This is a genomic window from Hungatella sp. SL.1.14 (assembly GCF_024460495.1).
Taxonomy (GTDB): Bacteria; Bacillota; Clostridia; order Lachnospirales; family Lachnospiraceae; genus Hungatella; species Hungatella hathewayi.
The window spans coordinates 173,014-230,684 of record NZ_JANFYJ010000005.1 but is presented as its reverse complement, the minus strand read 5'-3'; the positions used below and the strand labels follow the sequence as shown (position 1 = coordinate 230,684).

At 48.1% G+C, this 57,671-nt stretch carries 41 protein-coding genes (2 of these 41 only partly in view); 26 read left to right on the top strand and 15 right to left on the bottom strand.

Annotated elements, in window-relative coordinates; translation table 11 throughout:
- The 8 genes from NE473_RS07755 to NE473_RS07720 all read left to right on the top strand — a co-directional run.
- On the top strand, positions 1 to 69 hold the 3' portion of the coding sequence (locus NE473_RS07755) for a leucine-rich repeat domain-containing protein (protein ID WP_055650739.1). 1,815 nt of this gene lie to the left of the window's left edge; 69 of the gene's 1,884 nt are visible here — the last part of the coding sequence; the start codon falls outside the window, past its left edge; its stop codon occupies positions 67 to 69.
- 600 nt (positions 70 to 669) lie between these two features.
- Positions 670 to 1,587 (top strand): hypothetical protein, encoded by a 918-nt coding sequence (locus NE473_RS07750; protein WP_055650741.1) that lies wholly within the window; start codon positions 670 to 672, stop codon positions 1,585 to 1,587.
- On the top strand, positions 1,584 to 3,740 hold the full coding sequence (locus tag NE473_RS07745; RefSeq protein WP_256265195.1) for a DUF6273 domain-containing protein: 2,157 nt from the start codon (positions 1,584 to 1,586) through the stop codon (positions 3,738 to 3,740). The genes NE473_RS07750 and NE473_RS07745 overlap by 4 nt, the downstream gene beginning before the upstream one ends.
- Positions 3,741 to 3,841: 101 nt before the next feature.
- Positions 3,842 to 7,930, top strand: coding sequence for an N-acetylmuramoyl-L-alanine amidase family protein (locus NE473_RS07740; protein WP_055650743.1), 4,089 nt, complete (start codon positions 3,842 to 3,844; stop codon positions 7,928 to 7,930).
- A gap of 73 nt (positions 7,931 to 8,003) precedes the next feature.
- On the top strand, positions 8,004 to 21,653 hold the full coding sequence (locus tag NE473_RS07735; RefSeq protein ID WP_055650744.1) for a SpaA isopeptide-forming pilin-related protein: 13,650 nt from the start codon (positions 8,004 to 8,006) through the stop codon (positions 21,651 to 21,653).
- Complete coding sequence (locus NE473_RS07730) at positions 21,653 to 22,414, top strand: class B sortase (protein WP_055650745.1); 762 nt, start codon at positions 21,653 to 21,655, stop codon at positions 22,412 to 22,414. Before NE473_RS07735 ends, NE473_RS07730 begins: the two co-directional genes overlap by 1 nt.
- Positions 22,415 to 22,456: 42 nt before the next feature.
- The gene (locus tag NE473_RS07725) at positions 22,457 to 23,434 is read left to right on the top strand and encodes a Gfo/Idh/MocA family protein (protein WP_022031558.1); all 978 of its coding nucleotides are present in this window, start codon (positions 22,457 to 22,459) and stop codon (positions 23,432 to 23,434) included.
- A gap of 77 nt (positions 23,435 to 23,511) precedes the next feature.
- Positions 23,512 to 24,834, top strand: a complete 1,323-nt coding sequence (locus NE473_RS07720) for an MATE family efflux transporter (RefSeq protein ID WP_006770982.1) — start codon at positions 23,512 to 23,514, stop codon at positions 24,832 to 24,834.
- A 153-nt stretch (positions 24,835 to 24,987) separates the two neighbouring features.
- Here the strand turns inward: NE473_RS07720 and NE473_RS07715 are convergent, their stop codons facing one another.
- Positions 24,988 to 25,521 (bottom strand): DUF4179 domain-containing protein, encoded by a 534-nt coding sequence (locus tag NE473_RS07715; protein ID WP_055650746.1) that lies wholly within the window; start codon positions 25,519 to 25,521, stop codon positions 24,988 to 24,990.
- A gap of 228 nt (positions 25,522 to 25,749) precedes the next feature.
- Here NE473_RS07715 and clpB point away from each other — a divergent pair, with 228 nt between their 5' ends.
- The gene (gene clpB, locus NE473_RS07710; protein ID WP_055650747.1) at positions 25,750 to 28,338 is read left to right on the top strand and encodes an ATP-dependent chaperone ClpB; all 2,589 of its coding nucleotides are present in this window, start codon (positions 25,750 to 25,752) and stop codon (positions 28,336 to 28,338) included.
- Positions 28,339 to 28,385: 47 nt separating this feature from the next.
- On the opposite strand, the gene NE473_RS07705 is transcribed toward clpB, so the two are convergent.
- Positions 28,386 to 29,390, bottom strand: a complete 1,005-nt coding sequence (locus NE473_RS07705; protein ID WP_006770978.1) for an asparaginase — start codon at positions 29,388 to 29,390, stop codon at positions 28,386 to 28,388.
- 130 nt (positions 29,391 to 29,520) lie between these two features.
- Between NE473_RS07705 and NE473_RS07700 the strand changes: the two genes are divergently transcribed.
- From NE473_RS07700 to cls, 12 genes are read left to right on the top strand one after another with little or no spacing between them, the layout of a single operon-like run.
- Entirely contained in the window at positions 29,521 to 29,700 is a 180-nt protein-coding gene (locus NE473_RS07700; protein WP_006770976.1) for a DUF4250 domain-containing protein, read from the top strand.
- Positions 29,701 to 29,725: 25 nt separating this feature from the next.
- Positions 29,726 to 30,148 (top strand): type II secretion system protein, encoded by a 423-nt coding sequence (locus NE473_RS07695; RefSeq protein WP_055650748.1) that lies wholly within the window; start codon positions 29,726 to 29,728, stop codon positions 30,146 to 30,148.
- A gap of 15 nt (positions 30,149 to 30,163) precedes the next feature.
- Positions 30,164 to 30,592, top strand: coding sequence for a prepilin-type N-terminal cleavage/methylation domain-containing protein (locus tag NE473_RS07690; protein WP_055650749.1), 429 nt, complete (start codon positions 30,164 to 30,166; stop codon positions 30,590 to 30,592).
- Positions 30,582 to 31,154, top strand: a complete 573-nt coding sequence (locus tag NE473_RS07685; protein ID WP_055650750.1) for a prepilin peptidase — start codon at positions 30,582 to 30,584, stop codon at positions 31,152 to 31,154. The genes NE473_RS07690 and NE473_RS07685 overlap by 11 nt, the downstream gene beginning before the upstream one ends.
- 16 nt (positions 31,155 to 31,170) lie before the next feature.
- Positions 31,171 to 32,358 (top strand): type II secretion system F family protein, encoded by a 1,188-nt coding sequence (locus NE473_RS07680; protein ID WP_242866170.1) that lies wholly within the window; start codon positions 31,171 to 31,173, stop codon positions 32,356 to 32,358.
- A gap of 22 nt (positions 32,359 to 32,380) precedes the next feature.
- The gene (pilM, locus tag NE473_RS07675; RefSeq protein WP_055650752.1) at positions 32,381 to 33,859 is read left to right on the top strand and encodes a type IV pilus biogenesis protein PilM; all 1,479 of its coding nucleotides are present in this window, start codon (positions 32,381 to 32,383) and stop codon (positions 33,857 to 33,859) included.
- Positions 33,860 to 33,869: 10 nt separating this feature from the next.
- Positions 33,870 to 34,508, top strand: coding sequence for a hypothetical protein (locus NE473_RS07670; RefSeq protein WP_006770970.1), 639 nt, complete (start codon positions 33,870 to 33,872; stop codon positions 34,506 to 34,508).
- Positions 34,509 to 34,522: 14 nt separating this feature from the next.
- The gene (locus NE473_RS07665) at positions 34,523 to 35,101 is read left to right on the top strand and encodes a hypothetical protein (RefSeq protein ID WP_006770969.1); all 579 of its coding nucleotides are present in this window, start codon (positions 34,523 to 34,525) and stop codon (positions 35,099 to 35,101) included.
- Positions 35,098 to 35,499, top strand: a complete 402-nt coding sequence (locus NE473_RS07660; RefSeq protein ID WP_006770968.1) for a prepilin-type N-terminal cleavage/methylation domain-containing protein — start codon at positions 35,098 to 35,100, stop codon at positions 35,497 to 35,499. The genes NE473_RS07665 and NE473_RS07660 overlap by 4 nt, the downstream gene beginning before the upstream one ends.
- Positions 35,496 to 36,104, top strand: coding sequence for a PilW family protein (locus tag NE473_RS07655; protein ID WP_055650753.1), 609 nt, complete (start codon positions 35,496 to 35,498; stop codon positions 36,102 to 36,104). The genes NE473_RS07660 and NE473_RS07655 overlap by 4 nt, the downstream gene beginning before the upstream one ends.
- A 23-nt stretch (positions 36,105 to 36,127) precedes the next feature.
- Positions 36,128 to 37,846: a GspE/PulE family protein gene (locus NE473_RS07650; RefSeq protein ID WP_022030311.1), complete on the top strand. Its 1,719-nt coding sequence runs from the start codon at positions 36,128 to 36,130 to the stop codon at positions 37,844 to 37,846.
- Between the two features lie 58 nt (positions 37,847 to 37,904).
- Positions 37,905 to 39,401 (top strand): cardiolipin synthase, encoded by a 1,497-nt coding sequence (cls, locus tag NE473_RS07645; protein ID WP_006770965.1) that lies wholly within the window; start codon positions 37,905 to 37,907, stop codon positions 39,399 to 39,401.
- Between the two features lie 83 nt (positions 39,402 to 39,484).
- Here cls and NE473_RS07640 read toward each other — a convergent pair whose 3' ends face one another.
- Genes NE473_RS07640 through NE473_RS07625 form a run of 4 tightly spaced genes read right to left on the bottom strand, consistent with a single transcriptional unit; the run spans position 39,485 to position 43,840 of the window.
- Positions 39,485 to 40,294 (bottom strand): acyltransferase domain-containing protein, encoded by an 810-nt coding sequence (locus tag NE473_RS07640; RefSeq protein WP_055650754.1) that lies wholly within the window; start codon positions 40,292 to 40,294, stop codon positions 39,485 to 39,487.
- 5 nt (positions 40,295 to 40,299) lie between these two features.
- On the bottom strand, positions 40,300 to 41,568 hold the full coding sequence (locus NE473_RS07635; RefSeq protein WP_022030314.1) for a Gfo/Idh/MocA family protein: 1,269 nt from the start codon (positions 41,566 to 41,568) through the stop codon (positions 40,300 to 40,302).
- Between the two features lie 16 nt (positions 41,569 to 41,584).
- Complete coding sequence (locus NE473_RS07630; protein WP_055650755.1) at positions 41,585 to 42,937, bottom strand: carbohydrate ABC transporter permease; 1,353 nt, start codon at positions 42,935 to 42,937, stop codon at positions 41,585 to 41,587.
- 15 nt (positions 42,938 to 42,952) lie between these two features.
- A complete protein-coding gene (locus tag NE473_RS07625) occupies positions 42,953 to 43,840 on the bottom strand; it encodes a carbohydrate ABC transporter permease (protein ID WP_006770961.1) in 888 nt (295 codons plus the stop codon).
- Between the two features lie 279 nt (positions 43,841 to 44,119).
- Here NE473_RS07625 and NE473_RS07620 point away from each other — a divergent pair, with 279 nt between their 5' ends.
- Entirely contained in the window at positions 44,120 to 44,686 is a 567-nt protein-coding gene (locus tag NE473_RS07620) for an ABC transporter substrate-binding protein (protein ID WP_256265194.1), read from the top strand.
- Between the two features lie 53 nt (positions 44,687 to 44,739).
- On the opposite strand, the gene NE473_RS07615 is transcribed toward NE473_RS07620, so the two are convergent.
- From NE473_RS07615 to NE473_RS07575, 9 genes are all read right to left on the bottom strand, one after another.
- Positions 44,740 to 46,350: a recombinase family protein gene (locus NE473_RS07615; protein ID WP_006773196.1), complete on the bottom strand. Its 1,611-nt coding sequence runs from the start codon at positions 46,348 to 46,350 to the stop codon at positions 44,740 to 44,742.
- Between the two features lie 111 nt (positions 46,351 to 46,461).
- Entirely contained in the window at positions 46,462 to 46,650 is a 189-nt protein-coding gene (locus NE473_RS07610) for a transposon-encoded TnpW family protein (RefSeq protein ID WP_002569233.1), read from the bottom strand.
- Entirely contained in the window at positions 46,647 to 47,501 is an 855-nt protein-coding gene (locus NE473_RS07605) for an ATP-binding protein (RefSeq protein ID WP_006773197.1), read from the bottom strand. The genes NE473_RS07610 and NE473_RS07605 overlap by 4 nt, the downstream gene beginning before the upstream one ends.
- Positions 47,498 to 48,247 (bottom strand): phage replisome organizer N-terminal domain-containing protein, encoded by a 750-nt coding sequence (locus NE473_RS07600; protein WP_008394427.1) that lies wholly within the window; start codon positions 48,245 to 48,247, stop codon positions 47,498 to 47,500. Before NE473_RS07600 ends, NE473_RS07605 begins: the two co-directional genes overlap by 4 nt.
- Complete coding sequence (locus NE473_RS07595) at positions 48,237 to 48,449, bottom strand: hypothetical protein (protein ID WP_039891482.1); 213 nt, start codon at positions 48,447 to 48,449, stop codon at positions 48,237 to 48,239. The genes NE473_RS07600 and NE473_RS07595 overlap by 11 nt, the downstream gene beginning before the upstream one ends.
- A gap of 185 nt (positions 48,450 to 48,634) precedes the next feature.
- Complete coding sequence (locus tag NE473_RS07590) at positions 48,635 to 50,257, bottom strand: relaxase/mobilization nuclease domain-containing protein (RefSeq protein WP_006773200.1); 1,623 nt, start codon at positions 50,255 to 50,257, stop codon at positions 48,635 to 48,637.
- Positions 50,229 to 50,627 carry a plasmid mobilization protein gene (locus NE473_RS07585; RefSeq protein ID WP_002569238.1) on the bottom strand — a complete coding sequence of 133 codons (399 nt, stop codon included), beginning with the start codon at positions 50,625 to 50,627 and terminating at the stop codon, positions 50,229 to 50,231. The genes NE473_RS07590 and NE473_RS07585 overlap by 29 nt, the downstream gene beginning before the upstream one ends.
- Before the next feature lie 567 nt (positions 50,628 to 51,194).
- Complete coding sequence (locus NE473_RS07580; RefSeq protein ID WP_006857810.1) at positions 51,195 to 51,740, bottom strand: hypothetical protein; 546 nt, start codon at positions 51,738 to 51,740, stop codon at positions 51,195 to 51,197.
- Positions 51,737 to 52,384: a YfkD family protein gene (locus NE473_RS07575; RefSeq protein ID WP_006857809.1), complete on the bottom strand. Its 648-nt coding sequence runs from the start codon at positions 52,382 to 52,384 to the stop codon at positions 51,737 to 51,739. Before NE473_RS07575 ends, NE473_RS07580 begins: the two co-directional genes overlap by 4 nt.
- A gap of 178 nt (positions 52,385 to 52,562) precedes the next feature.
- Here NE473_RS07575 and NE473_RS07570 point away from each other — a divergent pair, with 178 nt between their 5' ends.
- The 4 genes from NE473_RS07570 to NE473_RS07555 all read left to right on the top strand — a co-directional run.
- Complete coding sequence (locus NE473_RS07570) at positions 52,563 to 53,477, top strand: extracellular solute-binding protein (protein WP_256265193.1); 915 nt, start codon at positions 52,563 to 52,565, stop codon at positions 53,475 to 53,477.
- Positions 53,478 to 53,561: 84 nt separating this feature from the next.
- Entirely contained in the window at positions 53,562 to 55,478 is a 1,917-nt protein-coding gene (locus NE473_RS07565; RefSeq protein WP_055650760.1) for a sensor histidine kinase, read from the top strand.
- 20 nt (positions 55,479 to 55,498) lie between these two features.
- Positions 55,499 to 57,082, top strand: coding sequence for a response regulator (locus NE473_RS07560; protein ID WP_055650761.1), 1,584 nt, complete (start codon positions 55,499 to 55,501; stop codon positions 57,080 to 57,082).
- Between the two features lie 101 nt (positions 57,083 to 57,183).
- Positions 57,184 to 57,671, top strand: partial view of a putative ABC transporter permease gene (locus NE473_RS07555; protein ID WP_006770955.1) — the 5' portion only. The gene runs 16 nt beyond the window's last position; only the first 488 of its 504 coding nucleotides appear in the window; it begins with the start codon at positions 57,184 to 57,186; its stop codon lies beyond the right edge, outside the window.

Here is a 57,671-nt window from a genome sequence, read left to right as displayed (position 1 = left end):
AAAGGAAGTTCGGTGAAGCGGCCGGTGGCAGACGTAGACTGGATTGATACAGCCGGGGATTTCCATTGATTATTCAGGCGCGAAGCTGCGGCGCCGCCCTGGGCGGATTGAGCAGAATGAAAATCGGAAGGCCGATCTGCTCGATTCGCACAGAGGCGGCAATTTTTATGGGGGAAAAGCGGGGATTGGCTTACCGGATTTTTTATCGGTGAAAATAATTACAGAGATTTTGAAAAAGTCCTTGATTCTTTTATAATTATCGGTTATACTTAATTTACAACTAAGCGAAGTAAAATATACGTAATATTTAGCGCGCTCCGTATCATTATTTTCTAATAATCCAAAGTACTTTATTGATCTGTTACTCTCTTTTTTATTCCCAAATTTTGTTTTATATACTGGTTTTATAAAGATAATTTTATTTAAGAAATACTCAGGTGATGGCGAGTGATCGGGAAATCGGTTGATACATCGGCCGACATGACGCGGCAGCAGGTTTTATGTCTTTTATCAGTTCATTATTTCTGTTTTTCTGTATCCGGAATTAAAATTCTGCCGGAATAATCCAGGAGTTTAGTAAAAAATTATTGATTCGGAAGGGGCTGAGGAATGCAGGGGGTTCCTTTTTTAACAACTTAACTACATACACGGTATAAGGAGTGAGAAGAGATGTGCAGAAAATGGCTGTTTTTTTCTCTGGCTGTATTGACCGCTTTGATGGTTATTCCGGCAGATCTGGTTTATGCCCGGCCGAAGCAGGAGATCACGGTGCTCTCAGAGATTATGTTTGGAACGTCAGAAGAATATGTGCCGGAAATCATTCATGAGGAGGGAGGGCAGTTATATCGATTGAAGAGCTGGGAACTGGAGCCGGTCATTGTGAACCCCAGAGAGAAGTATGTGGAACAGGAGATTTTCTATGAAAGCGTAGAAGGGATAGAGGGTGTTCCTGAACGGCGGAATATTACCTCAGAAGAGGATTTTTCGGGATTGAAGGTGAGCGCCGATTATCCGGTAATTAAAAGAAAGAAGGTGAAGGAAGAATGGCGTGATGATTTCACGTTTCCAGTTGTATTTCATTCCTATGGGGCGGAAGAATATTTCCTGGGCGTAGAAAATGTGCCGGTTGACGGAGACGCACTGCGTTTGGAACTGTATGAGGAAGCCCTTCTTTCGGAAATTGGAGTAACGACTGAAAATTACAGAATTACCAGTACTGTGTGGGATGGTGCTCCGTACATGGATGAAGACGATATTCTATGCAGAAATGCAACCGCTTTTGGCAAGCGGAAGGTGAGGGATTATCTGGTTACCTATGGAGGAACGGTCAGGTTTCCTGAACTGGAAGGGCTTCGGTGCAGGGCTGTATATACTCTGAAGGAGTTTGAACGAACACCGGCTGAAGAGAAGCGTATTGTCAGGAATGGTGCGGTGAACACAGCGGAAGAAGAACGGGATTCTGACTGGACCATCAGAAGGGAGGCCATGGTGATTACAGTGTCCTTAGTACTGGTTCTGTTCGTCGTGATGCTGGGGGCATGGCTGATAAAGCGGGTTGTGGAAAAGAGAGAGGAGAGAAGCGAATGATGTGGACAATAAGAAAGAAAAGCCGTTGGTTTGCATTCTGGCTGGGATTGCTGCTGACTGCTGCATTTGCGGTCCCTTCCCATGCGGAATGCGCAGAGAAGAATCGAGCAGATACCGGCCGCTGGGTTTATAGAACAGATTATGGCGCTGCGGAGGAAAACCAAAACAGTATGGAGCAGGGAGGAGCCTGGTACCGTTTGAATGCAGCGGATGAAGTGGATACTGGCTGGATCTTCACGGACGGCTTCTGGTATTTTCTGGATCCGGGAGACGGAATGCAGAAAGGCCGTATGATGACCGGGTGGCAGTGGATTGATGGAAGATGCTACTATTTTGCAGAAACTTCTTCCGATTTCTATCCACAGGGAGCCATGTATGCGGCTTGTAAAACACCGGATGGGTACCTGGTAGGTACAGGCGGAGCCTGGCTGGATGAACACGGAGACGAGTGGTATATCGCTGGCAGAGGTCTGTCGGCGCTGAAAACAGATGATGGAAATCATCTCCCGGAACTTGATGCAGGCAGAAAAAGAAAGTACGGAAGCGGCGGCGGAGGAGGAAGTACGGGGGGAGGCGGAAGCCGCCTGCCGGAAGGTGGAAATAAAGAAGGTAATACAGATAAGGATCAGCCCGAGGAGAAGAACGATTCGGAACGTGAAAGCTTTCCGGAGACAGACGACAGCACTACGGCCCCGGCAACACCGTCTGATGCGGCGCTGGTTTCATGGGAAGTGCGTTTTGTTGAGGAGAAAGATCCGAATAGAAAGATAATTCGCACGCAAAGTGGAAAAAGTGAGGAAGGAACAGAGGTGACTGTGGATTTTCCGGAGATCGTTCCGGGCAGTGACGGCTGGCAGTATCAGGCACTGGAAAAAAGCCCCAAACAAATCATGGTGTCCGGCACCGGTCTTCAGAAATATACGGTATTGTTTCGTAAAACCGATCGAATCCCAGATGAATCCGGGCAGGAGGAAGGGGAGCGGAGGCTGGAAAGCTGGATCAGGCTGGCTGAACATGCAGATCTTGAAATTACGGGAGGAAGAACGGAAGGCTGGAGCGTGATAACAGAGAATCAGGAGGAGAGCCGGGAACGGCTTCGTAATCTGGTTTCTATGGTACATGACAAAAAGCGGCATGAAATCTATCTGATTGCGCGGAATCATAATCCTTCTACCGTGGTAATCGGCCAGGAATTTCCGGATATATCGAATATTTCAGGACTGCTTATGGATGAATTTGTGAGTTCGGATAACCGCTACAGCGTTTTGCGAATCGGATTTCAGAGAATCTGGAGACCGGAATCCTGTGTTCATAAGATGGAGGCACTGGAGTCTGTAGTGCCGGACTGTATATCCGGTGGTCATGAACGGCGGCGGTGCGCATTGTGCGGTTACGAAGAGACCGTTCAGTTTCCGGCCTCCGGGCACTGTGATGAGGACTCAGACGGAATTTGCGATATCTGCTGTCAGGAAATCGATGATGCGGCTGTTCCTCAAACGGGGATTTACCGGGAAGGGGATATACAGATACGAAATATTGGCGGAAGGCAATACCGATTCCGATGCATTGATGAAGATTACAGTGATGACAGAGAGAATCTGGGATATGGAGCACTTTTTCTGTGTGAGACGGTGATACGCTCCGACATTGTAAGCGATCAGCAGTCTGTGAGAAAATGTAAGTTTGGCATGGATAACAACTATAAAACATCCGATATCCGAACCTGGCTTCAGAAAAATACGGACGCCTCGATGAGAGAGGCATCTTTTGTCTATACCGGCGTGAATACGGCATACCAGGGAAGGACCAGGGCGGGAGAATATGAGCAGTTTACATTTGATGATTTGGAAGGATATGAGAAACCATTCCAGATGATGGAAGATCAAATGTTTATATTTTCTCTGGAGGAAGCGGTAAAATACCGGGATGTTCTGTGGAAATTTGATGGAAGCAGCCAGAATAATCCGCAGTCTCAGTATTCTCCTTATTCCAAAGGATATTATTTGAGAACACCTCAATATGAAGGAGAAGATAACTTTCAATATGGGAAAGGAATATATGTGGTCGATCTGGCGAATGGCAGTCTGCATCCGGTCGAGGTCTCCGATACGAGTATAGGCATCCGGCCGGCTTATGTCATCGCCCGGCGTTAAAGCGTGTTTAAAAATGTATTCCTGTCAGCTGACTGAAAGTGATTTTAAACATACTCTGGGAGCAGCAAAGATAAATACTGAGAAAAGGGAGGAAGAAGACGATGAAAGAGAGGAAAGACATGATAGCACAGGGCAGGAGAAGATGGTGGAAAAAACTGCTGGCCTGTCACTTATGCGGTATTTTGGTATTCCCGGCCTTCTGTTCCTATCCGGTTTCGGCGCTGGATCTGGAAGGCGGCAGGAAGCAGGCTGCGAGTTCCAGTGCGTTGGAAGCGTTTGGGGAAGCGGAGGAGAATGGCGAATCACAGACTGCGACAGCCTCCGATGCATCGCGTCAGGAGACAAAGGCTTCGCTTTCCAATGCGGTGAGAGCGATAAACTCACTGGGGAATATCTGGGATTCATGGAGTGGAAAGACAAGTTTTGAATTTCTGAATGGAACTCAGGGGGATGGTTCTGAGAGCCGGCCATTTTTGATTAAGAACCGGGAACAGCTTATGGGGCTTTCGGAACTGACAGCGATGGGGATGACAGTTCCGGATGCGGAAGGTGCAGACTATGCGGGGGATTATACGGGATGTTTCTTTGCCCTTGGCGGAAATATTGACATGCAGGGGGTGGACTGGATTCCCATCGGTTTTTACCGGGACTCTTCAGAGATGCCGGGTGAGGTGGAGTATGCGTTTCAGGGGGATTTTGACGGGAATGGATATACGATCAGGAACCTGCGGCTAAATAAACTGGGGAATTACGATCACATTGGTTTGTTTGGTGCGATCGCTAATTCAAAGATTCACGATTTCTGTATGATCCCGGATACGGAGATAAAAGGAAATGACAGAATAGGAACGGTAGCCGGCTATGCAGTTGATTCAGAAATCCGGAATGTGACAGTCAAAAATGCAGCGCTGAACACTTCCGGAATTGTCGGAGGAATAGCAGGAGAGATAAGCGGAACCATAATTGAGAACGCCGTGTGCGATAACGTTCTTATTGATGCCCGTGCCGGTAAGGAGGTTATTTATATTGGAGGAATAGCGGGTATCGCATCCAATTCCCTCATCGCAGACTGTACTGTTGCAACCGGCACAGGTAATACGGCACGAATCCAGGGAACCGGATATACAGGGGGAATAGCCGGGCTGCAGAATTCTGCAGATATCTACAATGTCCACGTGAATGGAACGATCGGAGGTTATCATTCCACTGCAATTGGCGGAGTGACAGGAAAGTATGTATCAGGAAAGTTAAAAGTAGCACGGTTTGAAGGCACCATCGGGAATTCGCAGCTGGGAGCTATGGCAAGAGAAGGGGCGTTTATCGGAACAAGGCAGGGGGCAGCCACAAACTTTAACTATATTGACGATGTGGCGTATCTGTTCACCGATCGTGAGAGTAAGATCAGCGCCAATGTATGTGGATCAGAGATCGCGGATGATAATGACTATACCTATGCAGCCCATATCGGATACTGGCACAGCGGTGATTTGCATTACACGCTGGTTCAGGGAGGAACCAGCAAAAATATAACTGACCGGTATTTCTATGAGGAACTGGAAGACGGTATTTTGTCGGTAATGGCTGAGACAGATGATAACCGTTATACTATCGATCATTTTGCTCCTGATTCGACAGGACGTCCCGTACGGGGATACTTAATTAATGTAAATCAGATTGACACGACAGCAAATGGCCGGAATTTTTACGATGTGGCAGTGCTGGAAGCAAGGGGAGTATCCCAGTATTCCGGTGTTCTTAATAAGAATCACCGGGGAGCTGTCGCGGCCGGATCGGTTGTCTATGTGAATACATCACCAAACAATACAGAAACAGAGAAATTTCAAATGAACGGAACTCCATATTACATAGATGGAGACGGAATCAAAAAAAACATCGCGTATTCTGCTGACAGTCACTGTTATACCTTTCGTATGCCGGAAGAAGATATCGTGGTAGACGCAGTCTATAAAAAAGTAGCGGCAGCAGTCGATGTACAGCCGGATGTCTGTCATTTTACTGTGACACAGACCAGGACCGGTAATCGGAAGAATCCCGTAAAGACGACAGAAATCCGAAATAAAGCAGGAAAGCTGATTGCCCGGTACATCAACGGACTACTGGAACAGGGAACCGAAGTGCAGCCGGTCACGATACAGGCGGTTATTGATGCAAATAATGATGTGAGTGATGAACGGGTGAGATGGAGTATAGACGATGCGGATTTAATCAGACTGGCAAAAAACGATGATGAAGACTCAGATGGATATACTGCAAAATCGGCCAGTATTACGGTAAATTTAAATGCCGGATTTTTTAATGAAATCATCCGTGAGCAGGAGCGAAAGCAGCAGGAGGAGAATTACCGGTACAGAATACCTAATACGATTTATGGGGCTGGTCACCAGAATGGGGCTGTTGCAATTCTGACTGCAGAAACGAGGCCGTCGGCCTCGTTCGAAGGGAAGCCCTGTACTGCTAACTGCCGGATTAATGTAACATTCCAGATTCTCGACAATACACTCGTCGCTGCAGAGGGGGCAGTGCTGGATAAACAGACACTGGAATATACGGTTACGAGACGGTTGACAGGGAACCGGATAGAACCGGAAGAGAGTATTCTGGTAACGGCTCCGCAATCGTTAACTGCTGAATTCGAACCGGATTATTTTTCGAGGGACGAAGTATCGTGGAAGGCCAGTGATCCGGCCGTAATCAGGATAAATGAAGAAGAGGCATCTTATAAAGAAGTTTCGGTATCTGCCTATAAGGATGCAAAATGGATCAGGGATATCATAGCGGCAGATAATGGAAAAAAGGAGAATGACAACTATACGCTGCTTACTGGAAATGGGGAACGGAGTGTCCGCGTTTCAGTAGAAGGGACGGATAAGCTCGGGAACCGGGCAACGGCGGAATGCATGGTTACGGTCCGTTTTGTGACAGAAGACAAAACCAGGATTGTTCCTGATGCGGTTAAATTAAATCAAACGGCCATGGAATACCGTCTAACCTATGATAAGGCCGGAGATATTCATTCAGAAACTGTGGGAAAAGGCGGGTTTGAGCGGAGAACGCTGACTGCCGCAGTCAGCCCTGATATTGAAGACAGCGAAAGTCACAGACCATTTGACCGAAGCATAGTGTGGAGCTCATCTGATTCAGAGGCGTTGTCGGTAGACGCAGATGGAACACTTACGGTAAATGACGGAGCGCCGTGGATTTTGGAAGCATTGTCGAGGCAGCCGTATCAGGCTGTAAAAACGGTGGATATTACAGCTGCGGCAAATGACGGACTGCGGACAGACAGATGCAGGGTAACACTGAATTTCCAGGCGAACTGTATCGAGGCGGACCAGGAAAAGGAGGTATTTCCTATCACCCTTACACTGACAGGAAGACGTTCGGCTCCGGTATTGACCTTCAGCGGACAGGAAGCCAGGGAGCTGAGTGCGGTCATCTATTCCAGTCATCCTGATGTAAGCCAAATTGTGTGGTCCTCTGAGGATCCGGATCTGGTGACAGTTACACGGAACGGGACAGTAGCTCCGGTATTGCTGGACGAAAATAATGAACAGAAGGCTCTGTGGATTAGAGATCTGTTAAGATCCGGGGCATACAGCGGTACGAAAACGGTATTGGTTAATGCGTCAACGGCCGACGGAAAAATGAAGGATTCCGTATTGATTGAATTAAATCTCAAGGTGATTGATCGTACCTACCCGTCTGGGGGATCAGGAGGCGGCGGTACCGGGGGAATGGGCACCACTACCGGTGTGACGCCTTCCGGAAAAACAACCGGGCAAGCGGGCGCGAATGGTGCAGTCACCGGTACCTGGACTCAGACTGCAAATGGAAAATGGATCTTTGCATCTGACAGGACATATGCAAATGAATGGGCCTATATTAACAATCCATATGCAGCCGGGAACCAGCCGGAGGCAGCCTGGTTTCGATTTGATGAGGAAGGATTTATGGTTACGGGCTGGTTTACGGATCAGAATGGAAATCTTTATTATCTGAATCCGGCAATAGACGGGACACAGGGGCAGATGCTTACGGGGTGGCAGCAGATTGATGGGAGCTGGTATTATTTCAATTCATCTTCAAAGGAAGTAATGGGAAAGCTTTTAACCAATACGGTTATTGACGGAAGTTTCCTCGTGAATGAAAAAGGGCAGTGGATACCATAACGTACAAATCTTTTGCCGGTATGAGATCAAGCCCGGAATCAGGGGCCCGTTCATTTTACCCAAAGGAGGAACTATGAGAAAAGGAATGTGGAAGGAAACGGCAAAAAGGCTGGCTTCGATTTTTCTGGCCGGTATGATTCTGGCAGCGACCGTGGTTACACCGGTTTCTGCAGTTCATACTTACTACTGGCCGGATGCTGTTACTGCAGATGCAATGGCAATAAAGAACTGGACCTGGACGGCAGAAGGAGAAGAGGCGGCACGAAACCCTTCTGTGGGACTTGTTCCTACAGGATTATCACAGCAGGAAACGGCCTTGATGGGAGGCTATACAAGCAAGTTCTGGTTTCAGGCGGAAAAGGCTAAGACAATCACAATTCCCGGAACCTCGGCAGAACTTGATTTTTCTAAATTTCATCACCGTTACTTTGCCTGTGCGGACAGTCATAATACCGGATTTTTTGCGCCTGTGGGGGCGCAGATTGCCTTCCAGAAGATGTATTATCCCACCAACAGCCTGGGAGATTATCCGGATTTTTTAAAGAATGCCCCCATGGATATGAAGACAAAAAAGTTTGCCCTTCTTCTGATCGCTATGATTAGTGCTGCCTATGAAACTCCGGCCATGGAGGACTTAAGGGACTCTGATCGGATGTCCATGTATTATTACCTTCTCTGGGCGTCAATCTGGAGTAATGATAAATATGTGGATCAGGGCATGTTTAAAGGAGAGTCGCCGGAGGGAGACTGGGACTTTGTACAGTACTTTGTAAGAACAATGCTGAACTCGAAGCTGAATCCGGATCCGTATGGGAGCACAGCCATTTATGATGCATTCAAAGACGGAGGCCCGGCACAGAAGTATTTCTTTCATTGCTGGAAAGCTGCAAAGTTTCTGTCGACATTTGACTATACGGTCGATATGGGAAGCTCACTGCCTGTCTCGGCGCCTGTGCTGGGTGAGGATGGTATGTATCATATAACATTCACCTATGGAGATCTTTCGGATTATGAAAAAGAAGTATACCGGCGTATGACGGCGGAAAATCTTGCTTCAGGCTGGGAATATACCAATGATGGAAGTTCCATTGATTTTAAGTCGGCGGATGGCGGATCAGACGGCAATGCAATTGCCACGTTAAAGCTTCAGGAAAATTCGGAGGAAGATCGTTTTTATAATTGCGGTTTCGGCGTGGGCGGTCTGGCCGGCTTTCGCGGTTGTGCGAAAAGAGAAAGGAATGGAGAGTTTGGCTGGGGAAATACTCAGATATATTTTTCGGCAGTATCTGAACCGCTGGAGATTCTTGTAGGAGGCCGGATTCCTTTGAACCCGGGTGCAGAATGGAATATGGAGGTTCACCGCTATGAACATACGGAAACCTGGGACGCCCACTATAATATCCAGCTGCAGAAATATGATTCTGAGACAGGACAACCTCTTGCCGGTTCTAAGTGGGATATTCTGGAAGCCTTTGATGATACGCAGCTGAATGATACAGAACTGGAAGACTTCGATAACTGGGCAAACAGGAGTGGAAGCCAGTTCTTAAGATGGGAAGGCTGGGATTATGGGGAGGGTAATCCTGAAGGAGATGCAGCAAATGATCCCTGTACCTGGGATATTAATGTGACAAATGAAGATGGTGTCCTTATGCTGGGGGATAATGAGGAAAACGCATCAGAACGGAGAGCACATACCGATACTAAGACCTATACCTACACAAAAGGTTATTGCGGCGGCCATCCGGAACCGGAAATCGAAGAAAGCGGAGATCCGGAGATTGATACTGAGAATGAAACAGCTGCGAAGGAAGCGTGGCAGGAGGAGATGGACTACTGCGAGCGTCTTGCAGAACAGGGAGGCTTTTTTCATTCCATTGATGCAGGAGAAGCAAAAGAACAGCTGGAGGCAGACCGGGATAAGCTCTACGGTCAGTTTATATCACTGAAATACGATTACTCAGCAGTAGAACTGACTCCGCGCCCGGGTTATACAAATCATGGAAGTCATACAGACGATATTCCGATAGAGGTAAAAACTGTCACGTCTTCCGAGTACAAAGACCGTCCGGAATTCAAGGCAGGGAAAACAGAAAAATATTATCTAAATAAGCGGGCAGCCGGGAAAAACAGGGATTATATGGACGAAGACAGGGCTGGCAATACGGCTGTCCCTTCGGAGGCCACAGCTTCCAATACAATAGCTTCCAAAGCTACTATCTCCAATGCATCAGCCTCCAATGCACCTGTCTCTCATGCAACCGACTCCAACGCAAAGAAAAAGAACGGTCTCCTGGCCAGGCTGAAGGCATTGTTTGAGCTGCCCCGGAGTCTGGTCGAGCGAAATAAGAGTGATAAGTCTCTGCTTAATAATAAGAGTGAGTCCGTGGAAAGCGGATACTTTGAACCATCCGAGGCGGACCCGGTAGTACCGGGAAACCAAGCCATTACAGATCATACGTTTATTGTATACAATCATCGAACGGAAGGTGAAATACATATCAACAAACGTGACCTGTATTTACAGGCAGGCGAAAACAATACTTATCATGCATACGGAGATTCTATGGGGGATGGTACCATGGAGGGGGCAGTATATGGCTTATTTGCCCTTCAGGATATAAATCATCCGGACGGCTGCACCGGCACTGTTTACCAAAAGGATGATTTAGTTGCCGTAGCGTCTACAGACCGAAATGGCGATGCCTCATTTATGGCTTTTACGGAAGCACCTGGAATGACATGGAATTATAAGACCGGAAAGATTGAAAAAAGACCGGGAGGCTTTTCTGGACCTGAGAATCTTTATCGGAACAGAACGGATGCAGATACAGTCATGGACATTGAAAACTATATTGGCTTTGATTCTGAAGGAAATCCCGTTCATCTGAAGGATTCCCTGGCCGGCGGTGAGGCCGGATACTGGAAATACTCTTCCAACCAGTCGGGTATTGAAGGATTGAAAGGGAGCCATGCAGTATATCCGGTATCGGATAATGATAAAAACAATGGAAACGGTTGGATTGGGCGGCCCTTAATTGTAGAAGAACATGGAACGGACTATTATGTAAAAGAACTGGCCAGATCAGAAGGATATGAGCTCTCTGTCAATGGCAGAACCAATGTCATCACAAACGGCAGAGATAACTATGAAGGGGAGTATCACACGGCGGATGTCGCTATTGGTAAAATTACTCTCGATACGGTGGGAAACGGAAACTATTTTGATATAACCGCTCATCAGGCGGATCACGATCTGACACTGCAGGGTATTCAGTTTCCGGAAGGAGCGGTGTTTGAACTGTCAGCCAGCCAAAAGGTTCCGGAAAAGATTACGGTACCTGTTTATCGAACAGTGATAAAACCGGTTATGGCGGCAGCAGGTACTTTTGTCTATCGGGCAGGAGAGAAAGTGGCGGCAACACAGGGGGAGGCGGTATTCTTTCCCGGGGGACAGAGCTATAGTGTCAATGCCGTGTCAGATGAAAAAGAACAGACAATCGGCGTTAAGCCCATGAATTACCATACTATGGGTATACCGGCAGTAACAGAACTCCATTCAGAAGGGGAAGCGGAGGCATTTCAGAATCTCTATAACAGGGAACTGGGAGGCCTCGGATATATGGAACCGGGGAGTGATGCGCCGTGGGTGCGTGTGAAATTAAACGGAACTACGGATACGGAATGGATTCTTTCCATTGCAGCTGGTATGAAAGCGTATGATCTGCAGTATTTTAATAGTCTGCGTATTTCAGATATGGAGCAGTCAGGGAGAGATCTTTATGCGATTATACGGTATGAATGGAAGCTTTACGAGGACAGCCGGGATGATGCAGTTTATATACCGGATAAAAACCGTCTCTATTTGAAAAAAGACAGCGGGAACGGATATTTTGTCTACATCGCATACGAAGACCCGGAATCCAATCCGGCAGTGCTGTCCTGGCGTATGAAAAATGGTTTTCTGGAGAGAGCGACATTAAAACAACAGAAAATAGAAGGGCTGAAGGTATCATATCCGGCCCAACTCCCGGATTCCTTTTCAGCAGTGACGGTTCGGACACCATCATACTGGATCTATGCAGCTGGCGAGCAGCAGATTGATGATGCGGGAGATTTAAAATATGCGGAAGAAACAGTTATTGACTATGTGGAACAGGATGGGTTTAAGACGGTCGAAAAGAATATCAGGCTGACAACCGTGTATGATGCTGATCATAAGATGTATGAAGTTACACTTCCAGCAGAAGCATTTAAAGATACGGATACTGTCAGGCTTAAAGTATCTGATAACGGGAGTGGGAAATATTCAATTAAACAGGCGTATATCAATCAGAGTTACTTTGTCAGCCGGCCAGTTCAGCGGGAGGCAGATTCCTATATTCAGAATATAACACTTACACCGCCGTCGTATGATCAGCCGTGGCAGGATGGAAATATGAGAAGAGAACCTGCAAATGTGATGGAACGTCCTGTTATGCAGAAGATTAAGATTGTAAAAGACATCCTTGTCGAAGAGGATGGTAAGTATGGGGACAATACATTTGCTGATTCCGGTCATGAAGATTATTTTACGCAAAATGGGGGTGGAATAGAGGATACCGCGTCGTACCGGCCTAATTTCCGTTTCAAGATTTATTTAAGGTCCAATCTGGAACAATTATACCGAACGGAAGATGGAGAGGTTGAATGGCTTGACAGAAATGGAAATACCGTCGATATTGCAGCGTATCGGGCAGCATATCCGAATCTGGTGCAAAAGATCTATACGAAAGTTCTGCACAGGACCGATTTTCGTTCCAGAAGAACCAATAGAGATGTAATCGCCAATCAGGAGCTTTACAGTTTTACGGATGGACGGATCAATGAATATCCGGAGACCGGGTATACGGCAGTTCTGGAAACTATTCTGTCTCATGAAGTGGATGCAGATGGAGATGATAAGGAGATCAGCAGATATAATTATCAGAAGTTCTTTGACGCAGTTGGGGTTGCAAATCAGGATAAATGGGACAAAGCAAAACCGGAATATACTTCTTTTAAGCCTCTGGCATTTATCAGACAGCTGCTCTTTGGAACTGCCGGATCGGAGCGTATTTATCCTGCACAGCATAATAATACGGAAATTCAAAATGAAGCAAATACATCGGAGACAGCAAAAGAAAATAGAAACTGGTCAGACGCGGTAAGACAGTTTGCGATCTCCTGGTATCTGGACAGAGAAGTAGAAAAACTGGTGAAAGAGAACGGCACGGGTGAAACAGAAATTGCAGCAGGCAGTGAAAACTATCAGGACGAAGTGTATGATACCGCATTAAATGCCGCATTGATCAAGGCAGAAAACTATTTAAAACCATTTTTCCGCTATGACCTGGATGAGATTTATGCTATTGAGTGGGACAGTGAATCAGACGGCGGCAAGGATAAAGACAGGACGACTTTGAGTGCGGATAAGGAGGCAGCAGCAGGATACTGTTATGCTATCTCGGAATATCTTCCCTATGGTACGTATGTGGCAGTGGAACAGCAGCCAATGGACAAAGAACTGGAGGATTTTCCCAATAAACATTATGCAGTTGATGTGCCAAAGGAAATTGAATTACCGGCTGTATACGAAGACGGGAAGGCAGGGGCCAGCGAAACGCCGGAACGGTTGAGCCGATATTATCATTATAATGCGAATCTGCCGGCAGCAGACCTGGCAGCAAAATATTTTATTCGCTTTAACGAAGAATGGGCGGGAAAGGCAGATGAAAGCGTAAGAGAGCATGTTATTAAGGCACATGGATATTTGGGAGATTACGAGATTTATAAGTATGGTCTCGATCTCGCTAAACTGGCTGGAAACGCTTTGGGAGATCCCAGCGGCACCCCGCACTTTGAGATTACTCAGAGTGAATACGATCCGATGAAAGATTATTATAATACGATCGTCTGCCCGGAAGAGGAAGGAGGAAATCCGGAGAGTCACTATCTGGCTGATGATGTCAATCATGGGATTACTGCACCTGGTGGAAAGGAATACGAAAGTGACGCCATAGAGCGAATCTACCGCTACGGCTCTGTTTCAGAGCATAGACAGACGTTGTCTTCCATGGATGGAATGCAGACAGCCTATGATGGAAAATATGCTTCCATGCTTGTGCCGTGGTCAGTGACGGAACCGGTAAATGAAGAGCACGATACCATACAGAATCCGGATGGATCCTCTGACGGCATGGGATATGGATACCGAAAATTCAGGAATACCTTTTACAGGAGTCGTCTGCGTATAGAAAAGCTGGATTCGGAGACCGGTGAAAATATTCTTCACGACGGGGCTGTTTTTACGATATATGCCGCAGACCGTGAAGATGGCGAAAATACAGATGGCCTTGCCAGGTTCTATGAGACGGATACTCAAATAAAAGGATCCAGAGAATTTTTAGAGGCTATGGGAGCATCTGAGATTACAAGAGCTGCCAGGGGGCTTCCAGAACCGGGCGGTCTGTGGACAGGAATTGTGGCGGCTGGAACTCCCATATGCAGTGAGCGCGAGCAGATTGTCATGGTGGATGCCAAAGGCCGCAGAACAGGGGAATTTGAGGCGTATACGACAACACGGGACGGTGTTCAGGCGGAGGAGGAGAATCCGGCAGAGTTATCCTGGCAGGATCAGAATACCGGTTATCTTATGACTCCGCAGCCATTGGGAGCAGGTACCTATGTTTTATGTGAGATGAGGCCGCCTTCCGGATATGCCAGGACGAAACCAATCGCCATAGAAATCTATTCCGATAAGATTTCTTATTATCTGAATGGAAGCCGGGACAGCCGGGTAACCGCGGCCGTCTATGAGGACGGGATCGGACAGGGACCCGAGGGGGCAGCGGATACTGGGCGAATTTATGTGGGAAATACGCCGATACGTCTCGAAGTATCCAAGATAAAAGAGAAAGGCCGGACTGTTACTTACTGCACCCGAACACGGGTCGAGGGCAGCGAAACAGAGCTGACAGCAAAATATGGTAAGGACAATCTTGAGTTTGCGTATAAAGGAGGAACCTATTTAAACTATGCCTGGTATAAGGGAACTGCGGAATACTTAGAAAGCCGGAAGCAGGCGGGAGATGAGGTCGTTCTTGTCTGCGAGGATGGTGTGTTTGCAGGGTACGGCCGGATAACACGGCCGCTGGATACCGCAGGTGATAAGAACCATTATGTTTCAGGGGCAAAGATGATCCTGTATGACGGCATCGAGATCCAATCTAATGGCGACAGCGGTGATTACGGTTTTGACGGCGTAGAGGTGGACCGGGACCGCAATAATAATGTGAAGAGCATAAAGGTTTTGGAAGGATATGCAGGTAATACTGTAGAATTTGTAAATTCAGATGATATAGAAGGAAGTCTGAAAGGGGGAACGGGATCCGGTACCTGGACGTACCGGACCATAGAACGGAAGGACACGGATATTCTTTATTATTCTTTGGGAGGCTTGAAAGTCACGGAACGGGGAAGTGACGGGCGCATATACGGTTATGACCGCGATGGAAAACGCATTCAGGTACGAAACCAGGAATCCATATATGCATTAAAAAATGGCCGTCCCGTCTTTGAACTTACCGGCGGTGATCTGATGGATGCAGAATACTCAGCTCTGGACAAATGTTTTACGCTGCAGTCAGGAACCGAACTTTACCATGTAGATTCTGACGGGAACCGAGATGCAAAAGTCCATCCAACAACGGGAATGGCATACACTACAGAACTGGGAACGGACCGAAAGGGGAAGCAGTACGAGAGGATTCTGGTCTGGCCGGTCAATGTGTCAAAGTCGGCAAATGGCGCTGTGATAGCGCAGGAAAAAATAAAAACATACCGGATTGCATCAATAAATGCGGATACCGAAGGGGAATATACGATTGGAAGCTTCGATGGAACGGTGTTTAATAAGTCTTTGAATCCGATCGTGGGCAGTCATGGACTTCCCGAATATTATCAGAGATCTGACCAGGTATATAAAAAAGGAGAACCTGTTTATGATATTGATCATGATTACGTAAGATATCGCTACAATGATCTTCTGCCTGCGTTTAACCGGAATGCCTATAAAATTAATAACTGTGGGGAACTGCGAGATATCGGAGAAGAGGAAGATCCTGCGGACGATAAAAAATTGTACCATCGTCAGGGCGAGGCATGGATTATGGAAAATGCGTGGACGACAGGCGACCGGTATCCTAATGATCCCTTTCACTATGCCTCTGGGACAGGGCAGGCGGATATGCTGAAACGCGTTATTCCGGGGACCTACATTATGGAGGAGGCGGAAGCGCCGGCCGGATATGTTAAGGGATTCCCCTCCGGTCTTACGGTCAGAGAAACAAGACAGGTCCAGAATGCCGAACTGGAAGATGAAAAAATAAAGGTAGAAATTGTAAAGACAGATGCTGCAGATCAGTATCGAATAGATATCGTCAGTGATTATCAGGAGATATTAAAGACGACAGAGCCTAAGGGAGCCTACAGCTACGGTCAGATATCGGGAGCTCATCTGGTTCTTTATAAGGCCAGGAGGAACTATACGACTGATACAGAAGCTTATCCGGACGGCTATTACCTGGAGAAAACAGAAAATACCCCTGCATCGTGGACGGTGGAAAATCCGGAAGATAATACTCCGGTAGTTGTGACGGCCGAGTGGATTACGGATGGAAAACCAAAATACTTTGAAGGGATTCCGGCAGGTGATTATATCCTGGAAGAAATAGAAGCTGCAGGCGGCTATGTCCGTAACTCCATGAATATAGAGGTTAAGAAGACAGGCGAAGTACAGACGTTTCATATGAAAAACGATCATACTAAGCTGGAAGTTTTTAAATACTGTAAGGACGAGTATGGGAGTATGGTGCCGCTGCCGGGGGAGCATGCTGCAGGCCTGGCGCTCTACAATGCTGTGACTGATGAACAGGGAAACATACAGATGAACGGGGGAGAGCCGCAGTTTGCAAAAGACCGGCTGATCGATGAATGGAAAACAGATGATCTAAAAGCGTACACAGAGAATTACGAGTTAAGCCGAAAACTGACGGACCGTATCAAAGCCTTTTTGGGATTGGCTGTAAATCAATCCGGTTTTATTTTGGATTTCGAGAATACATATCGGAAGCAGGGCGATGAATTTGTATGGCTGACATGGCATACAAAAGCAGGAGAGAGATCGGCAGAGCGAATTTCTTCTGGAAAGACCGGTGTGACGGGCAGCACGGTACAATTGTGGAGAACAGATGACGATAAGATAATCAGAATTACCATTTACCGAAATGCGCGGAATGGTTCCCTGGAAGAAGATGGACAGCTTCCGCTGAACTTTGAGTATCAGTTTAATTACCGGGAGCTGGCGGATGGGATAAAAAGCTATGATACCCTGGAAGGGATGCACAGAATTGATTATCTGCCGTTTACAGGGATAAAAGATGGAAGAAGAGTAGGAAATTATGTCCTGGTTGAGAACGAGGTTCCGGAAGGCTATGAACCTGCAAAGCCCAAAGTCCTTGTGATTGAGGAGAACGGGAGTGTACAGAGATTCAGTCTGGAAAATACAGAAAAGTCTGTCTCCATACTGAAATTAATTTCTGACGGGGATAAGGAATACGCGGCTGAAGGCGTTAAGATGGCTCTCTATCGGCCGGATACGGATGGAAACTTTAACGGTGATGAGAATAATCTTATTGAACGCTGGATTTCAGGCGCTGACGGCAGATTTACAGAAGAAGACCGGTACCAGGACAGGATCCCGGAAGGTTTTGGCGTGGGCGATTTAAAACCCCACCGGATCAGCAGAATACCAGACGGCCCGTATTATATTGTGGAAGAGGAGGTTCCCGCATATATGGTAAAACGGGAACCAATGAAGGTAGAGATTGGAAGAGATACAGCCGCGATAATCCGTATGGTGAATCTGCCGTTGAAAGGACGTCTGGAACTGGTTAAAAAAGCGGATGATACGGGGGAAATGCTGGAGAATGCCAGATTTCTAATTACAAACAGAGATACGAAGGAGGAATGGTACATAACAACCGGCCGTGATGGCCGTGCGAAACTTCAGAATCTGGCGGTAGGAAAAGTTCGGGCTGATGGAACGATTGATCCCTATACGTACACTATCGAGGAAGTATCTCCGCCTGATTATTACCAGCTTTCCGGTGGCAAAAAGTTTTTTACTTTCGATGGGAAAGCAGAGAGCCAGGTTGTTACATATACATGTGTAGTTGAGAATAAACCGACTCAAATACGATTTAAAAAAACAGATTTCGAAACCGGTATGGCATTGGAGGGGGCTAAGATCGCTGTCTATCATGCCGTGGCTATAGACGGGAAATATGTAAAAAGCGGCGAAGCCATAGAAGTTAACATATCCGGACCTCAGGGCTTTACGATTAAAAAGAAACTGTCAGCGGGGCATGTCTATATTATGGAGGAACTGGAAGCGCCGGCAGGCGCCCATCTGTCACCTCCGGTTATCTTTACAGTAAATCGGGCTGGAACCGGGATCAGTAAGATAAAAAACAATTTCAGTGTACTGGAGTGCGCTTCTTCTGGCGGAGCTATTGATTCACTTCTGGTTTTCGGACGTGCGGCAGATAAGACCTATACGGTTTTAAAAGATCTGGATACCGGAAAGGTACTGCCCGATATCATCAGCAGTACAGACGTCACCCTGACGGCTGAGGATGGAATCGAGGAAGGGCATTTGTATGAAATAACTGAGTATACCCGTTATTCAGATGGCAATACTGAGATGAGCAAAAAAGAGACAAGGAGAATCTGGTTTGATGAAAATGGATCTTTCCTTTTACCTTCGAGGACATATTTAAAAACGAGACTCCGATTGGAAAAACAGGATAGGACAGAACTTGATTCCTGGACAGTGGAGATGGGCAGTGTCGAGCATAAAATAAATAATCCTGTTAAGAAGGAGAGTTCGGTTGCAGAAATTGCCGGAACAGCAGGAAACGGTTATATGCCGGTAAAAAACGGTGATGTGGTAAAGTATGTGATAACATATAAAAATTCCAATGCGGAAAGCACGGATCTCACTGTAACTGCTGAATTGGAGAAAGGACTGGAATTTATGAGAGCGTCCCTGGAACCGGAAAAAAAGGAAGGAACACTGACCTGGCAGATCCGTGATGCAGCCCCTTATTCTGTTGGTCAGATAGAACTTGTTACCCTGGTAAGCGGCCAGACGGGAGAATTTATAAGATCAGTGTTTACCGCCGGAACCCAGACGAATCTTATGGAATCGATCCTGGAAAATCCAATTGCTCCCAAAGGCAGTCTGACAATCAGAAATCATATATCAGGACTGGGAAAGAACCCGGATGATGTGTTTGCGTACCGGATTCGCTTTCTGGATTCATCAGGGAGGCTGCTGTCCGGTTATCAGAATTATACGGGTTCTAAAGAAGGCCGGATAAAAGGGGAGGGGCAGATTTCTCTAAAGGGGGAGGAGTACATGATTTTCTCCGGTCTGCCCTATGGTACAAAGTATGAAATAATACAGGAGGTAAACAGAGACTATGAGCCGGTCAGCAGGGAAAGCTCCGGGCTGATATCAAAAGAGGCACAGGGCGCCGTATATGTAAATAACAGAAACGATGAGTCCGTCAGGGAAGTACTGACAGCAGGCGGCAGTTACTGTCTGGCTGAGACAACAGACTACACGGATGGAGCGGAGCAGATCACAGGAATTTACCGGTTTACGTTAAATGAATCTGGAAGAATCGATAATGTAGATATGGAAGATAAGCCGGTCAGGCTGTATTTTTCCAAGATCGATATTACGACCGGTGAAGAAATTTCGGGAGGTTCCTATGTGCTGATAGACGCAGTGACAAAGGCGGAAATCTATCGATTTACGAAAGAGGAGTCCTTGCCGGTCCTGATTCCGTCGGACGTACTCATACCTGGAAACGAATATATTCTTCATGAAGATATGCCTCCTGACGGTTATGCGAAAGAGGAAGATATACGGTTTGCCGTCAATAAGGAAGGCGTTGCAGAAACTATAGTCATGCAGGATAGAAAGACCAGAATTTATTTGGAAAAGGTGGATGCCGATACAGGGGAATCTGTGAACGGGGGATATTACTGTGTAAGAGATATGGAAAGCGGTGAAGCTGTTTTTTGCTATACGGCAACAGGAAAGCCGGTTCTGGCAGAGGGAGTCCTGGTGGCAGGAAGGAAGTATGAACTGGTGGAAGAACGGCCTCCGGCTGGTTATGGATCCTGCAGAAACATTGCTTTTTCAGTGCCGTTAAGACCGGAAGCAATTACCATAAGAATGAAGGACAAAAAAACAGAAGTGGTTGTGGAGAAGCTTACACTGTCTTCCTCCGAGAATGCCAGTCCGTCGGAAGCAGATAAACAAAAGCCGGGATTTATCCTGCAAATTCTGAACAAAGATAAAAGTCCTGCAAAAGCGGTAAGAGACTTTTCGGGATTTAAAGAAGGGGAAGAACTGATCTTTACCACGTCACAGGAGTTTAAGAGCATAACCGGTCAGCTGACAGCGGGCGGTGAATACTGGCTGCATGAAGTGAAACCGCGCGATGGCTATGCGCTGGCGGAAGATGTACCGTTTACTGTGGACAGGGACGGAAACCGGCAAATCGTGGTGATGGCTGACCGTCCGACTCATGTGGTGCTGTCAAAAAAAGCTCTTACCGGGAGCCAGGAACTTCCGGGAAACCATATGGCTGTCCGTGATGAAGGGGGGAAGGTCCTGGAACGCTGGATTTCAGGTGAGAAGCCCCATGAAATTACAGCAAAGCTTACTGCCGGAAAAACGTATTATCTGTGTGAAGAAACTCCTGAATCAGGGTACGCTTATGCGGAGGAGGTCCCTTTTACCGTGAGCGAAGACGGAAGCGTGGATCTGGTGGAAATGAGAAACGATGTGACCAGAGTGCGGATTCATAAACAGGATCAGTCTGGTAATGCCATAAAAGGAGCGATCCTGCAGATTCTGGAAGCAAAAAAGGAAATTGTTATATTGGAATTTGAAACCACTGGAGAACCAGTGGATGTAACCGGAATACTGACAGCCGGGGAGACGTATTATCTTCATGAAAAACAGGCCCCGCCCGGATATCTTCCGGCAGCCGATATTTCGTTTACGGTTCCGCGAAAGAACCGACTGATTGAAGTTACCATGACGGACTTAAAGCAGCACGATTCCGAGAGCAATACCATGTATCTGATGAAGACGGATGCAGCGACGGGAAAAGGGCTGGAAGGCTTTGAATTTACGGTTACAGGGCCAGGAAGAAATACATTTACCGTTGTTACCGGAAGGGACGGTAAAGCAGAATTTGCCATGCCGCCGGATGGAACCTATACATACCGTGAGACAAGCGGGCAGTCAGGGTATCTCATATCTGAAGAGACTTATCGCTTTACCATTTCTCATGGAAGAGTTACCGGGAACAGTATCATTCTGGTGGCAGACCAGCCGCTGCCTCCGGAAACTCCGTCTGATGATACCCACCGCATTGGAAGAATAACGGCCAGTTATAAACCCGGATTCCAAGGCAGAGTCAGCGCTGCAGAGGAAGCCAGCCGTCAGCCCGGTGCGCGGACAGGCGATGAATATCCGCTTATGGCTATTATGGCAGCTGCGCTCTTCTGTCTGGGAGGATTTCTATACCGGATGAGACGGGCGGGTGCACGGAAATAATGCGGAGAATAAGACGGAGGAACAAAGTAAAACGGTTCAATATAACCATTCTGCTCCTGGCCGGTTTTCTGCTGTCTGTGTTCTGTCTGGTAATCCGGTTTGCAGACTATGCGTCGGGACGGAAGGAATACAGACAGCTGCAGGAGCAGTTAGAAGCGTTCGCAGACAGCCTGAGCAATCAAACAGAGGAATGGAACTGGAACAGAGAAGAGGAAGAAGAGGAAGAAGAGGAAGATGAATGGACCCGCCTGATGATTTCCCGGAATCCGGACTATGTATTCTGGCTTTGGATTCCGGGAACAAATATCAGCTATCCGGTGGTGAAAAATACGATTCCTGGTTATTATTTAAACCATACATTCAGCGGAAAGGAGAATCCATGCGGAAGTATTTTTTGCGGGGAGGGAGCCGAAAATCTGATTATTTATGGACATAACATGAAAGATGGAAGCATGTTTGGAGATTTGAAGCGGTATATCAACGAGGATTACTTCCGGGAACACAGGTATATAATGATTTATTGTCAGGGAGACTGGCAGAGGTATATGATATTTTCCTGCTATATTATCCGGGAAGAGGAGGTGGGAGTATATCAGAGTTATTTTAACAGTGAGGAGGAAAAAAGGACATATTTAAATAATATAGAAAGAAAATTCCTCTATTTGACGGGGAAGCAGCCGGAGATAACAGATTCCATCATTACGCTGTCCACATGCATGGGAAAAGGGAAAAGAGTGATTGTGCAGGCAGTTTTGTTGTGATATACTGAATGACAAAATCATAATTGCGCAGGAGGAGAAGGGATGGAGGATCTTAAGATAGGAATATTGGGAACCGGTGCGATAGCGGCTACTCTGGCTGATACGATGAACCGGATGTCCGGCGTTAAGCTTTACGGTGCGGCGTCGAGAAGTCTGGAGAAGGCGAAAGCTTTTGCGGAACGGTTCGGTATTGACCATGCGTACGGTTCTTATGAGGAGCTTGCCGCGGATCCGGAGATAGAACTGGTGTATATCGCAACCCCTCATTCGGAGCATTATAAGAATGCGGTACTTTGCCTGGAACATGGAAAACATGTTTTGTGTGAAAAGGCGTTTGCAGTGAATGCGGCCCAGGCAAAAGAGATGATCGCTCTGGCGGAGGAGAAAAAGCTGCTTATTACTGAGGCGATGTGGGTCCGTTACATGCCGATGGCAAAGACATTAAGAGAGGTACTGGATTCCGGGATTATTGGGGAACCAATGACTCTGACCGCAAGCCTGTGCTATCTGATTGACGGGATTCAGAGACTGGTTGATCCGAATCTGGCGGGAGGTGCGCTGCTCGATGTAGGAATTTATACGATTGCGTTTGCGTCTCTGGTGTTTGGGGATGAGATCACTTCCATCACTTCGACTGTAATCAAGACAGAGACCGGTGTAGACTCACAGAACAGCATGACATTCTGCTATCCGGGCGGGAAGATGGCGGTATTAAACAGCTCCATTCACGTGCTGTCAGACAGAAGAGGAATTATCTACGGGACAAAAGGGTACATCGAAGTAGAGAATATCAACAATTTTGAATCCATCAGGGTGTTTGATGAAAACCGCAGGCTGAAGGAAGCCTATACGAGACCGGAGCAGATATCCGGGTATGAGTACCAGATAGAAGCCAGCCGGAAGGCTATCCGGGAGAATCGCCTGGAATGTCCAGAGATGCCCCATCATGTGACGATTCGTATGATGGAGACCATGGATGCTTTGAGAGAACAGTGGGGAATCCGGTATCCGTTTGAGTAACGGTAAGCGCGGAATTCGATGCAGGTGATTCCTGCGGATTAATTCAGAGCAGAAGGACAGTTGAAAGAGGCAGAAACATGTTTACAAGGAAGGATTTAACGAAATTACTGGCTCCGCTGATCGTGGAGCAGATACTGGCCGTACTGGTGGGCATGGTCGATGTCATGATGGTTGCGGCAGTCGGTGAGGCGGCCGTGTCAGGAGTTTCCCTGGTAGATTCCATCAGCGTGCTGATTATTCAGATTCTGGCGGCGCTTGCCACTGGGGGAGCAGTGGTGTCAGCTCAGTATCTGGGAAAAAAGCAATCGGAAAATGCCTGCCGGGCAGCGGGTCAGCTGGTTGGTGTTACAACCGTACTGTCTCTGGTCGTGACCACGGCGGCCTTAATCGGTAACCGCCATTTACTTGGGGCTGTGTTTGGAAAAGTGGAAACAGCAGTTATGAATGACGCGGTGATATACTTTGGGATTACAGCTCTTTCTTATCCGTTTATCGCCGTTTATAATTCCTGCGCGGCATTGTTTCGCTCCATGGGGAATTCCAGGATATCCATGGTGATCTCTATTGTGATGAATACAATCAATGTAGTAGGAAATGCAGTCTGTATCTTTGGACTTCACATGGGGGTTGCCGGTGTGGCATATCCCACGCTGGCAGGCAGGATGGTGGCGGCTGTGCTGATGGTCTGTCTGATTCAGAAGCCGGATAACATCATTAGAATTAACCGGCTGAGTGAACTGCGGCCAAACCTTCATATGATCAGGAATATTTTATCTATCGGTATTCCTAATGGTCTGGAGAGCGGAATGTTCCAGTTTGGAAAAATCGCTTTACAGAGTCTCGTTTCATCATTGGGTACCGCGGCCATTGCAAGCTATGCAGTTGCATCAAATCTGGTTACCCTGCTGTACCTGCCGGGAAATGCAATTGGGCTTGGGCTGATCACGATTGTAGGGCAGTGTATAGGCGCCGGCGAGAAGGGACAGGCCAAGCAGTATACGCGTCAGCTGACAGGCATCAACTATGCGATCCTCCTTGTTCTGTGCACGGTGATGATTGTGTTTGGAGGGCAGCTGGTGGGGATTTACCAGCTGTCGCCGGAGGCATCTGCGATATCAAAGCAGATGATTACAGCCCACAGTATTGCCATGGTCGTCTGGCCGCTTGCATTTACCATACCGTACACACTCAGGGCATCTCTCGATGCAAAGTTTACCATGGCAGTTTCGGTTTTCTCCATGTGGGTGTTCCGGATTGCATTTGCATATCTTTTTGTGCGGGTGTTTCAGCTGGGAGTAATGGGGGTATGGTACGGAATGTTTATTGACTGGATATTCCGGGCTGCAGTCTTTTCTCTGCGTTTCCACGGGCTCGAAAGACGTGCTGTCTCTGTTTCATAAGAGTGCAGTGGAAGCGTGTCTCTGTATGTATAACAGTTGGAAGCATAACAAAACGGGATTGGAATTATCACTCAGGACATCAGGGAAAATATGTCATGCAGTTTGATTCCAATCCCGTTTTATAATCTCGAATGCTCCTATACATGTTACAGTCTACGGTTCATTCATTTTTCCATCAGAATTTACGTAATAGCCGTCGATCACCTGATTGACGGCCATGAGTCCCATCGTTCCGTCGGAATCCGGGTTAAAGTAGTACCACTCTCCGCCGATTTTATTCCAGCCGGTGACCAGGATGCCGGAGGGGTTGGTATAAAACCAGCCGTTATAATCAGGATCGAAGATCCACCCTGTCATCATGGCTCCTTCATGGCTTCCTTTTTCCGGATTGAAGCGGTACCAGTGGTTATTAATATAATTCCAGCCGGTAACCAAATAGCCATCGGCACCAAAATAATAAGAATAGCCCTGATATTCTGCCCAGGTGGAGGTAAAATAGGCGGGATTTCCCTTATTGGCAAACCACCAGCCGTGATCGTCTTTTTCCCAGGTCCCATTTAAAAAGCGGGATTCGTCGGGGGTATGGGCAAAACTTGGGAATACTCCGATCCCCGCGCTGACAAACAGGCAGCAGGCGGCGAGAGCGGCAATGCTTTTTATTTTTCTTTTATGAGAACAGGATTTCATTCGTTCCGTCTCCTTTCCTGTGAGGCAACAGATATTTCATAAACTGCTAAGTAAATTATAAAGGATAGGGATTCAAAAGACAACATAACGGAAAAAAACGTAAGATTAATGTAAGAGCAGTAACAGGGAAAATATTTCTTGACATCACATAAAACATCTGTTATAGTACATATAGAACAATTAAAACGAATGCTTTGTATCTCCGGATAGGATGAGAAGGAGGATAATATGAACATTAATAAATTTACACAGAAGTCACTTGAGGCGGTGCAGAACTGCGAGAAGCTGGCCTATGAATATGGAAACCAGCAGATTGAGCAGGAACATTTGCTGTACAGCCTTTTAACCGTGGAAGACAGCCTGATTTTAAAACTCATAACAAAGATGAACGTTCAGAAGGAGCAGTTTATCAATGAGACTGCTCAGGCGATCGAGAAGCTGCCGAAGGTGAGCGGAGGCCAGCTCTATATCAGCAATGATTTGAATAAGGTTTTAATCAGCGCCGAGGATGAGGCGAAAGCCATGGGGGACGAATACGTTTCTGTAGAACATCTGTTTCTCGCCATGTTAAAACAGCCTTCCAGAATGGTAAAGGAGCTGTTTCGTTCTTATGCAGTTACGAGAGAGAACTTCCTTCAGGCACTGTCGACGGTCCGCGGTAATCAGCGGGTGGTGAGCGACAACCCGGAGGCTACGTACGACACACTGGAGAAGTATGGGTATGACATGGTGGAACGTGCGAGAGACCAGAAGCTGGACCCGGTGATCGGCCGTGACAGTGAGATTCGTAACGTGGTTAGAATACTTTCCAGAAAGACGAAGAATAATCCGGTTTTAATCGGTGAACCCGGTGTCGGTAAAACCGCAGTTGTGGAAGGCCTTGCGCAGCGTATCGTGCGCGGAGATGTGCCTGAGGGCTTAAAAGATAAGAAGCTGTTTGCCCTGGATATGGGGGCTCTCCTGGCGGGAGCCAAGTACCGCGGTGAATTTGAGGAAAGACTGAAGGCCGTTCTGGATGAGGTGAAGAAGAGCGACGGACAGATTATTCTGTTTATCGATGAGCTCCATACCATTGTAGGAGCAGGCAAGACGGAAGGATCCATGGATGCCGGCAATATGCTGAAGCCTATGCTGGCCAGGGGTGAGCTTCATTGCATCGGTGCTACGACGCTGGATGAATACCGTCAGTACATTGAGAAGGACCAGGCGCTGGAACGCAGGTTCCAACCGGTTATGGTAGCTGAACCAACGGTGGAGGACACCATCTCAATCCTTCGTGGTTTAAAGGAACGGTACGAGGTTTATCACGGTGTTAAGATCACGGACTCGGCTCTGGTATCGGCGGCAACCCTTTCGGACCGCTATATCAGCGACAGGTTCCTTCCGGATAAGGCGATCGATCTGGTCGATGAGGCCTGTGCCATGATTAAGACAGAGCTGGATTCCATGCCTGCCGAACTCGATGAGCTTTCCAGAAAGATTATGCAGATGGAGATTGAGGAAGCAGCTCTTAAAAAGGAGACGGATCATTTAAGCAAGGACCGTCTGGCTGAACTTCAGAGAGAACTGGCGGAGCTGCATGATGAATTTGCCGTTTCTAAGGCCCAGTGGGAAAATGAGAAATCCTCAGTGGAACATTTATCGGCGCTGAGGGAAGAGATTGAGAATTTAAACCGGGAGATTCAGGATGCCAAGCAGAAATACGATTTAAACCGTGCGGCTGAACTGCAGTACGGAAAACTGCCTCAGCTTCAGAAAGAACTGGAGGAAGAGGAAGCACGTGTCATGAGCCAGGATTTGAGTCTGGTACATGAGAATGTGACGGAGGATGAGATCGCAAAGATCGTTTCCAAATGGACAGGAATTCCGGTTGCAAAGCTGACGGAGAGCGAGAGAAATAAGACGCTTCATCTCGATGAAGAACTGCATAAGAGAGTCATTGGACAGAATGAGGCGGTTGAAAAAGTGACCGAGGCCATTATCCGGTCCAAGGCCGGGATCAAGGATCCCACGAAGCCGATCGGCTCCTTCCTGTTTTTGGGACCTACCGGTGTGGGTAAGACGGAGCTGGCGAAAGCCCTGGCCGAGAGGCTGTTTGATGATGAGAATAACATCGTCAGAATCGATATGAGCGAATACATGGAGAAGCACTCCGTATCCCGTCTGATCGGGGCGCCGCCAGGATATGTAGGCTACGATGAGGGCGGTCAGCTGACAGAGGCTGTCCGCAGAAAACCGTATTCGGTCGTTTTATTTGATGAGGTGGAAAAGGCCCATCCGGATGTGTTCAATGTCCTGCTTCAGGTATTGGATGATGGACGAATCACCGATTCAACCGGTAAAACCGTAGACTTTAAAAATACAATTATTATCATGACTTCAAACATTGGTTCCCAGTACCTTTTAGATGGGATCGATGAGACGGGAAGCATAACGCCGGAGGCCGAGGCCATGGTTATGAATGACTTAAGAGGCCATTTCCGTCCGGAATTTTTGAACAGGCTGGATGAGATTATCCTGTTTAAGCCTCTTACGAAAGAGAACATTGCAGGCATCATCGATCTCATGATCCAGGATTTGAACAAACGGATTGGGGATAAGGAACTGAAGATTGAACTGACGGATTCTGCGAAGCAGTTTGTGGTGGACCGGGGGTATGATCCGGTTTACGGAGCCCGTCCGCTGAAACGGTATCTCCAGAAGCATGTGGAGACACTGGCCGCTAAGATCATCCTGGGAGATGAAGTGAGAGCGGGGAATACAATTGTGATCGATGTGGCGGAAAACGGAAACCAGCTGATTGCATATCCCGAATAATTAAAAATTATAACAGAAAGTCACAGCAAAAGAATGGCGGGGTGATCTTAACCCCGCCATAAAATATCTTTATTTACTGTTGTATAGAACATATCATGGATAGCATGTGCGTCCTGCGTCTGTCCCAGTATCCACATCAGCTTTGTCACGGTGGCTTCCAGTGTCATGTCGTAAGCCTCCAGCAGGCCGAATTCCTTTTTGATGGTGCGACCGACCTCGTAAACGGACATATTGCTGCCCTCATTGGTCACCTGGGTAGTCATGACGACGGTCTTGCCGAGAGAGATCCATTTTTCGATGGCTTTGTAAAAATCCCCGCTGTCATAGGACGGAAGGCCGCCTACGCCGAAGGATTCAATGATGACGGCGTCGTAATGCTCCGCCATATAATCCAGAACATCGGCCCCCATGGAAGGAATCAGTTTCAGCAGGGCAACGTTGGGATTCAGCGTGTGGTAAAAATGCACGTGATCCGTTAAATGCTCCTTTTCATCCAGGTAAAAGATGACATGGCCATCCTGAATCATGGCAATATAAGGAAAATTGATACTGGAAAATGCATTGTAGCTCTTCGTCCGCTCCTTTTTCCCACGGGTTCCGGCAATCACCTTACCGTCAAAGACGATGGTGACGCCGCATGCGCGGTCGTCGCTGGCAAAACGAAGGCTGTCATACAAGTTGATCCTGGCATCCGTGTTTTCCATATCGATGGGCTTCTGGGCACCGGTTATGACAACGGGCTTTGCAGAAGACTGGATCAGATAGGAGAGGGCGGCCGCCGTATAAGCCATGGTATCCGTTCCGTGACAGATTACAAAGCCGTCGTATTCCTCATAATGTGTCTCGATGGCTTCCGCCATGGCAAGCCAGTGTTTTGGCTGCATATTGGTGCTGTCTATATTGAGAATCTGAAGGCTGTCCGCCTGACAGAACTGTGCTGCATCCGGAACGTATGAGAGAAGTTCGTCAGAGGATATGAGGGGCTTTAAGCCGTATTCTCCGCGTTTGCAGGCGATGGTTCCGCCGGTACCGAGCATTAGTATTTTTTTCATTGGATATCCTCCTGTTATGATGCTGAAAACGATTGTATCACGACTTTTTTCATTCGTACAGGCCTTTCTTGAAAATACTGATAATATATGCTAGAATGAATTGCATTGATACAGAACAGGAGAATCGGAAATGGCAAATATACCCAAAGATCCGGTCATGCTGCTGAGTTTTCTCAATACCCAGCTTCGCGACTATTACCCGTCCCTGGAGGACTGCTGCTTGTCACTTGGTATTAATATGGAAGAGATAACAGGCGGACTGGCCTTGATCGGCTATTACTATAATGAAGAAAAAAATCAGTTTATTTAATTGGAAGAATCGAACACGAAAACGTATGCAAAAAGATGATATGGGATTTACCTTAATAGAAACGCTTACGGTTCTGGCTATCGTTGCGATTCTTGCAGCGACCAATATTCCGGTGCTGAACGGGTTTATCGATGATGCTAAGAAAAAGTCGTATGTGGCAGAGGCATATATGGTTAAAGCTGCCATGCAGTCATATGTCATTGAACGGATTGCCGACGGAACCATCGATGATTTCGTGATGTATGAAGAGATCTTTTACCCGGAGGTAGGAAGTGAGGAGAATGCCCTGTACGAGATACTGAAAGGAAGCGTCACGAAAGGCGGGAAGATCCGGCTGATCAATTATGACAGGACGACAAGTAAAGTAAGCGGTATCATCTATGATGTGAAAAATTACGAAATTGAGATAAAAAATGATACCGAAGTTGAAGTCCGTGACAGAAAATGAAAAGGAATACCAGGGATGAGAAATTGGAGATACGTGAGAGAAAACAGAGAAGGATTTACACTGGTAGAAGTTCTTGCAGTTCTGGTAATTATTGCGATTTTGGCGGCGGTTGCCATTCCGACCATGAGCGGTTTTATCAGTGATGCCAGAAAGAAGTCGTATACTTCCCAGGCAAGGAATGTCTATGTGGCGGCACAGGCCGCAGCACTGGAGCTGGAGACGTCAAAGGATGGGACTGCGGCCGCCTCGGTCACCGTTTATACCAGAAAAGACGGATCGAAATACATGGACAGAGTGGAGGCATTTCTTGGAAATGATGTGGAAAACGGAAGCCACTTTACGATAACACTGGATGGAAACAAGGTTGAGGAAGTAGAGTATACTCCGGAAAATGGGAAGAAGATTACAATCACCGGAGGAGAGGGCGTTACGTATGAAGAATGAGGAGCATATGGGCAGAATTATTCCCGGGAGGGTCGTCGCAGCTGCGGTGGCCCTTTTTCTGGCGGGTCTATCCTGGCATCACTGCGGCGGACTCAGCCTCCGCGCGGTCATGATATGGCTGGTATGCCTGATTTTGACTGCAATTTCATATACGGATTTCAAGACCATGCATATTCCTGACCGTATGACGGCCGCACTTCTCATACCTGCGGTTCTGTCTCTCGACGCGGAGTCCGGAATTTCTCTTTTTAGCAGGGCGCTGGGAGGTGCGGCAGTCAGTTTTCCCATGTTTCTCATGACGCTTGCTGTTCCGGGAAGCTTTGGCGGCGGTGATATCAAGCTGATGGCAGTCTGTGGTCTGATACTCGGTTGGCCGCGGGTTGCCGCAGCAGGGTTTCTCTCTGTTGTAACCGGCGGCTGTTATGCAATCTGGCTGCTGGCAACACGCAGAGCCGGACGCAGCGACCATTTTGCTTTCGGTCCGTTTCTGGCGGTGGGTGTGGTGCTTTCCCTGCTGTATGGGGATCAGCTGCTGGCCTGGTATCTGGGATTTTTACGGTGAGAGAAAGGAGGACCCTGTGGCGGATTATGAGTATACTGCGAAAAGCATCAATGGCAGGCGCATGAAAGGGAAGATTCAGGCTCAGGACCGTGATCAGGCATGGATCAAGATCCGTGGTATGGGACTGTATCCGGTGAAACTGAAAGAAGAACGTGGAAGAGTCAGAAAGCGCCCGTTCAGCTGTGGCCTGCTTGCACGGTTTATGAGTGAAATGGCGGTCATGCTGAATTCAGGGATTCCGCTGGCACAGGCTCTGAATTTAATCAGTGTCAGGGAATCCAGAAAAGATTTAAAGGAGATTTATGGAAAACTCTATCATATGATCCTGCACGGCATGGATTTATCCCAGGCGATGGAGATGCAGGACGGAGTATTTCCGCCTGTCCTGATTGGCATGGTACGCGCCGGAGAGGCGGGAGGCAGCCTGGCAGACGCCTTCGGCAAGATGGCAGAGTACTTTGAAAAGGAAGATGAGACGAGAAAAAAGGTGGGAACTGCCATGATTTATCCGGCTTTTCTCTTCTTGACGGTTGCCGTGGTGGTGATCCTTTTATTCACAACGGTACTGCCCAGCTTTTTCGAACTGTTCGAATCGATGGAGAAAATACCGGTTTCCACACAGGTACTAATGGCGGTAAGTATTGGGCTTCAAAATCATTTTACGGAGATTGCTGCGGCTGTCGGCTGTGCCGCTGCGATTCTGGCCGGAATCTTTACACGCCATGGGGCAGCGGTGTGGAGGGACAAAATGATCCTTCATATTCCCTGTATCGGGACACTCCTTAAGATGGTTATGGCAGGCAGATTTGCAAGGACCTTCAGTTTCCTGTACGGCGGAGGCGTTCCGTTTATTAACGCCCTGGAACTCACAGCCGATGCGCTGGGCAGCCGTTATATGAAGAAGCGGCTCTGCCAGGTGATGGAGGATGTGAAAAACGGCATGCTTCTTTCGGATTCCCTGGCTCAGATTCGTGAACTATGCCCGGAATTCATACACAGCGTTTACATAGGGGAGGAGTCAGGTAATCTGGAGGCCATGCTGAAGCGCACTGCGGATTCCTTTGAAATAAGATCAGAGACAGCAATCAAGCGGCTGCTGTCGCTTTTGGAGCCGACGATGATTATTATCATGGCAGTTATCATAGGTTATCTGATGCTGTCTGTGATGGTTCCCATATACCAGTACTATCAGAGCATCGGATAATGCCTTAAACAGGAGGGCACATATGAGATTATCAGTCTATTTAGGGGAAAATGAGATACGAACTGTGCTTGGAAGGTCGGGGAAAACGATAGAGATTATGGATTGCCTGAGCGTCCGTTTAAAAGAAGGCGCTTTAATTAACGACGTTGTGACAGAAGAGGCTGCGGTAAAAGAGGTACTGAACGGAATCAGGAAGCGGTATGGGAAATACCGCAGACACGTGTATTTAACTATGGGAGGGAACCAGATTATCACCAAAGTGCTGAGCGCTCCGCGGCTGCCCCGCTGCCAGATGATGGAACTGGTCCGAAGGGAGCTTTCCGATTTGATTCTGCCGTCAGAGAAGGATGGCTACGTCTACGATTACAGCATAGTCAGAAAGAAAAACAGGGATCACAAAGGACGGACCATCCTCTGTGTGGCGATGAAACGAAGCGTGATTCACGAGTACCAGACTCTGTTTTCCGAGTGCGGGATGAAGCTGAAAGCGATCGACGTCGCAGTGGATGGGCTGAACAGCCTGGTTGATTTTCTGCCGTCGTTTCGGAATAAGACGTTTATTATGGCAGTAGCAGATGGAAGAAATATGATGACATCGCTCTACATCGACGGCGTCTATGCGTATACGAACCGGATGCGCCTGGTCGATGAGAGAGGGACTTCGGAGAGTCTGGAAGAGATGGTGAAGGTGATACGGTCGGTAATCCATTTCTGTAAGATGCAGAGAGACGAATTTGAACTGGATTTTGTCTGTCTCTGCGGACTGGGGAAAGAGGAAGTGGACAGCCTGATCCCGGAGATTGTGAACAATGAGGACATTGCGGTGACAGTACCCGGACCGGAATCTTGGATTACGGTGAAGGAAGGCCTAAACTACTCCATGGACCAGTATATGTATGTCACAGGCAGTCTGCTGGGAAGCCGAAAGTCTCTGGACCTGATTGGAGCGGCGAAACAGAAGGCAGGACGCGGGGAGGAAGAGAAGTCCCATTTTCTTGCAGCATGCCTTTTGCCTGCGGCAGTGATCACAGTCTTTCTGGGAAATGCAGTCAGAAATGAGATTGCCGTGAGGAATATGAGGGAAGAAATACAGATTCTGGAAGAACGCCTTTCGGTAAAGGAAAGAAAAGAGGCGCTGGCGGAGGAAAAACAGTTAAAGGAAAAACTGGCCTCATTGAGAATCCTGACGGCCGGACAGAGTGCGGTGAAGAAAGAGGCGGCAAAGATGCCGGAGATGAACAGCGCTGTGAGATCGTATATCTTCGGCACAGCAGCGGGGAAGCTGGAACTCTCCGAACCGGAATATACCCAGGGTGTGCTGCGGTTTGACGGGAAGTCGCGGAAGTATGAGGAAATAACTGATTATGTGCGGGAACTGGAAGAGAGCGGACTGTTTTCAACGGTGGAATATTCCGGATTTACCAATGTCAATCCGGTTACAAAGGAAAAGGATGACTGGTATTATGTTCAGCTCGCATGTATGCTGAAAACACCGGAATGAGGAGGAAACCATGAGAAAGCTGACGCAGAGAGAAAAGATTCTGGTTTATATAGCGGCAGTTCTTCTGTTGTTAACGGGAGGCTACTATCTGGTAGAGCAGCCGGCCGAAATGAGGCGGGTAAGGACAGAGACGGAACTTAAAATCCTGCAGCTTCAGGAACGTGAAAGCGAGGACAGCCTTACGGGAAAATCAACTCTGGAGGAAGAGATTGGCAGGGAACAGGACATGGCTGGTGAAAATACGGAGGACTATCTGCCATACCGCACGAATTCCGTGCTGATTTCAGAGCTGGCAGAGTATCTGACTTCCTTTGGGATAGTTCCCGAGACGATGAAGGTTGAATCTGTTTCGGTTCTGGAAGAACAGGAGACGACGGAAGCCGGATACCATATCCACAGGGCGGACATTCATGTGGAGGCATTGGGAACGATGGAGGAGTTATACCGCCTGCTGGACTGGGCATACGACAGGGACTGGATTTCCGTGACCACATATTCCGGGGAAGCCATGGAGGATAAGGACGCCGGGATGAACGGGGAGGCAGATGAAACGGGAGATAATGAGACACTGTCCATGACGTTTACCTGCTTTATGCTGGAACTGAAAAACGCCGATGAAACAAAGAACGCTGAGGAACCGAGACTCTGAAGTGAGGTAGATAAATGGCAGGGCAGAAAAATGGAAAAGAGGGATATGTGCTTGGCTGGGTCGTAATCATGGTTCTGGTTCTGATGATTCTGGTGACCGCCATACTGTTTGCCTCTACGGCATATTACAGGCAGAGTTTCAGAGAATATAATGACAGACAGGCATATTTAACAGCGCGATCCATCGTGCAGACGGCGGCAGCGGATTTTACAGGAAGCGGATCAGGGGAATTGCGGGATGTGCTATTGGATGAAATTTCGGTATATCTGAAAGACGAACCGGATTCAGAGTCCCAAGCTGCCCCGCCCGATGAAGCGGCCGATAAACCGACGGATAAACCGACAGATAAACCGGATACCGGGTATCCGATCCCCAAGATCAAGTTCCAGCTGGATTCCACGATGGGAAGCTGTACCATGACCGGCTATTATATGCCGGACGAGGATCTTCTGATATTGACTGCCGAGGCAAGGAAGGGCGGCAGTACCGAAATTATGACGGTTTATCTTCAACACAGTCCGGAGTCGGAGGAGGAGCCATGGGCTGTCCTGGGATATGAGCGGGGAGAAGCGCAGAAGGGAGGAAAATCATGAAACGTAATGTTTTCAAAAAGCATTGGAATCTGACAGGACGCATTAGGGGCATAGGGGCCGGAAACGCAGATAATGGTTTTACTCTGGTGGAGTCCCTGGCCGCGTGGACGATTCTGTTGATCGCCGTTACCATATTTTTAAAGTGTCTGGGAATGGCCCATGCCTCTATGGGTAAAGGAACTGTGATGAGAAACCAGTATATGACTGCCCTGGAACGTGTGGAGCTGGGAGGGGAACCGCTCAGAACGAAGGAAACAAAACTGAAATTTATCATAGATAAAACGACATTTTCCATGGATGCGGTAATGATGGAATATGGTCTGCCGCAGTCCGGCAAGGGAGAAACACAGCCGGTCACACTGAAAGTGATTGGTCCGGTTTCGGGAGCCGGGGAATGAGGGATAACGTGGGCGGTAAATGGAATGAGCGTATGAGAGATGAACGGGGAATGACGCTGACAGAGCTGATGGTATCCCTGACAATTGCATTTATTCTCATGAGTTTTTTGATCCGGATGTATACCTATACGGGAAACATGTTTGAAACGAGCGCCTCCACCGACGATTTGAGGAGAACGACACAGGTGGTCATCGACTATCTGGAGGACCGGATTGCCTGTGCAGACAGTCTGGTGATCAGCAGAGAGGAGCTGTCTGGAGAGGAATTCGGCCATGAAATCCTGTTTTCAGAGGAGGGCCGGATTTACTGTGACGGGGAGCCGGTATGCGAAGAAGAATTTTACCGGAAGAGAACGGTCTTCTGTCAGATTCTTTCCGCCTTCTCAGAAGATAACACACCGGCCTTAAAGTACAGGATTACGTGGAAGAATCAAAAGAATACGACTTTATATTCCGCAGACTCTGTGGTAAAATTAGTTAATTTAGAGCTGAACAGCAGGGAGATAATCCGCCGTGATCTGGAGACCGGGGCAGGAATGTCCGGGAAATCCCTTTATATTTACTACAAAGATCCGGATTATTCCCATGGCATAGTATTTGATTGAAAATACGGTTTGAGGTTGAGAGAATGAAAGGCATACACATTGGAGAAGTGCTGGTGGAACAGGGAGCCATCACGAAGGAACAGCTGAACGAAGGGCTGAAGCTTTTGAAAGCCGGGACGAACGACCGGCGTCTGGCGGAGGTCCTGACAGATCTTGGATATATCACGGAGCGGGAGCTTTTAGACGTGCTGGGACGCGGCATGGGACTCGAAGTCATTGATCTGGAGTTTTTTCATATCGATGAGCGTGCCGTGGAGAAAATTCCCAAGCAGCTGGCCTTAAAATATACGGTTATGGCCGTATCCATGGAGGGAAGCGGCTTAACCGTGGCGACGGCGGACCCGCTGGATTTATATGCGCTGGAAGATATCCGTCTGGTGACCAATATGAGAATTCAGCTGATTCTTGCGGAACGGACTCAGATTCGTCATGCAATCGAGTTGAATTATTCAGGAATTGACGCCAGAGCAGCGGCGAGACTGGCCAGCGAGCACGCCGTATTTTCCAGAACCTTTGCGGAAAATCTGATGGTGAATTCCGATGAGGACCAGGCGCCCATCGTCCGCCTGTTAAACAGCCTGCTTTTGAAGGGCTATAATACAAACGCCAGCGATATTCACATCGAGCCCTACGAAAATGAAACGGTTGTCCGTATGAGGCGCGACGGAATGCTGATTCCATACATGACGCTTTCTCCGGCAATTCATCAGGGTATCGTGGCACGCACCAAGATTCTGGCGAACATGGACATTGCCGAGAAACGGAAAGCCCAGGATGGTCATTTCAAAATCACACTGGACGGCAGGGAGATGAACGTCAGAGTATCCTTCGTTCCTACCGTCTATGGTGAAAAAGGCGTGCTTCGCTTTTTGACGACGAATACGCCGATTGACCGCAGCGCCGCATTTGGCATGTCCGGTGATAACTACCGGAGAATGAAACAGCTGCTGCGGGTCCCACACGGGATCATTTACTTTACCGGGCCGACCGGAAGCGGAAAGACAACCACATTATATTCTGTTCTTCAGTATTTAAGCGGACGCCTCGTGAATATTGTTACAATAGAAGACCCGGTGGAGCGTAATCTGCCGAAGGTCAACCAGATACAGGTAAATGAGAGGGCAGGATTAAACTTTCAGACAGGGCTTCGTTCCATTCTTCGGCAGGATCCCGATATTATCATGATCGGAGAGACGAGAGATCCGGAGACTGCCGAGATTTCAGCACGTGCCGCCATTACAGGCCATCTGGTATTTTCCACGCTCCATACAAACGATGCTGCGTCATCGGTTACGAGACTGATGGATATGGGGATTCCCGCATATCTGGCAGCGGCATCCATTGCCGGAATTATATCCCAGCGGCTTATGAGAAAGGTTTGTCCCTACTGCCAGGAAGAATATGAGGCGAGGCCCGAAGAGGTGAAGATTCTGTATGGAAGGCCTGCAGACCCTGGGGAACATGTGCGCCTGCGCCGTGGAAAGGGCTGTTATCTCTGCAATGAAACGGGATACAAGGGCCGCATTGCCATTCATGAGATTTTAAGTGTGGACACAGAGATGAAGCGCATGATCTCAGAGGGCAGAAATGAGGAGGAGCTGAAAGCGTATGCAGTCCACCGTCACGGGATGACGACTCTGAAGGAAGAGGCCGTTAAAATGGTTCTGGCGGGAATAACCACATTGGAAGAGATGGAACGACTGATCTATACGATTGATATGGATTATTTCGGGGAAGAATGAAGAAGAATAAGGAAGGGGAAAAGGCCGGCAGGGGAACAGTAAAAAAGGAGGACTTCATATGGAGACAGCATGGATGGCGGTCACAGCCGTCTGGTCGTGGATCATGGAGCATTTAATTTACATCAATCTGATTTTTTCAATCATAATTGTATTTTTTCAAAGGCGCGATCCGAAATCTGTCTGGACCTGGCTGATGGTTCTGTATTTCATTCCGGTATTTGGATTTCTGTTTTACCTTCTTCTGGGACAGGATTTGGGGAAGAGCAAGATGTTCCGGGTCAAGGAGGTGGAGGACCGGGTCTATTTTACCGTGCGCGGCCAGGAGGAGTTTTTAAAGACACACGATAGCAGCCTGGAAGCCCATCTGTCACGGGACTATGAGGATCTGGTGCTGTACAATTTAGAGACGTCGGGAGCAGTTTTGACCGTCGATAATACGGTTCGTATTTTTACGGACGGGGAGGCGAAGTATACGGATCTCCGGAGCGAGTTAAGAAAAGCCTCCCGTTTTATCCATATGCAGTATTATATCATCAAGGATGACGAGCTTTTTGATTCCATCAGTCCCATTCTGGCCGAGCGGGCCAGAGCCGGTGTGGAGGTCCGTATTCTCTGTGACGGTATGGGCGGCCGTTTTATGCCGAAAAAGAAATGGGAGGAGCTTAAACAGTGCGGTGTGAAGGTAGGAATCTTCTTTCCGCCTGTGCTGGGACGGCTTCAGCTGAGAATGAATTACCGCAACCACAGGAAAATCGTGGTTATTGACAATAAAGTCGGCTATGTGGGCGGATTTAACATTGGCCGCGAGTATATTTCCAGAGATCCCAGGTTCGGATATTGGAGAGACACTCACTTAAAGCTGACAGGCGGTTCCGTGCTGAGCCTTCAGATCCGTTTTGCATTGGACTGGAACTATGCAGCAGGAGAAAACCTGTTTAAAGATATGAAATATTTTGAGACCGGTACGGATTTATTCCGACTGGATCAGATCAGTCCGGAGATTCATCCGCTGGGAATTCAGATCATAGCCAGCGGCCCGGACGCCAGCTGCAGGCAGATCAGAGACAATTATATCCGGCTCTTTGCAAAGGCACGCGACCACATCTATATCCAGACGCCGTATTTTGTTCCGGACGATGCCGTTCTATCCGCACTTTCCATGGCTGCCAGGTCCGGTGTGGACGTTCGCCTGATGATTCCGTGTAAGCCGGACCATCCCTTCGTCTACTGGGCGACCTACTCCTATGTGGGCGATCTGCTGTCGGCGGGAGCCAGATGCTATACGTATGAGAACGGCTTTCTCCATGCCAAGGGCGTAATGACGGACAGCCGCGTATGCTCCTATGGAACCGCCAATATGGACATCAGAAGCTTCGAACTGAATTTTGAAGTCAACGCGGTCATTTACGACGAGGAGACGACGAAGGAACTGGAAAATATCTTTCTGGAGGACCTAAAGCTCTGCAAGGAGATAACCAGAGAGGGATATGCGTCGAGAGATTTGTGGATTCGGGTGAAGGAGCAGTGCAGCAGACTTTTGTCGCCGCTTCTGTAGAGTCAGGGAGGAGACTGCATTCTTATGCGCCGGTGTGAAACGGCGGACGGAATGCAGTCTCCTTCTCCTTTGCGGCAGGCCGATTATGAAAACAGACGCCTGACGCCATAGCCGGCTGGGAGCGGGTTTCCCGAGAGCAGCCAGGTTTTTGCACTTTTTTGCAGATAACTGTTCTCCGGATATTCCGAGGGACAGGATTTCAAACAACCAAATATTCGCTCTTCTGCCTGACGGGATTCTGCATCAACGCCTGTTATTGTGTATTCATTTTGAAACTGAAGAATGTTGGAACCGGATGGCAGAAGATTTTTAAGAGCCGGACAGAGAAGCCAGGAATGGCAGATAAAGACGGCCGGCTGCATGCTGAAAAAACGGGCGGCCTGCTGATAAGAAGCCTCGCATGCAGAAGGGGTCAGTCTGGAGCCGGAAGGGATATGGACGTTTAACACAGGATCTCCCTTTTGGATCCCGTATACTGCCGGTAAATCCCAGGGGCAGCAGACCGGCTGGAACTGCAGCCGGCCCAGGGCAAAAAGCTGCAGACGAAGATGAAGCGACAGCCACTCGTACTCTTCCAGACCGTGAGCTCCGGTATGTTCAAAACATACCTTTTCCCAACGCCCGATGTCAGAAAACGTATGATAAAACACGTCCTCCGGAATTTTCCGTTCCTGGTATTTCCGATAGGCGAAGCGGGTAAATTGAAGGTAATAGAAGAGATATAAAAGGCTGGAATCCGGTTCTGCATTCAAAGCGCGGAAAAAACGGGGCAGATCCGTATGAAAAAGCCTCCATGCCTCTAAAATGGACCAGGGAGCCAGATTAGCAGCGCAGGCTGCCGCTTCACGGGCCTGCGCAGTCAGTTCCGGAAAATCAAAGGGGATATCAGTCATAAGCATTACTCCTGTTCAAATGATAATTCAATGGTTTTGCCCGTTAACCTCGACTTTTCTGCCGCAAAACAGATCAGATGACTCTGAAGACTCTGCTGCGCGGACGATTTATTTTTGGTAAAATCACCTTCCCTCACCATGGCGACAAAGTTTTCAATAAGGCGGTAATCACCGCCTCCATGATGGTAGGCTGCGGATACGTCAGGAAGCTGCGGACAGCAGACCTCTTCATCAGCACTGCCAAACAGGTGAAAACGAATTTCGCTGCGGTTCATGTCACCGGTTAGCTGGCCTTTTGTACCCATCAGTGTCAGGGTACGGTTGCAGTCTTCAGTGAAGGCAGTCATGATAAAGCTGACCACGGCGGAATTGTCAAATTCCAGATTGACAGCCTGATGATCTACCACATGATTATCACAGTGATAGACACAGCGGCCGTAAGGTCCATGGCGCAGGGCTTCCATCAGTTTTTCCCTTCCCGGTTCCGTTGTCACCATTGACACGAAACCGTCTGAAACTGCCTTTGGATGCTCCAGATAGAAGCGGGGAGCGTAGTAGGGGCAGGAACCGGAGGACGGACAGCCGTCGAGGCAGCGGGAGGGCGCGCCAGCCGGTGCGTTTTCCGGTTTGAAATGTGTAAGGGATCCGAAAGAGGAGACCTTTGTACAGGTACCGCCTGTCAGCCAGGAAAGAATGTCCATGTCGTGACAGCTTTTCTGAAGAATCATGGGACTGGAGGTGGTATCGTCTGCCCAGTTGCCGCGGACAAAACTGTGAGCCTGGTGCCAGTAGCCCACGTGCTCTATTTGCTGCACTGCCAGAATCTTTCCGAGACGTCCGCTGTCTATGATTCGCTTGATCTCGCTGTAAAACGGAGTGTAGCGGAGTACGTGGCAGATGCTTAAAAGCCGTTTGTTTTTTTCAGCGGCCGCCCCGATCCGGCGGCAGTCCTCTTCGCGTACCGCCATGGGCTTTTCAAGCAGCACATGGTAACCGAGCTCCAGCGCTTTTACCGCGGGCCCGGTATGCATCTGATCCATTGTGCAGATAAGCGCTGCGTCAGCGAAACGCGGCCGTTCGAGAAGTGGTTCCCATGTTTCATATACGGAGTCTTCCGGTATTTTGTGAGTTTTTTTCATGGCTTCCCGTTTTGCAGTATCCGGCTCCGCAATGGCAACAATCTGAAATTCGTCCGGATGGTCCAGCGCATACCGGGCGTATACGCCGCCTCTGGCGCCTGCACCAAGCAGTACTGCTGTTATTTTCTTTTTCATATCGATACTCCTTTTCTTACCCCTTAATTCCTGAAGATATGATGCTTTTCTTGATCTGGCTTGAAAATATGATTGTGAGAAGCATGACAGGAAGAATGGAAAGCAGGGATAATCCCATAATAAAATTCATTTTAATAAACTGGTTTTTTGAAATGTTATAGAGCGCCACATTTAAGGTCCACAGGCTTTGCTTTTCAGTGACAAGCCAAGCCCAGAAAAAGTCATTCCAGTTTGCCAGAAAGGTCTGAAGCGCAATTAAGGAAATAATAGGCTTCGACAGCGGCATACAGATTTTTACAAAGCTGTACCAGTTGCCGGCGCCGTCGATTCTGGCCGCATCGAAGAGACTCTGGGGAAGCTGATCGAAAAAGCCCTTGTATAAATAGATATAGAAACCGTAGGGCAGCAAAAACGGCATCAGCAGCGCACGGTAGTTATTATAAAAGCCCAGTCTCTGAAACATGGTAAACTGGGGAATCATGATCGATATAAAAGGGATCATAGTACTTCCAAGGAAAAAAAACAACATAATTCCGGATAACTTTTTCGGAAGAAGGCGTGAGATGGGGAATGCGGTGATTCCGCACAGCACTACCTGAGTGACTATGGCCCATGTAATCACGAGAGCAGTATTCATGATAAAAATTAAAAAGCTGTAGCGGCTTACCAGTTCGTTTTTGCTGTACATCACAGAAGGAAGCTGGAAATAGTAGGAGAAACTTTCCAGGAGCAGAAGGTTATTTTTATGACTCGTTATCGCAGTGAGTGCCCCATGGAGTTCGTATTTTTCCTGAAATACAGCCTGTATCCTGGAGGCCAGTTCCTCCCCGGAATTTTTTATCCGGAATTGATCCCCTTTCGGAATCCCGGCCGGATCATACTGATATCCCAGAAAATCAGAAGCTTTTTCCCAACGCTTTGGATTTAGCAGAACTTTGGGTTCCATGGTGGCATGGGAGTAAATCCCTGCATCTCTTTGCAGCTCCAGGGCTCCGCGGTGTGCCCTGGACTGAAAGACCGGAATGCCATCCCTTGTGCCGACGAGTCTGACTTCAAACACAGAGTCCTCATCCATTTCATAGATCGTCAGGAATCCGGTCAGAATCTGATCCTGGCGCATAGCCTCCAGAAGCTGGTCCTCCGGTACCCGGCTGTAATCCAGTTCAAATGTAACGCTGTTAGCCGCATAGGGAAGCAGCCTGGGCGGCAGCTCATACAGTTTTTTGCTGTCTTTCATGGAAGTGGCCGCTATGTAAAGCAGAGGATAAAGAATGACGACTGCGAAGAAGATTGATACGGCATAAGCTGCGATTTTCAGGCTTATCGTACTGCCACCGGCTTTGATTCCTGTCTGTTTTTTTCTTTTCATGTTATTTTCCCCCCTTTATTCTGCTTCGGACTGGTCCATTCGCAGTTGAAGAAACGTCAGGACTGCAATGACGAGAAACAGGATACAGGATGCCGCCGTTGCTTTTCCGTAATCCAGGTCTGTATAAAAGGTAGAGTAGATATAGACCCCCATGGAGGTGGAGGCGCCGCTGGGCCCTCCGGCTGCAAATTGGTAAGGTGCATCCAGAATCTGCATGGAACTGATAACCGCCAATACTAACTGAATGATAATGATGAACCGGATATTCGGCAGAATGATATGGCGGATTCGCTGCCAGCCGGAACAGCCATCTAACTGGCTGGCCTCCAGGACATCTTCCGAAATACCGTTAATCGCGGATAAAAACAACAGAACTCCCACGCCTCCGCCCACAAATCCGGGAAAAATAATACAGAATTTAGTCAGTGCTGGATTACTGAGCCACATCTGCTGCGGCAGGCCAAATGCTTTTACAATCTGGTTGGCAAGACCGAAATCGGGATTCCAGATCCATTTCCACAGGATAACGCTTACGGAAATGGGAATCAGGGCAGTAATCAAATAGATGGTGCTGAATGTCTTCTGAAAACGCTTCAGCTCATTTAAAAAGATTGCCTGGACCAGCGGAACCCAGAATACGAGGAACAGCTGCAGGATCAGGAAAATAAACGTATTTTTCCACGCATCCCAATAGTAGGCTGCGGTAAACAGATTGATATAATTCTGAAATCCCGCAAAATGTCCCGGTGGATTGACTGCATCATAACTGAACAGCGACATGTAAAACGATTTTATGATCGGATAATACCGCAGCCATACCGTAAATATGATTCCAGGCAGCATGAACAGCCATGGAGACAGGGCTTTGCGGAAGGAAGCAGAGTGAAACCTGTTATTTTCCATAGTGACTCCTCCTTTTGAGCTTTAACTGTTCTTATTATATCGAACTTTAACTGCCTTTTCTGATAAACAAAATTAACCAAACAGGAGACATAATTAATATATTTTATTTAAAATGTCTGCAAATAGCTGAAAAATTAAGGGGAACATGTTAAAATTGTTACATATATACGCTGCGTTTGTCTCTATGTCATGGTAAAAATATCCTGTAGAATAAAAATATAACAGGTTCCGGCATGGAGAAGGCACCTGCCGGAATGACATAATAAAGGAGGATTTTATATGAGACGTAGACAGGTTATGAAAAAAGCGGCAGCTATCCTGTTAACCGCAGCTGTGGCGGCAGGGCTAACCGCCTGTGGATCTAAGCCGTCGGAAACGCAGAGTACGGCAGCCGAGGTGAAAAAAACAGAAGAGGAAAAAACAGCGGCTGAAAATGGGAAGGCAGCGGAGGACAAGGGAAACGGAGAGGCTGTTACACTGACCATGTGGGTGGAAAGTAAGAATGAGACCGATATAAAGCAGGAACTGGATGAAGAATTCATGGAAGAAAACCCTGACATTATCCTTAATAAGGTAATGAAAGAGGGAGACCCGGGAAACGATTTTTATCAGGGGGTTGCTGCCGGCAACGCGCCGGACTGTGTAACGGTTTCCTTCACTTTAATGGACAAATACGCCAATGCCGGTATACTGGCTCCGCTGAATCAATATTTCGATCAGTGGGATGAGAAAGACGGATTCTCCCAGTCCTATGTGGATATGTTTACAAAGAACGGGAATCTCTATGGAATTACTTCAATCGATGCGAATTTACTGATGTGTGATAAAGAAGTAATAGAAGTGTAAAAAATTTTGCCGTTCCTATCCGGCACATGAGGTATGTCGGATAGGTCGGGCGGTTATTCGGGCAAGTCCACCTTGCCAACAAAAGAATAATAAATCTCAATGTCCTGCCTACGGGTCTTGTTCTCGTCATAGCTGCACTCATGCACAACGATTTTCTCTACAAACTCCCGCAACAGAGTAGGGGTAAGTTCTTCAAAGCTGGTATGCCGCCGAACAACATTCATAAACTTTTCTGCGTTCACGGTGGCTTCCTGTGCTTTGGAAAGCTCCGCTTGGATAGCAGCGGCTCTTTCTTTCAGCTCCCGTTGTTCTGCTTCATAGTCTGCCGACAGCTCTGTGAAACGCTCGTCTGATATGCGCCCGGTCACGCTGTCCTCATACAGCCGCTTGAAAATAGCGGATAACTCGGCTATGCGTTTCTCGGTGGCTTCCAGCTCCTTTTTCTTGGCGGCGTTCCTGCGCTTGCCCCCGTCCTCGTTCTGCTCAATCAAGAGCTTCATAAACCGGGCTTCATGCTTTGCCGCATAGCTTGTCACTTTCCGCAGATTGGAGAGTACGCCAGCGGTCAAGAGGTCGGTGCGGATAAAGTGCGCCGTACAGTCATGGGTGCGTTTCTTGTAGTTGCCGCAGATATAACAGTCCTGCTTGCGCTTGTCCGTCTGGTATCGCTGCTGATACATGACACTACCGCAGTCCGCACAGAACAGTATGCCGGAGAACAAGCCCACTTCATCATAGCGGTTGGGGCGTTTGCGCTGCTTGCGAAGTTCCTGCACCCGTTCCCATGTCTGGGTGTCTATGATAGGCTCGTGGTGGTTCTCGAAAATCACTTGCTTTTCCAGGGGATTTTCTACACTGTGCTTGACTTTGTAAGAGAGCTTTTCTGTCTTGAAGTTTACCAGACAGCCTGTGTATTCCCGGTTTTCAAGGATATGCACAACGGTATTGGTCGCCCACTTGCACTCATAGCCGGGGTGGTAGCGGCGGGTGCTGCCCGTCCTACGGTATTCCAGCGTCCCCGGCGTGGGGATTTGCTGCTCTGTGAGCATACGGGCTATCTTAGTCGGACCGTTCCCGGCAAGGCAGAGGTTGTATATCTGCTTGACTACGGGTGCAGCTTCCTCGTCAATAATGAAATTTTCGTCCTCGTCCATGAGGTAGCCATACACAGGCTTGCTTGTGATGGGCTTGCCACTCATGCCTTTTGAGCGTTTTACTGCTTTGATTTTCTTGCTCGTATCTCTCACCAGCCATTCGTTAAAGATATTCCGCAGCGGGGCAAAGTCATTGTCGCCTTGTGCGCTGTCCACTCCGTCATTGATAGCGATAAAGCGGACACCTTTCTGTGGGAAAATCATTTCCGTGTACATTCCCACTTGCAGGTAGTTTCGCCCTAACCTCGACATATCCTTTACGATAACTGTCCCGACTTTTCCGGCTTCAATGTCCGCAAGCATGGCTTGAAAACCGGGTCTTTGAAAGTTCGCACCAGAATAACCGTCGTCCGTGTACCAGCGCAGATTGGAAAAGCCGTTCTGCTTTGCATAGGTTTCAAGAATACGCTTCTGGTTGGAAATGGAATTGCTCTCGCCTTGCAGCTCGTCCTCATGGGAAAGTCTTGGGTAAAGGGCGGTAATTGGTTGTTGGTTGGTCTGTCTTAACATAAAATCCTCCGTTTCCGACAGCCAGCCCCACTATTCCGTACCTTGATTGTACCACATGGGGCGGCGGTCTGTATAGCGGCAAAAGCGTCAAATCTGCTTCTTTATGGTCGGTCAAATCGCCGTTTTTTGTGTAGCAGCTTCCGCTTCCAGCACTTTCATCATCTTGTCGGCTGCGGTATCGGTTGCGCCCTGCTTGAAGAAGCCGGAAACGGTAAGGACGGAGTTGCCCATGCGGATTTCCGTCACACAGTCCGGGCGGCGGTCTGTTTTGGTGGTGCTTGTCTGTTTCGTTTCTGTCATAGGTTCTCCTTTCGCTGCTTCATCAGTTGCTTTAAGCGTTCCAGCTTTTCCTGTGCGGTTTCCTTTCGGAAGTTGCTGCCCGTGAAGCGGACGGGGGCGCACATGGAAGTCAGCCTGTCATAGATACGGGCGTGGGGCGTGTCCTGCGGGTGCTGCAATTCCTCCAGCGTGAGGTTGGTCGTGGCGATCAGCGGCTTGTCGCTTCGGTAACGGCTGTCAATCACGCTGTAAACCTGTTCCAGCCCGTATTCTGTTCCTCGCTCCATACCAAAATCATCAAGTATCAGCAGGGGGTAGCTGCAAAGGCGGGAAATATATTCGTTCCTGCCATCAAAGCTGGCAGCAAGGTCATTGAGTATGGTTGCAAAGTTTGTCATACAGACGGCAACCTCTTTCTCCATAAGGGCGTTGGCGATACAGGCGGCAAGGTAGCTTTTTCCTGTCCCCACGCCGCCCCAAAACAGGTAGCCGATATTTTCAGCCTGCATGGTTTCCCAGCTCTCCACATAAAAGCGGGCGGTTTCGGTCTGTGGGTTTCTGCCGTTGTCATGCTCAAATGTCCAGTTCCGCATAGCAGGGTCGGTAAAGCCCCGGCGTTTCAAGTCCTCCACTTTTTCAAGGTGCTTCTGTCGGCTTTCGGCGGCTTGCTGCTTTTCACGGGCTGCTCGCTGGCAGTCGCAGTCTGTTGGGTGGCGGTCACGCTCGAAACAGGTCTTTCCCTCTGCAAAGTAGGCTTCTTTGGGCGTATGGCACTTGCCGCAGTATAAAAGCCCGTCCTCGCCTGTGTAGTCCTCCGCTTCGGCGGTAGTGGCTGTAATGTCCGTAATCATAGCTTCAATCTCGTTTTTCATAAGCTCTCGCCCTCCTTGCATGAATAATCGGGTATGCCCTGTTTCGGGGCAGCCTTGCCTTTGGCAGCGTCTTCCTGCGCCCACTTGTAAATGGTGGCTGCATGGCTGTGGTACTGCTTCCCAGTGGAAGCGATATGGCAGGAAAGCCGGTCAATATAATACTCCCACTTGTCGGGCAGCTCTGTTTTCAGCCCGGAAAGCTCTGTATCGGTCAGTATTACATTGTTGTATCTGCCATAAGCGGCGGGGGCGGGGTGTCCCGTTTCTCCCTCTCTCTCTTTTTCTATCTCTATCTCTTTCTCTAACTCTATCTCTTTCTCTGGTGGACGAATGTCGGACAAATGTCCGCCTTTTGTCCGGGGCGGTAAAAGTGCCTTGTTTTCCAGCCTTGCAGCCCGTTTTCGCTCGGCTTCGGTAGAGGACTGTCCTATCATCAACTCAATGTCGGTCATATAGAAAGCCCCGCTGTCAAGCTGCTCCACAAGCCCCAACTGCCGGAAAATCTCCAAAGCCCTCTCAACCGTTCCTATCTGGTGGCGGGTCAGTGTCGCTATCATCTGCGCTGTGTAGGGGATATGCTCGTCAAGCTGCAATTTCCCGCCGTTTTTCAGCGATTTTAAGTACAGCTTCAAGAGGATATTGGAGTATAAAATCCCGTCTTTCATATCTTCCAGCAGCACAATGGAGTCGCTGTCAAAAAAGTTCTCTTTCAGCTTGAGGTAGTAATATTTGCGGTTATCTGCCATTGTCCCTGTCCTCCTTTTTCCGGCGTTTGGAGTAGTAGTGGGGGCAGAGTATGATAATCGCCCGGAAGCTCTGCTTGCAGCTATGGGTACAGCCCCGGCAGAGGTCATTGTATGTGATACGGTCGCAGGTGGAATTCCCGACTTTCACTTGCCGCAGGAAAAAAGACCATTCCAGCCGCCGTTTCTTGCTCATTCTTGGCATGGGTGCGCTCCTTTCTGCCGTTTCCGCTGGTGTGACGGTATCGGCGGTAATTCTGTATCATCTCGGTATCATTTTCGGGGTTTTTCTGCCCTATAAGCCCGTCAAAAAATCCTTTGGTATTTGCGGATAGGGTACGGGGCAGCCCCCTTGTTCTGTATAGGTTCGGGTACATTTTGGGGCGGTTTTTATCGTTCCTGTTCCTGCCTTTTCACAGGCTTGCGCTCCCGGTGTAAAATCTGGTCGATATTGCCCTTGACAGTCTGTAAGCGGCGGTATTCCTCCCGTTTTGCCCGGTAATCGTTGTAGCCGCTGTTTTTCTCTTGGATAAGGGTTTCAATCTCTGCTTGCATGGCTTTATAGCTCGGCAGCTTGGAAATGCCGTTCTCCCTGAAATAGCGGGCGGCTGCGTCTGCTATGATAAAGTCGCTTTCGTACTTCTGACGGTAGGCTGCTTTTGCTTTGGCGTTTTTCTGCTGTTTCAGCCCGTCCCGGACAGGGCGGGTCTTGGAATAGGCAAGCACCTGTCGTTGCAGCTCCTTTTTCCCGTTCAGCGTCTTTTCCACCTGCTTCAGCTCTGCAAGGCTTTCCTGCATGGCGGCATAGGCGGCAGAACAGGCTTCGTCCAGTTCCTCCGGGGAAGAAAAGCCGTACTGCTGATAGGCGGTAACGGTAGCCGCCATCTGCTTTAGGTTGTGCTTTGCCGCCCAACGGTCATAGCCCACGCCTTTGCCCTCGGCTCGTTTGGCTTCCCGGTCAACCATGCGCTGCAAGGTGTTGTCTGCCGGGGTGGTTTTTGCGGTTTTTTCCCCTTGTGACGGCTTTTTAGCTGCGGCAGGGTATTCGGGTATGGCTTTGGTCTGTTCGGCGGCTCTGTTGGCGTTCTGCGTAAGCAGGGCAAGGACAGCAGCCTTGTCAAAATCGTCCCCCAGCTTCCGGGCTGTGATAGGCTTCGTCCTGTCCGGCGTGAGGTAGGAAAGCCGCCCCCGGCTCTCCTTGACGGTCACACCCTCCCGCAGCAAAAGGGAAGAAAACTCGTCAAAGCTGGCAGCTTGGGAAAGTGCCTGCCGTATCGTCCGGCGCAGCTTCGCCTTGTCCGTTTCAAACTTGGTGGGCTTGGTCGGCTGTCCGGCGGCTTCTCTGGCGGCGTTCTCTTTATCAAGGGCAAGCTGCCCTTTCTTTGCCGCCCAGTATTCCCGTTCGGTTATCCGTTCCTTGCTGCCGTTCAAGAGGTCGATTTGGTAAAGCCCCTCCCGGTGGCACATCTCCATGACTTCACTCTTGAAATATTCCATAGCGGCATTGGTACAGCGGTGCTTGCAGCCCTCCCTTGTGTCGGCTGGTCTGTCCATGTAGGGCAGAAGCGGGACTTCGTAAATCCGCAGGGAGTTGATGACGATATGCACATGGATATTCCCGCTGTGGTTATGCCCGTCCGGGTGGGTGCAGATTAGGGCTTGGTGTCCGGGGAAATGTGCCTTGCAGAACTGTTCCCCCAGTTCCTGCGCCCGGTCTGTGGTCAAGCCGTTGTCTGTCCCGTCCCGTGGGTCAAAGCTGATGATATAGTGGTGGCTTTTCACATCTTCCCGTTTTTGGTTTTTCTCATAGCGGAGATTAGCCCGCATACAGGCAACAGCGAAATCCTCGCCCCCGCAGTTAAGGGAAGAAATGCGGTAATCCTCCCTCGGTATCAGCCGCCCGTTTTCATCAAGGGTGGGCTTCATGGTAAACTCGTCATGCTCAAATGTGAGGTAGGCTTCCGCTGCGCCATAGTCCGCATTTTTAGAGCTGATATGTTTGAATGTTGCCAACAGCGTCACCCACTTTCTGCAAGACTTCAAACTTTAGGGCAGCAAGGTCGGAAACCGCCGCCCGTACCTCCCCGGCAAGCTGCGGGTAGGGGCTGTGCCACTCGTTCAGCGTCCGGGCTATCTGGTTTAAGTTGCCGCCGATCCTGCCGTATTCGGCGGTCAGCTTCCCAACAGCGGCAAGCAGCTCATCATTGACGGGAGAAACGGTTATGATGGGGCGTATGGCTGCCCCGGTTATGGCTTGCCGGATAAACTCGGCTTGGCTCATGTTGTAGGCAGAAAGCCTTTCTGCAAACTCGGCGTATTCTTCCTCGGTCATGCGTGTTTTGACTACCCGGCTGCGGTGCGGTGTGTTGTATCGTTTTCGCATGGTAAAACCTCCTTTCGACTGCCGCATGGCTGCGGCGGGATAAGCGGCGTAAGCCGCATGGCAGGGTTTGGGGAAGGCACTCCCCAACAAGATTCCCGCAGGGGCAAAATGAGCGATAAGCGAATTTTGGTACTGCGGTAGAATCTTGCTCTAAGAAACTGCCGGACTGCCGCTCACTTCCTACTGCCACTTTTTCGGGAAATCGCAACCAGTTTTTTCATAAAAGGCTGCGGGCTGGCGTTCTCCCTCTCTTTCTGGCAAAGACTTTTCCGGCGGCTTGGTCTTTCCCAACAATAAGGCGTTTCAGAAGCTGTGTTTTGCCCGCTGCTTGATAGAAAACGGGAATTTCCCCCTGCTCACTTATCAGTACCGATACTTTCTCGATTTGCCAAAAATGGGCGCAAAAAAAGCAGCAAATCTTTTTCAGACTTACTGCTTCATGTGCCGCTATGGGGCAGCGGTTATTCAGTTGTAAAATAAAAGAGGGCGGTAGCACTTTGGGCTATCGTCCTCTTGGCTACACATTTGCAAAGACAGGCGGGGCTGTCAACGGTGGGCGAAGCCCATTTACTTGCCGTTGACTGGCTCGGCTGGATTTGCTACTTTCGATCTGATGTTTTCTTGTGAAGAATACACTGTATTGACTTTACCTTGATTTTCCTCCTGTGTTACTGTAATATTAAAGTCGTGAATTTCAGAATTTGTACTAGAGATTTCCAAATTCAAAGAAATAGAAATTACGTTTTTATCAAGTTGTAATCCATCTTCTTTGCAATATGTCGCTGAATAACCACTTGCAAGAACTACCTGACCTACCCCATTTTCATCAAGCACAAATAATGTAGCTGATGAACCAGTTTCTTTATTTCGGGCTATCGCAACCAGTTGTATTGGGGCATTTTCAGCGGAACCAAAAACATATTCTAATAATTCAAATGAAGGATAGTCCTGTGGAAAATTTTCAATAAATTTCTCGCCCCGGCTTTCAATAGAACCGGCACTTTCAAGCTCTGGCAGTACTTCTTTTGTGTTGTCATCAGGTGGAGAATTATTAGAACAAGCACTCAACAAAAGTACAAAAGCTAATAGTAATATAAACAATTTGTTTTTCATTGTGCTTTATATACTCCTGTTGGCGTGTATACCGTCATTCCCTTTGGAACTTTTATGGCTGAGTAGCTAGAAGTTGTTACTTTATAATGGACAGAATTTTTTTGTGGTGCATAAGATTCTGTTAATGTTTTATATTCATAAAAAACATTTTCAGGATAGCCGTCCATATAAACCTTGTATTTTAAACGACCAGCTGTTCTAACAGCAGGAATATAAACATTTAACACTTCAAATTTCCCCGGTGCAATACTATATGAGACACCCGCTGATGTTCCTTTTGTCCAACTACGTGAACCGGTAACTTCAACTCCTACTTCCGCCTGCATTTTTGCAAAAACAACATTTGCTTCTGTTGTGCCATTGGCATAACCCGCAATAGATGCGGTGGTTGTTCCGCTTTGTTCATATTGATATGTAATTTGCATAGGACTTGAGCCTTGAGTATTATCGCCTGAAACAGAACCTAATAATTTATGAGTATAATCAATATTCGTATAATTAGGCTCATAACCTACACATTCTCGTATATATACTCCTCTACGTTCTGGTATTCCTGAATCGTTAGCTGCAAAAACAGTAGTGTTCATTGTTGTTACAATAGCTAAAGAAAAAACTATCCCTAATATTGTTTTGATTTTTCTCATTATGGACTTCCTCCTTTGCTTAAAAAGTTATATTTTGTTGTGTGTTTCATCAAACCATTGGCATCATCTCCTTTTGTTTTATAGTACCATATTTTAGCTATTATATCAATTATCAAATTCAATTTTGCTTTTTTTTGGTTAATTTTTCTGAATAGTGAAGGCTGTCTATCAAATTCTTGTGTGTTACTTTACCGCACATGAGCATTTCCTGCTGGCTTACAACAAGGCGGTATTCAGGGAAGCAGGAATTGAAAATCCTCCGGCAACATGGGAGGAGGCTTATGAGACGGCAAAAAAGATCACGAATCCGGATACTCAGACGTATGGCTATGGTGTCCTCGGTTCGGAGTGGACCGACTGGTTCTTCCAGTATTATGTATGGCAGGCCGGAGGTGATTTAACGAAGAGAAATGCAGACGGCACTCTGGAACTCACCTTTACAGATCCCGCAGTGATTGAGGCGGCAAATTATTATCAGAAGCTGCGCCGGGACGGTGTCAGCCAGCCGGATCTGACCCTGAAATTTAACGAACTGATTGAAAAATTTGCTCAGGGCAAGATTGCCATGATGCCGTTCGCTACGGATTGGGTGAGCACGGCGGCAAGCCTGGGAGCAAAAGTGGATGACATAGGACTCTGTCCGTTCCCGGCGGGTCCTTCAGGAAAGAGTGTTACCACAAGCCTTGGATACAACTGGGTAATTAACGCGAAGAGTTCTCCGGAAAAGCAGGATGCAGCATGGCGATACATTGCTTTTATGAGTTCTAAGGAATCCATGGAACGTACGATTGAAGCTTCTGCAGATAAAGGAGCGGTAGATCCCATTCATTATCCGCGTACAGATGTTAATGTAAGTGAATTAACAGATATGAACCCGGAATATCAGGAGGTACTTAAGAAGATTGAAGGAACAGGCAGGCTTGAGTATGAAGGAAAAGACATAATTTCTCCATATGTAGACCGTACCGTTCAGAAAATCCTGGCTGATTTAAATGCAGATCCGGAAAAGGAATTTGCAGCGGCTTCCGAACAGGCTCAAAAAGAGGTCGTAGACCAGTATAACAAAGAGGTATTGGAAAAGGCAGAAAAATAATGATAGATATTTCCAGAAAGAAGGCTGCATGCTCGCCTTCTTTTTGGTGTATCGTCAGGAAAATCAGCAGGAGGCTCAGTCACGATGGAAACTCTGGAAAAACGGAATGATCTTGTAGGACGGCTTTTGGGTATATGCCGAAAAACCTCTATTTTTGTGCGCCTCATCATTCTTTCCTGTACTCTTTTGATGATACCCAGCTGTCTTCTTATTTTTCTCACCTTTCATGTGTATACCAGTGATTTGTTTAAGACGACGCTTCAGCTGTTTAAGAACAACAACCTCCTTATCGGGAGTTCCATATCCCATGTCCTGAAACAAAATGAACAGTTCCTTTATGAAATCTATTCCGACGAGGAGCTGACCGGTGCGCTGATCGAGCTGTACCGTCTGGAAAATAATCCGGAGGAGGATCTGTCCGATAAAAAGGAGATTCTGAGAGATCAGATCAACAGCCGTCTGTACCATTACTATACGGACGGAGACAGTCTGATCCGCAGTATACAGATCATAACGGAATACGACCAGTTTTCTCCGGTCAGTACATACGGGAATATGGCGGGGTCCTGGATTCCTGACATATCTGCCTTTCGGGACAGTGATATCTATCAGAAAACAATCAGGGCTTCCGGAACGCCGGTCTGGTTCGATCCGCCTCAGTTTTACAACACCTTTTACCATCAGACCATGTTCAATACGCCTCTGGTGGACACGTTTGTGCTTGCGCGGTCGATTCCCAGCTATCAGGTTAATTCCAGCCTCGGTATCATTGTAATCAATCTGGATATGAAATCTCTGCTAAAAAATGTGGATGCCTCCACCCTGACATCGGACAGTAATCTTCTGCTTATGGGCAGCCAGCCCCTGTGGTCTTTCAATGTCAATATCGAAGGTCCTACCCTGGCATCTGACGATCCGGTTATGGAACAGGTGAAAGGCAGGGAAGAAGGGGACATAGAGGCGGTGATTCGCGGGGAAGCGTGTGAACTCACCTTCCTTCGCATCACAGGGACCGATATGTACCTGATCAATCTGGCTTACCGTGACCGGCTGTTTGAGCGGCCTCTGATGCTGCGCAGGTTCAGCTTTCTGGTGCTGGCAGTCAGTCTGATAATCGCCGTCTTCATCGCATATATTATTACGGTCAGTATTGTATCTCCGCTGAACCGTCTGAAGAATACCATGCAGACCGCTTCAAGAGGAAATCTGGAGGTGGAATATGAAGATCCGGCAGGTGACGAAGTGGGAATACTGGGACAAAAATATAATGAGATGATCGCCGATTTAAAAAGCCTGATTCAGGAAACCTATGTATCCGAGCTTAACGAACGCCATTTGGAAATGCTGAAAAAAGAGGCGGAATTAAACGCCTTTCAGATGCAGATCAATCCCCATTTTCTATATAATACACTGGATATGATCCGGTGGAAAGCCATTGCAGAGGAACAGGGGGATGGGGAAGTAAGCCATATGATCAAACAGTTTTCCGATCTTTTGAGACTGGGAATTAAGAAGAACAGCGTGATTGTTCCTTTTTCAGAAGAGCTGAGCCATGTGGACGCCTATCTTGCGATTATAAATCTGCGTTACTCCGAACCCATTCAGCTTACGGTTGATCTGCCGTTCGACCCCGGAGGCGTAACGATTGCCAAGCTGTCTTTGCAGCCTCTTGTGGAAAACAGCGTTATTCATGGCTTTGACAGTACTCCGGCGGAGATTTCCCATAAGAGGATCGCCATAAGCGGGTTTATCGAGCAGAATCTGATTCATATTCTGGTGGAGGACAACGGAATCGGAATGACGCAGGAGCAGATGGAGGCATTAAACCGGGAACTGAAAGACCGTGTTCATACGCAGGGTGGAATCGGAGTGTTCAACGTCAATGAGCGTCTGAAACTTTATTTTGGCGATGACTGCGGACTGCATTACCAGAGCTCTCCATTGGGAGGGACAGGAATCGAGATGCTTCTGCCCAGACAGAGTCAGGAGCAGGAGATCTAGTATTCGGGAGGTAAGGACAGATGGAAACGAAAAAATTATATCAGCTTCTCATTGTGGATGATGAGAGCTTTGTGCGTCAGGGCCTTTCTCAGTATGTGGATTGGGAGGCGCTGGGCTATACGGTGGCGGGAACTGCTGACTGCAAGGAGACAGCTCTGCATTTTCTGGAGGAAAATCCGGTTGATGTCATTCTGACGGATATCCGAATGCCTGATGGCACCGGACTGGAGCTTCTGCAGGAATGCCACGGCATACAGCCGGATGTAAAATCCGTGATTTTAAGCGGTTACGGGGAGTTTGAATATGCGCAGAAGGCGCTGAGGCTGGGGAGCTTTGATTTCCTCACAAAACCGGTGGATTTTTCTCAGCTCACTGCTATTTTTCTCAAGCTGCACGACACCCTCAGCCAGCTGGAAACTCAGAACCGGAATTTACAGGAGGTATACCGGCTGAAAAAAGATAATTTTTTTCATAATGTGACGAAGTATTCGGTAGAACCGGAAACACTGGCTCAACGGTGCAGAGAATACAATCTGCCGCCATTCGGCCGCTATGGGATTTTAAGAATCAGATATCCCGACGCAGAGAACTGCCTTCCTGGCCTGCCGCCGGATTGCAGAGAGGCGGTCAGCCGGCTGATCGGGGAGAGCGGGGGCGGTGACCGCTGCTACGTTTTTCCAAATGAAGCACATGAAATTACAGTTGCGCTATATGATATTCCGAAAGGGGAGACGACAGGCCTCCTGGAACTGTTGAAACCATATTTGGATTACCATGAGGCCATAGCCGGCGTGGGATCCTTTTATGAGGGCATAGGAAAATTAAAAGAAGCGTACCAAGAGGCCGGTCAGGCTCTGGAATACCACCATCTCCAGACAGAAGAGCGGATCATAGAATATGGTAAGGCGAGTGGACAGATTGATTTTGGCGCGGCTTACAGCCAGAACAGTAAGGAATCCATGTTAGACTGCCTGTCGGAGGGACGTTCCGATCTGCTGGCGGAGTTTCTGGTCAGTCATATTGACAATCTGATAGCCGACGGAAGTTCTATTGATACGATCAAAGCGCTGGCCATCAATTCGATTCTGGTGGTGGAAGAGTATTTAAAGCAGAATACATCCTGCCGTGAGACTGGAAACGGTATTCAGGAGTTGATCTGCCGGATCATTTCCATGAAGTCGAGACACCGGATTCAGGATATTGCCAGAGAGTATCTGGCTTCTACGGCGCCTTTGATTGAATCTGCCAAAAGCAGGAGTCCGGTTATTGACCGTGCGTTAGTTTATATCAGAGAACATTATTCGGAAAACATTACGCTGCAGTCACTTGCCGAGGACATTTACCTCCATCCCGTCTACTTGAGCCGGCTGTTTAAAGAAAAGGTCGGTCAGACATTTCTGGAGTATTTAACTCATTACCGCATCGAAATGGCGAAAGACTACCTGCGTAATCCCAATCTTCGTATCTACGATATCGGTCAAATGGTAGGATATGAAACACCGCAGTATTTCAGCAGAGTTTTTAAAGAACTGACAGGAACGACACCGAAGGGATTTCGGGAGGAGCTGGCAGGAAAAGGGGAAAAACACGAAAAGGGTGTTTAATCCCCTTTTCGGTTTTTTCCAGGCTTTGGGTGCGGGGAAAGAACCTCTTTTTTCTTTATTTCCGTTCATAAAATTACCGCTTTGGGTACATACTGGTACTTATGAAGACGACAACACTAAACACAACAACATTCAAAAAATTTACAATCAGCAGCACGGCGCTGCAGCTAAAACAGCTTCCGGTCAATTTTTGCAAATGCGGAATCACAGGCTGGTGCCTGGAGGTCCTTTTTACTTCAGCGGAATCGATCATGAGGCACGACTGGAGGCTGATGGGGAGGACGTCCCTTTTGATGTTCCCTATCTACGGCTGCGGAGCGCTTCTGGGACCCATCGGTAAATGGATTGACGACTGGCTTAATCCGGGCAGAGTATTAACTGTAAAAAAATCGGATCTGGCAGTGCGCCACGGGATGCTTTACATGGTTCTGATTTTTGTGGCGGAATACGCCTCAGGAGCGTGGCTTCGGTCACGGGGAATGTGTCCGTGGGACTATACGGGCCGCAGTACAAATATTGACGGCCTCATACGGCTCGATTTTGCTCCGCTGTGGTTTGCTACAGGGCTTTTATTTGAACAAATTACGAA

What these genes read in the sequence shown, in the direction of transcription:
- NE473_RS07585 (WP_002569238.1), bottom strand. Translation starts at nt 50,627, where the DNA reads ATGCGAAAACGATACAACACACCGCACCGCAGCCGGGTAGTCAAAACA.
- NE473_RS07625 (WP_006770961.1), bottom strand. Translation starts at nt 43,840, where the DNA reads ATGGAAAATAACAGGTTTCACTCTGCTTCCTTCCGCAAAGCCCTGTCT.
- NE473_RS07670 (WP_006770970.1), top strand. Translation starts at nt 33,870, where the DNA reads ATGAGAAAGCTGACGCAGAGAGAAAAGATTCTGGTTTATATAGCGGCA.
- NE473_RS07730 (WP_055650745.1), top strand. Translation starts at nt 21,653, where the DNA reads ATGCGGAGAATAAGACGGAGGAACAAAGTAAAACGGTTCAATATAACC.
- NE473_RS07635 (WP_022030314.1), bottom strand. Translation starts at nt 41,568, where the DNA reads ATGAAAAAGAAAATAACAGCAGTACTGCTTGGTGCAGGCGCCAGAGGC.
- NE473_RS07640 (WP_055650754.1), bottom strand. Translation starts at nt 40,294, where the DNA reads ATGACTGATATCCCCTTTGATTTTCCGGAACTGACTGCGCAGGCCCGT.
- NE473_RS07725 (WP_022031558.1), top strand. Translation starts at nt 22,457, where the DNA reads ATGGAGGATCTTAAGATAGGAATATTGGGAACCGGTGCGATAGCGGCT.
- NE473_RS07705 (WP_006770978.1), bottom strand. Translation starts at nt 29,390, where the DNA reads ATGAAAAAAATACTAATGCTCGGTACCGGCGGAACCATCGCCTGCAAA.
- NE473_RS07620 (WP_256265194.1), top strand. Translation starts at nt 44,120, where the DNA reads ATGAGACGTAGACAGGTTATGAAAAAAGCGGCAGCTATCCTGTTAACC.
- NE473_RS07700 (WP_006770976.1), top strand. Translation starts at nt 29,521, where the DNA reads ATGGCAAATATACCCAAAGATCCGGTCATGCTGCTGAGTTTTCTCAAT.
- NE473_RS07600 (WP_008394427.1), bottom strand. Translation starts at nt 48,247, where the DNA reads ATGGCAGATAACCGCAAATATTACTACCTCAAGCTGAAAGAGAACTTT.
- NE473_RS07655 (WP_055650753.1), top strand. Translation starts at nt 35,496, where the DNA reads ATGAGGGATAACGTGGGCGGTAAATGGAATGAGCGTATGAGAGATGAA.
- NE473_RS07575 (WP_006857809.1), bottom strand. Translation starts at nt 52,384, where the DNA reads ATGAGAAAAATCAAAACAATATTAGGGATAGTTTTTTCTTTAGCTATT.
- NE473_RS07665 (WP_006770969.1), top strand. Translation starts at nt 34,523, where the DNA reads ATGGCAGGGCAGAAAAATGGAAAAGAGGGATATGTGCTTGGCTGGGTC.
- NE473_RS07690 (WP_055650749.1), top strand. Translation starts at nt 30,164, where the DNA reads ATGAGAAATTGGAGATACGTGAGAGAAAACAGAGAAGGATTTACACTG.
- NE473_RS07695 (WP_055650748.1), top strand. Translation starts at nt 29,726, where the DNA reads ATGCAAAAAGATGATATGGGATTTACCTTAATAGAAACGCTTACGGTT.
- NE473_RS07750 (WP_055650741.1), top strand. Translation starts at nt 670, where the DNA reads ATGTGCAGAAAATGGCTGTTTTTTTCTCTGGCTGTATTGACCGCTTTG.
- NE473_RS07715 (WP_055650746.1), bottom strand. Translation starts at nt 25,521, where the DNA reads ATGAAATCCTGTTCTCATAAAAGAAAAATAAAAAGCATTGCCGCTCTC.
- NE473_RS07560 (WP_055650761.1), top strand. Translation starts at nt 55,499, where the DNA reads ATGGAAACGAAAAAATTATATCAGCTTCTCATTGTGGATGATGAGAGC.
- cls (WP_006770965.1), top strand. Translation starts at nt 37,905, where the DNA reads ATGGAGACAGCATGGATGGCGGTCACAGCCGTCTGGTCGTGGATCATG.
- NE473_RS07610 (WP_002569233.1), bottom strand. Translation starts at nt 46,650, where the DNA reads ATGACAGAAACGAAACAGACAAGCACCACCAAAACAGACCGCCGCCCG.
- NE473_RS07650 (WP_022030311.1), top strand. Translation starts at nt 36,128, where the DNA reads ATGAAAGGCATACACATTGGAGAAGTGCTGGTGGAACAGGGAGCCATC.
- NE473_RS07740 (WP_055650743.1), top strand. Translation starts at nt 3,842, where the DNA reads ATGAAAGAGAGGAAAGACATGATAGCACAGGGCAGGAGAAGATGGTGG.
- NE473_RS07735 (WP_055650744.1), top strand. Translation starts at nt 8,004, where the DNA reads ATGAGAAAAGGAATGTGGAAGGAAACGGCAAAAAGGCTGGCTTCGATT.
- clpB (WP_055650747.1), top strand. Translation starts at nt 25,750, where the DNA reads ATGAACATTAATAAATTTACACAGAAGTCACTTGAGGCGGTGCAGAAC.
- NE473_RS07615 (WP_006773196.1), bottom strand. Translation starts at nt 46,350, where the DNA reads ATGTTAAGACAGACCAACCAACAACCAATTACCGCCCTTTACCCAAGA.
- NE473_RS07565 (WP_055650760.1), top strand. Translation starts at nt 53,562, where the DNA reads ATGGAAACTCTGGAAAAACGGAATGATCTTGTAGGACGGCTTTTGGGT.
- NE473_RS07685 (WP_055650750.1), top strand. Translation starts at nt 30,582, where the DNA reads ATGAAGAATGAGGAGCATATGGGCAGAATTATTCCCGGGAGGGTCGTC.
- NE473_RS07630 (WP_055650755.1), bottom strand. Translation starts at nt 42,937, where the DNA reads ATGAAAAGAAAAAAACAGACAGGAATCAAAGCCGGTGGCAGTACGATA.
- NE473_RS07580 (WP_006857810.1), bottom strand. Translation starts at nt 51,740, where the DNA reads ATGAAAAACAAATTGTTTATATTACTATTAGCTTTTGTACTTTTGTTG.
- NE473_RS07660 (WP_006770968.1), top strand. Translation starts at nt 35,098, where the DNA reads ATGAAACGTAATGTTTTCAAAAAGCATTGGAATCTGACAGGACGCATT.
- pilM (WP_055650752.1), top strand. Translation starts at nt 32,381, where the DNA reads ATGAGATTATCAGTCTATTTAGGGGAAAATGAGATACGAACTGTGCTT.
- NE473_RS07605 (WP_006773197.1), bottom strand. Translation starts at nt 47,501, where the DNA reads ATGAAAAACGAGATTGAAGCTATGATTACGGACATTACAGCCACTACC.
- NE473_RS07595 (WP_039891482.1), bottom strand. Translation starts at nt 48,449, where the DNA reads ATGCCAAGAATGAGCAAGAAACGGCGGCTGGAATGGTCTTTTTTCCTG.
- NE473_RS07720 (WP_006770982.1), top strand. Translation starts at nt 23,512, where the DNA reads ATGTTTACAAGGAAGGATTTAACGAAATTACTGGCTCCGCTGATCGTG.
- NE473_RS07745 (WP_256265195.1), top strand. Translation starts at nt 1,584, where the DNA reads ATGATGTGGACAATAAGAAAGAAAAGCCGTTGGTTTGCATTCTGGCTG.